We start from the raw sequence: 57671 nt of genomic DNA, 5'->3' as shown, positions 1-57671 counted from the left end.
TGGTGAATGCGGTGCGCGCGCTGGAGGGGGATGAACGCGTCAAGGTCATCGCGCTTTATGCGGCGGGCCGCACCTTTGTCGCGGGCGCCGACATTCGGGAATTCGGCCAACCTCCGAAACAGCCTATGCTGCCTGAAGTTTGCGAAATCCTTGAGGGCAGCGCCAAGCCCATTGTTTGCGTATTGCACGGCACGACTTTGGGCGGCGGTCTTGAAATCGCGCTGAGCTGTCAGGCACGGGTCGGGATCAAGGGTCTTAAGTTGGGTCTGCCAGAGGTCAATCTGGGTCTTCTGCCCGGTGCTGGCGGCACGCAGCGCCTGCCGCGGCTGGTCGAAGGGATGACCGCGCTGACCATGATCACCTCGGGGAAACCGATTTCCGCCGAGACCGCCTTAGAGGCCGGACTGTTGGATGATCTGCAAGATGGCGACCCGGCCAAGGTCGCTCTGGCCGCCGGTCGACAGGTTTTGGACGGCGCGCTTACACCCCGAGTAACGGCGCATCTGGATAACCGCATAACCACTGACGATCTGGACGCCTTCCGCGCAAAGACAAGGGGCGAGGTCGCGGAACGCGCCTTGAAAGCGGCCGAGGCCAGCAATTTGCCGCTGTCTGATGGACTAAAAGAAGAGCGGCGTCTATTCACCGAGGCTATGGCGAGCAATGCCCACAAGGGCCTGAAACATGCCTTTTTTGCCGAACGGGCCGTTTCTCATATCCCCGAATCCAAGGCCGAGGCGCGCGATTTGCAAACCGGTGGGGTGATCGGCGGCGGTACCATGGGGTCGGGCATTGCCACTGCGATGCTTCTGGCCGGGATGCCGGTCACTCTCATCGAGATGGAAGAGGACCGCGTGGCCTTCGCGCGCGATACGATCACCAAGAACCTCGAGGGTGCTGTGAAACGCGGCAAGCTGAACGCGGAACAGCGCGATGCGACGCTGGCGAAACTGACTTGCACCACCGATATGTCCGCGCTTGCCGATGTAGATGTGGTGATCGAAGCGGTATTTGAATCCATGGATGTCAAGCGCGAGGTCTTTGGCAAGCTGGATCATATTTGCAAACAAGGTGCTATTCTGGCGACCAACACCTCGTATCTGGATGTGAATGAAATTGCGGCCTCGACCAACCGACCGCAGGACGTGATCGGGTTGCATTTCTTCTCGCCCGCGCATGTGATGCGATTGCTGGAGGTTGTCGTCGGCAAAGACACGGCCCCCGAGATCGTGGCGACCAGCTTCAGGCTGGCGAAGAAATTGCGCAAGGTCGCGGTCCGATCTGCGGTGTGTGATGGCTTCATAGGAAACCGCATTCTGGCACATTATCGCAAGTCCTCGGCCTATATGCAGCTGGACGGAGCACCGTTCGAACAGATCGACGCTGCACTCGAAGATTTCGGCTTTGCCATGGGGCCGTTCGCCGTGTCCGATCTGGCGGGGCAGGACATCGGATGGGCCACGCGCAAACGTCAGGCCGAGTTCCGTCCGGACGAAGAGCGCTATGTCGAGATTGCCGACCGAGTGTGTGAACAGGGTTGGTTCGGGCGCAAAAGCGGCAAGGGTTTCTATATCTACGACGGCAAAAATCGCAGCGTGAACCCGGCCGTGGCGGAATTCGCACAGGCCGAGCGGGAGGCTAAGGGTATCACTGCCCGCAGTTTTACCGATGCCGAAATTGTGGATCGTTATATGGCCGCGATGGTGTCCGAGGCCGCGCGGGTGGTCGAAGACAAGATCGCCCTGCGCCCGATCGACGTGGATGCGGTCTTTCTGTTTGGTTACGGTTTCCCGCGCCACTGGGGCGGTCCGCTGCAATATGCTGACATCACCGGGTTGGCTGTCATCGTGCAGCGGATCGAACAATATGCGCAGGAAGACCCCTATTATTGGCAGGTGCCCGCCCTGCTGCGCGAACTGGTCGAGGCGGGCAAAACCTTCAACGACCTCAACAAAGAGGGCTGAGCATGGACCTGAGTTTCACCCCCGAAGAAGAGGCTTTTCGCGCTGAAGTCCGCGCCTTTCTGTCGGAAAACCTGAGCCCGAAGCTGGTCCGAAAAGGCCGTAACTCGGAAAGTCTGACCAAAGAGGAAATGGAAGGTTGGCACGCCCGGCTGAACGCGCGGGGCTGGCTTGCTGTGACCTGGCCCACCGAATATGGCGGCCCCGGCTGGGGCGCGGTTGAGCGGCATATTTTTGACGAAGAATGCGCCCTCGCCAACGCCCCGCGCATCGTGCCCTTTGGCCTCAATATGCTGGGGCCGGTGCTGATCAAATTCGGCACCAATAAGCAAAGGGCTGAGATTCTGCCACGTATTCTGGATGGCTCAGACTGGTGGTGTCAGGGCTATTCAGAGCCGGGCGCTGGCTCGGATCTGGCCAGCCTGAAAACTCGCGCGGTGCGGGACGGGGGTGACTACGTCATCAACGGTCAAAAAACCTGGACCACGCTGGGTCAACACGCCAACAAGATCTTCTGCCTTGTGCGCACGTCGACCGAGGGCAAGCCGCAGGAAGGCATCAGCTTTGTTTTGGTCGATATGGACGCCCCCGGCGTTGAGCTGCGCCCGATCAAACTGTTGGAAGGCGGGCATGAGGTGAACGAGGTCTTTTTCACCGAAGTACGGGTGCCGGTGGAAAATCTGGTCGGTGAAGAGAACAAAGGTTGGACCATCGCCAAATATCTGCTGACGCATGAGCGGACCAATATCGCGGGTGTCGGGTTCTCGACCCGCGATCTGGAAAAGCTCAAGGACTTGTCGCAGATGCTGGTGCGCGCGGGCAGGCCCTTGGCGCAGGATCCGTTGTTCGCCGCCGAAATGGCCGAGGTCGAGATTGATTTGGAGGCGTTGCGCGTGACGAACCTGCGGATGTTGTCGGCAGCCAAGGAAGGCGCGGCTTCGGGTACGCAAAGTTCGATGCTGAAGATCAAAGGCACGGTGATCCGGCAGCGGATACTCAGCTTGACGCGCACTGCCCTGGGGGCAGCCGCCGCGCCGTTCCCCGTTGAAGATCTGCCCGAAAACGCGGTGACGGTGCCCGAAGACGCCCGGCGTGCGGCGGCGAGCTATTTCAACAATCGAAAACTCTCGATCTTCGGTGGATCGAACGAAATTCAGCGCAACATCATTGCCAAAGACCTGTTTGGAGGCTGACCTATGGATTTCAACTTAACCGAAGACAGGCAGATGTTGTCGGACACGGTGAGGCGCTATCTGGCGGATCAGTATGATTTCGACACCCGCTACGGCGTGCTGGACGCTGCGCCGTTTCATTCCCCGGTCAAATGGGCTGAACTCTCCGAATTGGGCCTGATCGGTGCCTTTGTCCCCGAACAGCAAGGCGGCTTTGGCGGCACAGGTTTCGACATCACAACCATATTTGAGGAGCTGGGCCGTGGTCTGTGCCCCGAGCCGATGCTGGCCGCGTTGATGTCGACTCGCGCCGCCGCCGATTGTGGTGCTACAGCCTTGGTTGAAGAGTTGGTCACAGGTGGAAAGCGGATTGCTTTGGCTGTGTTTGAACCGGATGCGGACAGTCTGGCGTTGATCCGCACCAGCGCAGACAAATCCGGCGATCACTGGGTGCTGAATGGTCGTAAATCGGTGGTCTATGGATTGCCTGGGGCAGATGGCGTGCTGGCCGCAGCACGCCTTGATGAGGGGCTTGGCCTGTTTCTGGTCGAAAATCCTGAAACCGTCGACTATGCGATGATTGACGGCGGTGGAGCAGGGGAGTTGATCCTCGACAGCGCAACCGCCATTTGCCTGAGTGAGAATGCTGGTGACATCATTGAATCCGCCCTGAACGCGGGTCGGTTGGCGCTGTGTGCCGAGGCTGTGGGCGTGATGGAGGTGTTGGTCAACATGACGGTCGATTACCTCAAGCAGCGCACGCAGTTCGGGCGACCGATCGCCAGTTTTCAGGCGTTGCAGCATCGTACGGTCGATATGGCCATCGAGATGGAGCAATGCCGCTCGATCACTATTCTGGCAGCAAGTAAACTGGGCTCCGATGCCGAGGCGAAGTATATCGCAATGGCCAAGAACCTGATCGGACGCGCAGGTACGATGATTGCAGAAGAGTGCATTCAGCTTCACGGAGGGATCGGAATGACCTGGGAATATCCCGGCTCGCACTACGCCAAACGATTGACGATGATCGACCACCAATTGGGCGATCACTATGCGCAATTGCACCGTGTCATGGAGAGCTGATCCATGAGCGAGGCTGTTTTGTTCGAAACTCGCGATGCGGTGCTGATTATCACCATCAATGAACCGGCCCGGCGCAATGTTTTGTCGCGTCTGGTCTATGAACCGGTTGAGTCAGCACTGCGCGACGCTACCGCAGCTGAATCCGGCGTCCGCGCCGTGGTGATTACGGGTGCCGGCGGGTTTTTTTCTGCCGGTGGCGATTTGCGGATGCTCAAGTCCCGTCGCGAAATGACCCTGCCGGAGCGTGAGGCACAGATTGAATACCTGCACCGCATGATCCGGGCCATCCGAGCGTGCCCTGTCCCGGTGATTGCGGCTGTGGAAGGGGGGGCTGCAGGGGCGGGTGCTTCATTGGCATTTGCCTGCGACATGATCGTTGCCGCGGAAGATGCAAAGTTCACGCTGGCCTATGTCAAAGCGGGGCTAGTGCCTGATGGGGGTGGTTCGGGATTCCTGACCATGAACTTGCCACGTCAACTTGCAACCGAGATGTGCCTGACCGGCAGGCCAGTTCTTGCCCCGCGCATGTATGACGTAGGTGTCGTGAACCGGGTGGTTGTACCCGGTTCGGCGTTGAAACAGGCATTGGAGCTAGCACGGGATCTGGTCTCGGGACCGCCAGAGGCGCAGGCGGCGATCAAGGCGCTGCTCTCTGCCCCCTATACGGCCGAGTTTGAGGCACATCTGCTACGCGAACGCCGGGAGATGGGCCTTGCTCTGGGCCGGGACGAAGCGCTGGAAGGCATCCGTGCGTTTGAGGAAAAGCGTAAGCCGGACTTCACGAACTGAACCAATAGAAAATGGCGGCAGAGACCGACAGAACGGTCAAACGAAAACGGGCGGGAGAATTCCCCGCCCGTTATTTTGTCTACCCGTAGACGATATTGGGTAACCACGTCACAACCCACGGGAACATCATACAGATGACCAATCCGACAATCTGCAGGAACAGGAAGGGCAGCGCCGCCTTGAAGATATCCGTCATCGGAATCGACGGTGGGGCCACGCCGCGCAGATAGAACAGCGCATACCCGAAGGGCGGCGACAGGAAGCTCATCTGCATGTTTACCAGATAGAGCACGCCAAACCACAGCACGAGATCGTTAGGGTCATCAAAGCCAAAGGCCGCAGCCCCCAGCGCCTTGATGATCGGCACAAAGATCGGAACGCACAGCAACAGGATGCCGACCCAGTCCAGGAACATCCCCAGCACCACCAGCAGGATTTGCATGACGATCAGGATACCCCAGGGCCCCAGACCTGCGCCTTGCATGGTTTCCTGCACGAACTGCTGTCCACCCTCCAACACGTAGAGACCCACAAAGATCGTGGCGCCGAACATGATCCAGATTACCATGGCCGAGGCTTTCAGCGTGGTCAGGCAGGCCTCGCGCACGGTGGGCCAGTCCAGCTTGTTGTGGATCGCCGCTACGATGAAGGCACCAAAGGTGCCGATACCCGCCGCCTCAACCGGGGTTGCAACGCCCGAGAAGATCACGCCCAGAACAATCACGATCAGCGCAATCGGAGCGGACATTTTGCCCAGCAGGCGCATTTTTTCTCGGTTCGAGATGCGCTCGTCAACCGGGATTGGCGGGCCAAGGACCGGATTGATATAGGACCGAACCACCACGTAGATGATGTACATGCCCGACAACATCAGGCCGGGAATGACCGCGCCGATGAAAAGCTCCCCAACCGATTGTTCGGCAACAACCGCGTAGATGATGGCCAGAATGGAAGGTGGGATCAGGATGCCCAATGTCCCCCCGGCCATGATCGAACCCATAGCGATCTTGGTGTCATAGCCGCGTTTCAACATGGCGGGCAGGGCAATGATCCCCATTGTCACCACAGCTGCGCCGATCACACCGACCATAGCCGCCAGAACGGTCGACGCAATAATCGTCGCCGCAGCAAGGCCGCCTTTCAGACCGCCAAGCACCTTGTAGATCACATCGAACATATCGTTGATGATCCCGGCCCGTTCCAGCATCGACGCCATGAAGATGAACAAGGGAATGGCGGATAGCTGATAGTTCGTCATCAGCGGGAAAATCCGGCTGGGTACGATATTCAGCGCACGCGCATCCCCCAGAACGAACAGAAACACACAGGCCAGGCCTCCGGTCACAAAGGCCAGCGGGAGGCCTGCCATTAGCAGAACCAGCAGCGAGCCGAACATTACGAGCGTCAACAGCTCGATGGACATATCAAGACCCATCGGTCAGTACCCCCGTGCAATCGTTCGGATGTCTTTGGATAGTTTCGACACCCCTTGCAAAATCAACAGAACCGCGCCCACGACCATCATCCATTTCATTGGCCAAAGCGGGATTTCCCATTCGTTAAAGCTGATTTCGCCCCAGCGGATGTTCGGATCGGTCCAGTCGCCGAAGGTCAGTGCGCCGAACATCTGGAAGAAGCTCATCTCGCCCCGCGCCCAGTCTGAGACGACGGAGTTACCGGTCGGAACGGCAATCGCGTCCATCGCGAAGATGTAGGATGTCACCAGGAGGGTTCCGGCGAAGATGAAGAAGAAAATCGAAGTGAACAGGTCCGCCCACGCGCGCTTCGGCTTGGTCAGCGGTGCATAGAAGATGTCCACACGCACATGGCTTTCGGTCAGCATCGCATAGGACCCGGCGATCAGGTACTGCATCCCGAACATCAGATACATGGATTCATGCGCCCAGTTGGTAGGGGCGTTGAACACGTAGCGGACGATCACTTCGTAGTAATAGACGAATACGGCAATCACGGCCCAATAGCTGACGAACTCACCTGCATAGAGAGACAGGCGGTCAATCCAGTTCTCGGCATAATCCTGATCAGCCTTACGGGCACCGGGGTCCATTTCCGCCGCGCGGGCTGCGGTTTCTTCGTCGATCTCCATCTCGGGCTCATGTGGATCCGCAGCCGCCTTGACGCGCGCACTGGCCACAAGGCGCGGCAGCATCAGCGCATCAATCGCCAAGAAGGCGAGGATCGTGAAGAACGCATAGCGCGCTACCGAGCTCCAGAAGGCACGATCAGCACCGGCAATTTCGGCCAGCGGTTGCGCCTCAGCCAGCGCTGCCTCGGATTCCGCGAGCCGTTCGCGCCCGGTCTCAATAGCCTTTTCTGCACGATCCAAAGCGCGTTCTGCCCGGCGTTTTTGCAGAGCGGTGCCATTTTGGGCGGCCTCAGCGGCGGCGCGCAGATTTTCCAGCCCTTCTTCGGCAGTGGCGACCCGTTCGGTTTCGCGCGAGATCGTGCGTTCGGCCTGACGGACGATATTGACCGCGTTCGAGAATTCGTTGCGGGCCGTACGCTCTTCGCCATTGGCGAACAGGATCAGCAGGAAGACCGGTAGATAGACCAACCCCAGCAGGCTGCGCAGGTAGAAGCGGTGCAGACCCAGCATTCCCCCAGTGACAAGGATCAGATAGCCCAGCGGCAACCCATAGGTGCGCTGTTCAGGTTGGGCTTTGCGCGCCAGCACCATGGCCAGGGCCGGGAAAGCGATTAGCCCGACCCAGTATAGCCAGTGCGGCAGCGTGAAATCGACGCTCGGCATATTACGTTCCGAATTCCAAAGAAAAGGCACGTCCGCGCGAAGTTCGCGCGGACTTTTGATTAGGCTTCAGCGGATTACAGGTCCAGTGTATAGCCTTCGATCATTTCAGGCGTCACATAGCCCAAGGAACCCGACATCATGTAGTCAAGTTGGATCTTGAAGACACGCGCCGCGTCTTTGTCGCGGTTGGCATATTTGAACCAGATTGGCACGGCGACTTCGGTCATCAGCTCGACATCGTCCTGAGACAAGCGTGTGATTTCGGTACCTTCGGCTTCGAACTTTTTCCAGGCTTCCTGGTCGGCGGCCTGAATGGCGGCGTGATGCAGATCGGAATAGACGTGAGTTTCCATTTCCACGAATTCCTGCATCTGCGGGCTCAGTTTGTCCCATGCGGCCTTGCCCACGGTGATGTCCATGATGTCGACCGGCTGATAGACCGACATGAAGCCCGGAGGACCCATCACAATATAGTCCGTCACCTGACTGAAGCCCAAGGCGTGGTTCACGGCCGGACCCACAAAGTCTGCCACGTCGATAGTGCCTTTTTCCAGCGCCGGGAAGATTTCCGAACCCGGCAGAACGGTTGTTTCAGCGCCCAGCTCCGAGAATACCTCGGCCACCATACCGCCCGGCAGGCGCATTTTACGGCCCGCGAAGTCGTCAACCGACCGGATTGGAACTTTCGAGTGGATGATGTTCGGCCCGTGATGCACCGGTCCGACAAAGTGCAGACCCTGACGGCCTAGCAGCTCGCGCGCGATATCGATCCCGCCCAGGCCATAGTAGAACGTGTCGTATTCATGCGGTTGGCGCAGACCCAGCGGGTACGAGCTGAGGAACACTGCGGCGGGAATGATGCCCTGATAGTAGATGGTGAACGGGTTGATGGCATCAAGCACGCCATTTTTCACCGCATCTGCCAATTGGAAATCCCCAACCACGTCATTGGCACCAAAGGCCTGGAAGGCCAGCTCACCGCCGGTTTTTTCTTCGATCGTGGCGCACCAGTCCTTGAAGGTCTGCAACCCGATTCCGCCGGGCCAGGATGTCTGGATCTTCCAGGTAGTGGTCTCACCTGCTGCGGTGGCGATATGCGGTGCAACCAAAGTTGCCGCCCCGGCACCGGCAAGGGTGCGAAACGCGCTGCGGCGTGTAATCAGTTTATTGGTCATTTGATCCTCCCATAGATCATCACCATGCTTTCGCAGAAAACATGCTGATAGCTAGAGAGCATAGAGGAGACTTTAGGAATTGGTAATATTTTTTTTCCAATTTAGAAATCTCTCACCGTTCCGTGATTGCTCCAATGAAAAAATACTGGCTGACTATTGGCTGGGGACGGTTAGTTTGTGCCAGTCGAGGTTGAATTTCTGCAGGTATTTCCGCAGCCTATCCGCATCGTTCTGCGTGCTGCGCTTTTCCCGTGAGACCGAAAACAACGCCCGACCCGCCGCGCTGAGATTGGGCGTGCGTTGACATGTTCGGATGACATTCGCCAATTGCACCAGGTCGAAAGGATCAATGTCACGCGTGGCTGATCCCAAAATACCGCGCACCAGCGTCTCGTCGCTGTCTGAGGTGGAGGATGCCCAATCTTGTTGCAGCGCGGCTGTCTCATCCTCGACCATTGTTCGGGTGATCCGGCCCCGCGGGGCCAGTGTGCAGAGGCGTTTCACCAATCCGCTGAAGTCGCGGAAATTGCCTGGCCAATGGGTCGATGGGTTGGTGGCGAACTGTATGAACTTCTCGCGCGCGTCGATGTTGAAGCCGACTTGAATGCCCAGGCTGCGCTCGGATCGTGCGAGTTCATAGTGAAGGTTGGCCTCGATATCCTCACGCCGGTCGCGTAGCGCGGGCAATCTGAAGTTCCACATGTTCAAGCGGGCAAGCAAGTCGGGGCGAAAACGTCCCTCGGCCGTCAACGCGCGCAGATCGTGGCTGGCACCTGCGATGACCTGAAACCGGCTGGACACCTCGTGATCCGATCCAAGTGGGTAAAACCGTCCGGTCTCTATCGCGCTGAGCAAGATGGATTGCTCGGACCAGCCTAATTCATCAACTTCGTCCAGAAACAGGACGCCGCCATCTGCTTCACGCAGCAGCCCGCCACGTTCGGTCCCGGCCTGCCCCAGATAGCTGCGTCGCTGGCCGAACAGGGTGGCCAGCGCATCGGGGCCGTTGAGCGTGGCACAATTGACATGGACTAGTCGTCCCTTGACCCTGCGCCGATCCAGTTTGAGGTTGTAAATCCGCTGCGCCAATTCCGTCTTGCCGGTCCCGGTCTCGCCCAGCAGCAGGATCGGTTCGTCGGAATTGCTCGCAACCAACTCAATCCGGTCGATCAAGGTGTTATATTGCGCGTTTCGTGTTTCGATCCCGCCTTTTAACTGATCGCTATATTCACGCGAAAGCTGGTCGAACCGTTGTTGAAGGGCATTGTAGCGGCTCAGGTCCAGATCAATGACATCGAATTTCGGGGTTGGATCCTCCGGGCCGGGCGGGCCGGTCTGGATCAGCCGCGCCGGGACATGGCGACTTTCTGTCAGTAGGAACCAGCAGATTTGCGCCACATGCGTCCCGGTGGTCAGGTGCACATGATACTGCTCGCGATCTTCGTCAAAGCCATAGGCGCGGGCAAAGTCAAACAGCTTGCCGTAGACCTCTTGGAAGTCCCAGGGGTCATCCAGATCCATCTGTTGCAGCAAGACCTCGGTCTCGGGCGATATCTCGGCGATCTCATGTTTGACCTGATGGGCGAGCCGGTTGAACTTGCGGTCGTGCAACAATTCGAGCCGATGCACAGGAAAATGATCGTGCGATGTCAGGCTGGGCGTCGGCTTCCAGCGCCGTTTTTTGCCCATATCCAGCTGCGTGCCAAGAAACCCGATGACCACATTCTTCACGATATATCCAATTCTATAATATAAGATACAAAAGTATAATATCGCGAGTTTACGCGTATCGCAAATCGCCGATTACTATATTATAAACAACAGCTTACACTATTTTCACTTTTTTCTCTGCGCTTTGGCTGGACCATGAGAAAACATCCTCAAGACAAAACGAGGATAGGAAAATGGCGAACAAATCCGTGTTTGCATCGTTGAAAGGCCGGTTGCTGCCGAAAGCAACTGCGAAGAACGCCCATGGCGCGCCGGCTTTTGCATATTCAGATGCCCATGCTCTGGCGCAGGTCGCCGTGACGGGAACGTTTGGCGGCATGTTCTATCAGTCGCCGCAGGAAGAGTTGGAATACGTTCTGGATGTGGCTGAGACCGTTGAGCCAAAGTACTTGGCGCAGGCTGCGATCTATGCCCGCCAGTCGGGGTACATGAAGGACATGCCTGCTGTCTTGTTGGCTGTTTTGGCCCGGCGTGATCCGGTCCTGTTTCGGGCGGCTTTCGCCCGTGTGGTCGATAACGGCAAGATGCTGCGCACGTTCGTGCAGGTTATCCGGTCGGGTCAAACGGGGCGTAAGTCTCTGGGGTCGGCACCGAAAGCGATGGTCCAGACCTGGTTGAACACCGCCTCTGACCGTGCGCTGCTGAATGCCAATATCGGGAATGACCCGTCTTTGGCGGACGTGATCAAGATGGTGCACCCGAAACCGGCCTCGGCCGAGCGGGAGGCGCTGTTTGCATGGATCGTCGGGCGGCCGTGCAATCTGGCACGGCTGCCGCAGGCCCTGAGGGATTGGATCGCGTTTCGGGAAACCGGCAAGGGTCCGTTGCCGGACGTGCCGTTCCAGATGCTGACGCAACTGGAACTGACGCAGGTCCAATGGGCGCGGATTGCGCGCAAGGGCTCGTGGCAGATGGTTCGTCAGAACCTGAACACCTTCCAGCGTCACGGCGTTTTCGACGTGACCCCCAACGTGGATCACGTGGCTGCTTCGCTGCGCGACCCAAAAGCCATCGCCAAGGCTCGGGCCTTTCCGTACCAGTTGATGGTGGCTGCGCAAAACGTGGTGCCGGATATGCCGCGCCTGATCGTGGACGCGCTGCACGACGCGATGGAGATCGCCGCGCAGAACGTACCGCAGGTTGCGGGGCAGGTGGTTGTGTGCCCAGACGTGTCGGGGTCGATGACGTGGTCCGTGACCGGGTATCGTCCGGGGGCGACCTCGGCCGTGCGGCATGTGGATGTGGCGGCGCTGGTGGCGGCGTCCTTCCAACGGGTGAACCGTGGGTGTCAGGTGTTGCCGTTCGATTTCGATGTGCGCGATGTGCGTCTGGAACCGCGCGACACGATCCTGACCAATGCCGAGCGTCTGGCCGCACTGGCCGGTGGCGGGACGAACTGTTCCGCGCCGCTGGCCTGGTTGAACAAGCGCGGCCGCGCACCGGATCTGGTGGTGTTCGTGTCTGACAACCAGTCGTGGGTGGATGCCCGGAATGGTGGTCAGGGCACAGCGATGTTGAAGGAGTGGGAGGTGATCAAGCGTCGCAATCCGCAGGCCAAGCTGGTCTGCATTGACATCGCCCCATACGGGACCACTCAGGCGCAGACGCGTGCCGATGTGTTGAATGTCGGCGGGTTCTCGGATGCGGTCTTTGACCAGATCGCGGCATTTGCCAGCGGTCAAACCGGCCCGGATCATTGGGTCGGCGAGATCGAGAAGATCGATGTATAAACAAGGCTCGGGCAGTGCGCTGCCCCGGCCATCAGAACAACATCAAGCAGAATGCCGGTGGGACTACATCGCTGTTACCGATCCGCGCCCTGACCAGGGCGTGGTCTCATCACCCCTTGTCTGCCTGACCCGAACGAAAGGACATGTCTCGGCGAATGCCGGTGGAACTACAGATTGTTAATCTCCAGGTCGCGGGTTCGAATCCCGCTCGTCCGAGCCCCACGGGGGACGGACGGTAGCTCAGTTGGGTAGAGCAGGGCGTTTCACCAAACTCTTGTCGTCGAGACCCAAAACGAAAGGACACCCCCGGCGAATGCCGAAGGAACTACATGGCACCTCAGGGACAGGTCGAGCGGGTTCAACTCCCCTCCGTGCCGGCGCCCGGACGGCAAACGCATCTGCCCATTCAGATGCGGGGCGGGCCTCCCGAACTGTTTCTTCCCCACTTGTCGCCGGGGCCTGAATTTGAGTGAATATGATGATGGAAAACACATTTGATCCCGTAACAGGTGAACATCTGAAAGACTGGGGGCATCGCCCTGGCAAGCAATTCCCCGCCCTGCTGGCGCGCGCGAATGAGATGCGGGCCGAAGGCTTCGGTCTGGTGCGCATCCGGCAGGAGCTGGAGGGTGAGATCCTTCCGACTCCGCCTACGCTGGATCTGCGCGCGCCCGGTGAGGTGCCGTTTCACGAAAATATCGACGCCAGCGATCCGGATGAGGAGGACAACGTCGAGAAAGTCCGCGAAACGATGACCGCGCTGATGCGGACCCCGACGATTGAAGCCGGGGCGATTATGCCCGATGCCTGTCCGGCCGGTCCGGTCGGCACGATCCCGGTTGGTGGCGTCGCGGCGGCGCGTAATGCGATCCATCCTGGGATGCATTCGGCCGACATTTGCTGCTCGGTCATGATCACCGATCTGGGGAATGCCGACCCAAAGGCCGTGCTGGATGCGGCGCAGTCGGTGACGCATTTCGGACCGGGTGGTCGGCCGCAGGGCAAGCGCTTCACAACCTCGCTGAAACTGCTGGACGCGTTCCGTGAAAATCCGTTTCTGGACAAACTGAAATCGCTACGTATGGCGCAAGAGCATATGGGGACGCAAGGCGACGGGAACCATTTCCTGTTTGTCGGCCGGTCGCGCAAAACCGGGCGGACGGCGATTGTGACCCATCACGGTTCGCGCGGGCCGGGGGCTGTTCTGTATAAGAACGGCATGACCGTCGCGCATCGCTTCCGCAAGGAGCTGTCGCCGGGTACGCCGAAGCAAAACGCCTGGATTCCAGCTGACACGCAGGAAGGGCGCGACTATTGGGATGCACTGCAACTGATCCGCAAATGGACCAAGGCCAACCACAACGCGATCCATCAGGCAACGGTTGAGGCCGCGCGAGTGGGCGATGTCGGGGACCGGTATTGGAACGAACATAACTTCGTCTTCAAACGGGGCGATCTGTTCTATCACGGCAAGGGCGCAACCCCGGCGTGGGGTGACTATGCCGCTGATGCGACCGGGCTGACCCTGATCCCGCTGAACATGTCCGAGCCGGTTCTGGTCGTGCGCGGCAAGGATGCGGGTCACGGTCTGGGCTTCAGCCCACATGGGGCGGGGCGGAATTTCTCGCGTTCCGAACATAAGCGCCGGATGGGGTCTGTTACGCCGGATGAGATGTTGAAGGCGGAAACCGAAGGTCTGGATATTCGCTTCCATGCCGGCGGTGTGGACGCCTCGGAACTGCCGTCCAGCTACAAAAGTGCGGACAGTGTTGTAGCGCAGATCAAATCCTATGATCTGGCCGAAATCGAGGATTATATCGACCCCTACGGCTGTATCATGGCAGGTGATGTGCCGCCTTTCTGGATGAACAGGAAGAAAGGCCGCCGCTAAAGCAAGGGCCGAAGTGTTCAACCACTTCGGCCCTTGTTCTTTAAGATCGGTTCCTCAGAACGACCAGCGAATGCCCGCAAGGAAATTCGGTCCCTGCGCATCGCTGCCAACCTCGTGCGAGGCGTTGGCCTCGAACTGCATGTTGGGGATGAACTCATGCTCATATCCAATCAGAACACTCCCGCCCGAGAAGTCGGTGGCCGCAAAGCTGAGGCTTTGGGTTGAGCCAAAGACAGTGACATCCGCATCCGAGTCGCCCAGACCCTGCCGGACAACGCCGGAAAGCTGACCGACCAACACGCCGCCTGTGTTCAGAGCCTTGGAGGCTTCGACACCCAAGCGGACCTCAATCACGTCAGTTGTGGCGTCGTCCACGGTCGCGTTCGCAGATGAGCCGGTTTCGGTGTAGCTGTCATCCTCTTGCCGGGTATAGCGGAGGTCGCCAAAACCGGTCAGGCCGATGGTGCCTGTGGTCTCGAAATCCCGCTCGACACCGGCGTAGACCGTCAGCAAGGTGCTGTCGAAATCGGCATCCGCATCAGCACTGCCCGAAATCTCGCGCGTGCGGTCGGTGGACAGCCAGCCATAGCCCAGCCCGGCCTCAACCGTATAGGCGCCGACCTGACGTCCGATCGAAGCGTCGATATAAAAGCCGTCCGTGTCAAAATCGGTGGTGTCGGTGTCGCCATCCGTGCGGAACACGCCCAGCCCAAAGGCCAGCGCGGTGCCATTGTCCAACTGTCCCGAAAAGCCGACGCTACCGTTGATCGCCGTGACATCCGTATCAATGCCCGGCACATTTTCGAACCGGCGTGAGGCCGCGTCGAGATGCACATAAGGACGGAAGCCACCAATACTCAGACCCGAGACATTGCCGGTTTCAGCATTGCGTGTGACCTGTGCAGCCTCATAGCGCAGCGCTCCGTTCGAGCTGCCGATGAGAGTGCCGTAATAGGCTACGATATCGGCCGATGTCAGAATTTCGGCCGGATCGACAGCGGCATAGACCGGTGCCGGGCCACCTTCATCCTGCACGAACCATCCCGACCGGCCGTCCGAGATAATCGTGTTGAAATCCTCTGTTCCTGGCGCGGCATCTTCGAAAAAGAACACCGAACTGCCGCCTTGGGCGAACAGATTGACCTGATGATCCTGAACACGGATCAAGCCGTCGACATTGTCCTGAGTGTCCAGATTCAGCGTCCCGGTTCCCGAGCCCAAGAAGATGGCATAGGCATCATCTGTGTCCGAACGCGCCGAGATAGAGCCAACCTCGGTAATCTCGCCGTCGAAATTTTGGATGTTCAGACCAAAGGCCTCGGACGTGTCGCCGCCCGAAGCAGCGACATTGATCACGCCAGTATTGGCGAATGTGCCCTGCAAATCGGCAATAAACACACCACTGGCGTCGGCATCACCGGTTCCGTTTGCGATAGCGGCGACTGCCGTCAACTGGCCCGAGTTGGTGACTGCGTCATTGTAGACCCCGCCCAGAGACAACGCCTGCGCCGTTGCACCCAATGCGCCGGTGGCAGACGCAGAGACATTGCCGGTATTACTTGCGGCTGCATCGCTGCTGTTGCCCGTGAAAATACCCTGCGACAGCGCTTCATCGGTTTCTGAAATCGCCGTGGTCGAGATCGTACCCGAATTGGCAAAACTTCCCGTCAGTCCACCATTCGCGACAATGCCAGTTGCACGGGCCGAAGAAAGGGCCGAGGCTTCGGCAATCAGGGTGCCGTTGTTGGTCAGCACGCCATCAATGCCGCCATTCACAAGCAGACCAAAGGCGCGACCGTCGCCGGTTTCGGCTGATCCATTGGCCATGATTGTGCCTGAGTTGGTGAAATCTCCGTCCAACCCATTATTGGTCACGAAAACCCCGGCAGCGACACCCAGAGTTTGTCCGTTGGTTTCAACAGTAAGCGTGCCCGAGTTTTCAATATTTCCGGTCATGCCGTTGGCAATAAACGCCCCGAAAGCAGAGGCCGAGGAGCCACCGGACAGATTGTCCGCTTCGGCGCGGACGGTGCCGGAATTGACAAAGTCGCCATTCAAGCCGCCGCTGATGTCGATGGCGGATGCAAAGGCGTTGGTCGATCCTTCGGCCCGCACGTTCAGTGTGCCATTGTTTTCGATCTGTCCTGTCGAGGTGCTAGTGATGTCCAGGGCATGGGCGCGGGCCGACCCGGTGCTGGCTTCGGCCATTGCCGTAATTGTCTGGGTGTTCAGGAAGTTACCGTCAAACGGCCCGCCGACAATAAAGCCTGTAGCCACCGATGTTTGCGCCGCACTGGTTTGAGCGGCAATCGTGCCAGAGTTCGTGATGTCCCCATCGACCCCGCCAAAGGCGCGCAGGCCGAAGGCGCGGGCCTCGTTCGTGCTGCCAATGGCCGACACCATTAGGGTACCGCTGTTGCTGAAACTGCCAACCATCCCGTTAGTGATCGTATAGCCCCCGGCAGTTGCGGTCGAAAACGCTTCGGCCTGAATACGCAGAGTGCCAGTGTTGGTGATTGATCCGGTCAGGGTGTTGCGGATATCGGCAGCAGCCGCAAAGGCCGAGAAATCGCCCTCGGCTTCGACTGTGATTGTGCCGTCATTGATGATGTCACCGTCCATTCCACCAAAGACGCGCAGGCCAGAGGCCGTAGCCTCGGAGGTATCGCTTGTCACATTGATCTGAAGCGTGCCGGTGTTGGCGAAATTCCCGGTCAGCCCGTTGCGGATGTAAAAGCCGGTGCCAGATCCCTCGGAGGAAGCGTTGACCTGGATCATAAGCGTGCCAGTGTTGCGAATTTCCCCGATCAAGCCGCCATTGATCGTCAGGGCCCGGGCTTCGGCCGAACTACCCGTGGCGCTTATGGTGATCGTGCCACCATTGGTGAAATCACCGTCCATTTGTCCGCTGACAAACAGGCCAAAAGTCTCTGCCTCGGACGCGGTGGAGTCAGAGGCCAGCAGAATGGTGCCCGAGTTTTCGAAATCGCCGTCGAAATCGCCGCCTAGATAATAAGCCGCTCCGCTGGCAGATGCCGTCCCGGTGCCGCGTGCATCAATCGTCCCGCTGTTGGTGATGTTGCCAACCGTGTTGCCCTCAACATAGACAGCCGCGCCATCAGCGCTGCCCGAGGTCGTTTGCGCCGTTGCGACGATGGTGCCCGAGTTGATCAGGGCACCGTTCTGGTCGCCTTCGACATGGATACCCCAGGCAATCGCGTCATCCGCTGAACCATTGGCCAGAACTGAGATAGTGCCGGTGTTGTTGATGTCGCCGTTTACATCGGTGATCACCTCAACCCCGATGGCATAGACATCGTCCACCCCGTCCGTGGCCGTAGCGCTGATCGTGCCCGAGTTGGTCAGATTGCCGTTCAGGCTTCCTTCAAACTGAAAGCCGAAGGCCGAGGCCTGCTCGCCCGTCTGGGCTGTGACTTGGATCGTACCGGCATTGTCGATGTCTGTTTCGGCGGGGTTCACGAACAGAAACCCGGCCGCAGCCACGTTTTCAGTCGGAACCGACGAGGACTGTACCAGTATGTCCCCGTTGTTTTCGATCGTCGCGGTTGATTGAGCAACACCGTCGACCACAGTTCCAATCGCCAATGCGACGGCATTGTCGCTGCTGACATTGACGTCGATTGTCCCGTTGTTCTGATATGTTCCGGCAAGATCGTCGTCAAACAGGACACCAAGGCCAAGTGCGGACCCATTGGCGTCGATATCAATGTCGATCGACCCGTTGTTGATAACCTGTCCGGTTTCACCCAGATCTCCATTTAGCTCCAGGCCGAACCCAAGTTGTTCTCCGGGGGCGGGGCCCGAGATCGTTCCGTCATTGGTAAAGACACTGGTGTAATCGGTGTTGATCTGCACGGCGGGGCCAGAATCCGCGGTCAGATTAACAGCCCCGGTTTCGGTGATCGTTATGTCCTCGTCGATGAGAAAGTCCGCCGGCGTCGTCTGCGGTGCAGAAATGACAACATCCGCAGAAGCAACAGTTGCGCAAGCGCTTACCGCTATCGAGGCCAGGAATACCGAAGGCGCAACACTGGCCACCCGGCCCTTCCACTTCACAACACGACCGCCTCTTGCCACACGTGCCGGCGTGTGCTGCTTTGCGCAACTATTCATTGCATACCCCAAAGATGAACTCGTTAACGATATGTTAACATTAGTAGCCAATGCGAGTTGGGGGCGTAAATGGTGGAAAGTGTTTGGTTGGAAAATTTTTTCAGATTGCAATTTTGCAACAGCGGTCTTCGTATTGCGACTTCAAGATGCCCATCGTATCTTCTGGTCAACAAGCGTTGGAAAACGTTGAAATGAAAATTCAGCGCGTTTGTGCAAAAACCGAACCTTGTTGCACCCCAATGGACACCAATTTTTGAAGTATCTATGTGCCCTGGTGTTTCAACAATCCGCTAAAATGAGTCAGATTGTTTGATGTTTTCTATGTTTGTGGGCGGTTTTCGTCGAGCGCAACTTTTGCGCGAAAAGAGAAGGCGGCGCCAATTTAGCACCGCCTTCAACTGTTAAATGCAAAGTTTGCTACGGCAAACCTGTTTGTCAAAACATCAAACAGTAGCGCCCTTGATGCGAATTGCCGAACCCAAGGCCCCTGCGCACATCCCGACGACCACTGCGATAAGCAGTTCGCCTGTTCCGAAATTGGCGAATGACCAATGCGCAAAGATTAGCGTTTCAGCGACTCCAACAACGCCTCCCATCACCGCGCCAAGCAAGGGGTTGCGGGTCATCATACCCAGTGCCAGGCCCAATATACCGGGTAGGCTGATTATGTTGGCTCCGATTGTTCCCAGAAGTTCCAGCATATCTGCCTCCTTTTTACTCGGACCGATTGGTCAGGAATGACCGGATTTCTTCACTTCCGTCCGCCACCTGTTGACCCAGCGGTGTCGGTGCGTCAGCAGCCAGCTCTTCGGTGATTTCCTGATACCGCTGCAGATGTCCAGGTGGCAGGCTGTGCGCGATCCCCTGGTGGCAGTCGATGCAGGTCATGCCGGTGTCGATGGCACGCTGATGCTCGGACGCCGCACGATTTTCCTGAAGGGTGAAATCCATATAGTCGAAGTTGTGACAGTTGCGGCATTCACGACTGTCTGAAGCTTTCATCTTTTTCCACACAGCGGTGGCCATGCTCAGTCGATGTTCTTCGTATTTCTCGGGCGTGCCGATGGTGCCGGCCAGCTCGTGATAGACATCCTTGACCGCCATGATCTTGGCTTTGATCTTGTGGTTCCACTCATGCGGCACGTGGCAATCCGAACATATAGCCCGCACGCCCGAGTGGTTGTTGTAGTGGATCGTCTCGCGGTATTCGCCGAGGTTCGTTTCCATCGTGTGGCACGAGGTGCAGAACTCTTCGGTATTGGTCAGTTCCAGGGTCCAGTGGAACCCACCCCAGAACAGGATACCGGCCAGAAACCCTGCCAGCACCAGAAAGCCCGAGCTGAACAGAACGGTCGGTGTCCAGATCGCATTCCAGATGCGGCCGATCCAGCCGCGTTTTTCGGGGGAGTCTGCCATTTCGGTGCTCCTTTCAGTCAAGCGTTGGATCAGTTTCCGGAAGAAGGTTCAAAAACGTTATCGACAAGCGCCGGCGTGTCTGCCTGTGGGACATGACACTGGTTGCAGAAGTACCGAGTACCGGCGATTTGATCCAGTTCACGTCCTTCGCGGTCCAGATAGTGCGTCATCGATAAAGTGGGTGCGTTGCGCTCACCCGCCTTTGTCCAGTCGTGGCAGGACAGGCATTGGTTGGTCCGCAGATCGATTTGGTATTGTTCGATTGAATGCGGGATCAGCGGGGGTTGCTGCCGGTAATTCCTCTGCATACGCCCTTCGATAGTGCGGTGGACCTGATCGAGTGGAACGGGTTCATCAACCTCGGCCCCGCGCAGGGCTTCGACTTGCGCGGATTGGGCAAGGGCGAAACCGCTCAGGAGTATGACGGGGATCAGGGCTGTGACGCCGGTCAGGATTAGCTTGTTCATCTTGGCACTCCCTTAGGTGGGTCTGGCTGCGCGCTGAATGGGCGCGGGAACGGGATCGGAAGGTGCGGCGACGTGGTCGTCGAACCGGTGAGTAAACTTGAAAACATCAACCGCGCAAACATCGATACAGCGGCCGCAATTCGTGCAGTCGGGCGACAGGATCAGCGGTGTGGTGCCGGTTTTGCCGCGCAACGCGGGTGAGATGACGTGGTTTTCCGGGCAGACGGCAAAGCAATCCATGCAGTCGTCACAGGCTGCGCGATTGGGCGCGCTGACACGCAACATCGCTTTGGTGCCGATTAGGCCATAGAATGCTCCGACCGGGCACAGGTGCCCGCACCATCCGTGGCGAGACACGAACAGGTCGAAGAAGAAGATTGCAACGATCATCGCCCAGACAAAGCCCGCGCCAAAGATCAGGCCACGATGCAGCATGGTGATCGGGTTGATCAGTTCCCACGCGATGACCCCGGACAGACCCGAGACGATCAGTACCGTGGCCAATATCCACAGCCGCGTACCGCGTTTGGGTTGCCAGCCTTTGGGCAGGCCTAGCTTGCGGTGCAGCCAATGGGCGGCATCGGTTACCGGGTTGATCGGGCAGACCCAGGAGCAATAGACGCGCCCGCCGATCAGCGCGTAGGCGACCAGAACAATCAGGCCTCCGATCAGGGCGGTCAGTTCGGGCCAGTGCCCGGCAATCACGCTTTGCAGCAGAACAAATGGGTCGGTCAGCGGCAACACGCCAAGGGTCAGCGACCCGGCCAGCGTGCCTTGAACGATCCAGATGCCGAACCATGGGCCCAGCAAGAACAGGACTAGAAAGAACAACTGTGAGGCTCGGCGCAGCAACAGGTATTTGTGCGCACCTAACCAGCCTTTGGCTTCGATTGCCTCTTGGCCGACGGGGAGATGTGTGCGTGCACTCATTGTCCAGCCCCCGGCAAATTGTATTCCGGCGCAAAGCCGCCCGGCGTGACCAGATTGTCGGTACCCGGACCGGGCAGGCGGTCGGGCAGGTCGATGATGCCTTCGACCACTGGTGCGCCCTTGGCCTCTTTCTCTTCCCAGCCTTTGCGATAGTGATCGGCGCCGGAACCGCGCGCCAGCCGGGCGGGCAGAACCTTGATCGCTGCCACTGGCAGAACGCAGCTTTTCTCGCACATGCCACAGCCGGTGCAGCGATTGGCATGAACGGTGGGGATGAACAGCGCATGGTGGCCAGAACGGGTGTTGTGCGCGGTTTCAAGCGTGATCGCTTCGTCAATCACCGGGCAGACCCGGTAGCAAACATCGCAGCGCAGGCCCTGAAAGTTCAGGCAGTTTTCCTGATCGACCAGAACGGCCACGCCCATATCGGCGTCGTCGATATTGTCAAGCGCAGGGTCCAGCGCCCCGGTGGGGCAGGCGGCGACACAGGGAATGTCGTCGCACATCTCACAGGGCACGTCGCGCGCGGTGAAATAGGGTGTGCCGGTGGCGACGGCATCGACGCCAAGCTCGGCCAGCTTCAGAGTGTTATAGGGGCAATCCCGCACGCACAGACCGCAACGGATACAGGCGGACAGGAAGTCTTGTTCCGGCAAGGCACCGGGGGGACGCAAGGCCTCGGCTGGCAAAGCCCGCGCGTCGTGCGCCAGCCAGGCCAACAAGGACCCGGCCGCCACGCAGCCGCCAGCGGCGCGCGCCGAGTCCTGCAGGAACCGGCGCCGCTGCGGCGAGAGGGGAGTGCCAACACCAGACATGGGTCTTACCTTTGCCTTGCCAGTTTCTTATGCGCGCTCGACCTTACAGGCGCATTTCTTGTAGTCGGTTTCCTTCGACAGCGGGCAGGTTGCATCCAGCGTCAGTTTGTTAGTCAGCTGGTGCTCGTCAAACCAAGGCATGAAGACCAGCCCACGTGGCACCTTGTTGCGCCCACGGGTTTCGACCCGGCTGGTCACTTCGCCCCTGCGGGTGGACAAAACAATTTCCTGACCGCGCCGCAGACCGCGATCCCGGGCGTCGTCGGGGTGCATGAAAACAACAGCTGACGGGAAGGCGCGGTGCAATTCCGGAACCCGGCGGGTCATCGAACCCGAATGCCAGTGTTCAAGAACCCGACCAGTACAGAGCCACAAATCGTATTCATTGTCCGGCTCTTCAGCAGCAGGTTCGTAAGGCGCGAAGATAATTTTGGCCTTGCCGTCCTTGTGGCCATAGAATTTCACGTCGGCCCCTTCGGGTACATAGGGGTCATAGCCTTCGCGGAAACGATAAAGCGTTTCTTTGCCGTCCACGACCGGCCAACGCATACCGCGTGCCTGATGGTACATTTCGAACGGTGCCAGATCGTGCCCATGACCGCGCCCGAATTCGGCGTATTCTTCGAACAATCCTTTCTGCACGTAAAACCCAAAATGCTGTGCTTCGTCATTGTCGAAACCTTCGGCAGTTTCAGAAAGCGGGTATTTGTCCACATTCCCGTTCTGGAACAGAACCTCGAACATCGTCTTGCCGCGATGCTCTGGCATCTTGGCCAGCAGCTCTTCGCCCCAGACTTCTTCTACGGTGAAGCGTTTCGAGAATTCCATTAGCTGCCAAAGGTCGGATTTAGCCTCGCCCGGCGCTTTAACCTGTTGATGCCAGAACTGAGTGCGGCGCTCGGCGTTGCCATATGCGCCTTCTTTCTCGACCCACATAGCCGTTGGCAGGATCAGGTCAGCTGAAACTGCGGTGACGGTTGGATAGGGATCTGAAACTGTGATGAAGTTTTCAGGATTGCGATAACCGGGATACCCTTCCTCATTGATATTCGGGGCGGCTTGCATGTTGTTGTTGCACTGAACCCAATACGCGTTCAGCACACCGTCTTTCAGCATTCGGTGTTGTAAAACAGCGTGGAAGCCCGGTTTTGGCGGGATTGTACCTTCGGGAATTTTCCATGCGGTTTCACAAATCTCGCGGTGCTCGTCATTTGCGACAACCATGTCCGCGGGCAGGCGGTGGGCGAATGTGCCAACCTCTCGGGCGGTGCCGCAGGCAGATGGTTGGCCGGTCAGCGAGAAGGGCGAGTTGCCGGGTTCGGAAATCTTGCCAACCAAAAGGTGGACGTTGTACATCAGCGAGTTCACCCACGAACCGCGCGTATGCTGGTTGAAACCCATGGTCCAAAGGCTCATGACTTTCCGGTTCGGATCCGCATATTGTTTCGCAAGTTTCTCAAGCTTGTCAGCGGGAACACCTGAGAGTTCAGATACATATTCCAAAGTGTAAGGCTCAACAGCTTTGGCATATTCTTCGAAGCTGATGGGTTCCATTTTGCCCGAGTTCGGGTTTTCCGCGTCTTGCTGAAGTTGGTTTTCGTCGCGCAGGCCGTAACCGATATCGGTTGCCGTCTTGGTGATGTTTACGTGCTTTTTGACGAAGTCTTCGTTCACCGCGCCATTCTGAATGATGTAGTTGGCGATATAGTTCAGGATCGCCAAATCGGTCTGTGGGTTGAACACGATGCCATTGTCCGCCAATTCGAAAGAACGATGTTCAAATGTTGACAGAACATGAACTTCGCTGCCCGGTTTGGTCAGACGCGTGTCTGTCAGGCGCGACCACAGGATGGGGTGCATTTCGGCCATATTGGAACCCCACAGAACGAATGTGTCTGCGTGCTCGAAATCGTCGTAGCAGCCCATCGGCTCATCTATGCCGAAGGTCCGCATGAACCCAACAACAGCCGAAGCCATACAATGGCGCGCGTTGGGGTCGATGTTGTTGGAGCGGAAGCCCGCTTTCATCAGCTTGGCGGCGGCATAGCCTTCCCAGACCGTCCACTGACCCGAGCCGAACATGCCCACGCTGGTCGGGCCTTTCTTGGCCAGCGCCTCTTTCCACTTAGCGGCCATGACATCAAAGGCTTCGTCCCAGCTGACCGGTTCGAACTCGCCATTCTTGTCGTATTCGCCATTGGTCTTGCGCAGCAACGGAGTGGTCAGGCGGTCTTTGCCATACATGATCTTGGACAGGAAATAGCCCTTGATACAGTTCAGGCCGCGGTTCACCGGCGCGTCCGGGTCGCCCTGAGTGGCCACGACGCGACCTTCCTTGGTGCCAACCAGAACGGAACAGCCCGTTCCGCAGAACCGGCACGCGGCCTTGTCCCAGCGGATATCCGGCGTCGCCGCCTGAGCGTCGGCCGTGCCTGTGGCCAGCGGAATACCGGCGGCCGAGGCCGTGGCTGTGGCAGCAGTGGCCTTGAGGAATGTCCGGCGTGATTCAGAATGTGTCATAGCGTGAGCCTCCGGCTGGTGGTTTGGCTTAGGGCATCGGGACGCGGGCGGGTCTCTGCAAGGTCCTCGAAATGGTGATAGGTCAACGTCAGAGACACGACCCCGGGGATCTGGTGCAGATCCATGATGGTCTCGGACGCAAGGCGTTCAGGGGTATCTTCGACCACGACGACGAAACGGCCGTCTTCGGTCTGGGCGTGGATTTCCACACCCGGTGTATCGCTCAGGGATTGCGCCGCAGCCGTAGCGTAGTCGGGCGCGACATGGGCAAGGCAACCGCAGATGTTCATTGCACAGCTTCCATTTTGGGTTGAGGGGTGTGGTCCAGCGAGATGGCATCCGCCGGGCAAACGGTAGGGCAGAGCCCGCAGCCGGTGCAGGCCGCCACATCCAGTGTCGGTTTGGCCCGACCACCGGTTTGCAGCGAGAACCGGATCGCGCTTTCTTCGCAATTGTCCTGACAGAGGCGGCAACTGACGCCATTCATCGACAGGCAGGAGTCCAGCTTTAGCGCGGCACGCCAGGGCCAGTTGGACACAAGGTCGATATCCAAAGCAGGGGTTGGGCAGGCAATGGCGCATTCGCCGCAAAAAGTGCAGGGATTGTCTGAGGGTTGAAAAACAGGAAAGCCGTCCGCAGCGATTGCAATCACGTCCTCAGGACAAGCCGAGGCGCAATCGCCGCATTTCGTGCAGTGCTTCAGAAAGTCAGGCCCGACCGATCCCGGAGGTCTGGCTGTCACACCGTCCTCATCGTGAAATCTCGCGCTCAGGAAGGCGCGCCGGGTAGTCACTTGGCCCATTCTCAAAGACCTGGCTTTGCTAGATTCTGTTCGTCGCTATTCCCGATTAACGGCTTCGTTCAGCGCCGGATTTGATATTGATCAATTTCTTGGCAGTTTTTGCATGGAACTTAAAAAAAATATGCATGCAAAAAATCTGTTTTGTCAAATTGTTGCAGGTGCGCTGACAGCTCGGCAAGCGTCGGGACTGACAAAGACAAGCCAATTTATCTTTTGGGCTTCGCCGTTCTGAGCAGCAGAATGAAAACGAAAATTGACCCCAGTGAGGTCGTCACAATTCCGACCGGCAGTTCTTGCGGGGCAAGCATCAGGCGGCTGAGGATATCGGACCCGGTCAGCAGTACCGCGCCAACCACGGCTGCCGTCGGGACAAGGTGATTGTGCAAAGGACCAGCGATGCCGCGCGCAATATGTGGAACCATCAGGCCAACAAAGCCGATCACACCGGCGACCGACACAAAAACGGCGGTCGCGAGCGCAGCAACAAAGAACATTTTGAATCGTAGCGACTGAACCGGAACGCCCAGTGTTGTTGCCGTGACATCTCCGGTCAGCAGCGCATCCAGCCAGCGGCTACGATAGAGGGCATAGGCCAGAATAAGCGCCAGCCCGGCGCAGACCAGCGGGAAGGTTTCCCATCGCGCCAGACCCAAACCGCCAAGCATCCAGAAGATGACGGAATGGGCAGCACGGTTGTCGCCTGCGAAAATCAGGTAATTGGTTAGGGCTGAGAACAGGAAGGACACCGCAAGCCCGGCTAGGATCAATTTCTCAGGCGCGCTCGTCCGCAATCCGTGTACTAAAGCCAGCACGATGCCAGAGGCCACCAGCCCTCCGCAAAACGCCGCCAGCGGCAAGGTCCAGAACCCCAGAATGTCCCCGGTTACGGTGATGACGAACACAGCACCCGCTGCAGCGCCCGAAGACAGCCCGAACAGAAACGGGTCGGCCAGATCGTTCCGCGTGGTTGTCTGCAAGACAACGCCGACAATCCCCAAACCAGCGCCGATCACGGCCGCAAACAGCGCGCGGGGCAGGCGCAGGTCAAAGACGATACGGTGCAGGGGCGACACGTCTCCATCCACAAGGCCTGTGCCCAGCAATATGGCCTTGAATGTATCGGACAGAGGGATGGATGTGGTTCCGTAGATTGTTGAAACCAGAAGAAGGGCGGCCAGAATGACCGCCCCCACCAAAAGTGTCAGCCCCAGACGGCCCAAATTAGTTCAGGCCCTTATGCATGGCCTGTGCCATTTTCGAGATCGCCTGAATGTTCGCGGGTCCCGGCGTCAGTTCTTCGTACCGCAGACCGATCCAGCGCTCGTTTTTGACCGCATCGGTTTGCGACATCACCGGGTGCTCTTGCAGGAATTTGAACGTATCCGCCGCGCCATTTCCGGTTTGATAGTCCAACAGCACCAGGAACTCGGGGTTCGCGGCGGCGACGGCCTCCCAAGAGCTACGGCCCCAGCTTGTATCCATGTCATGGGTCACGTTCTGACCGCCCGCAGCGGCAATCATCGCATCTGGGATGGCGTATTTTCCGGCGGTGAAGGGCGCATCAGCGGGCCCGTCCAGCAGGAACACGCGCGGTTTCGGCAGATCGGCGGTTTTCGCCTCAATCGCGGCCAGCTCGTCTTTCCAGCCTGAAACCAACGCTTCGGCCTTGTCTTCAACATGCATGACCTTGCCCAGACGCAGGACATCGTCAAACAGCAGGTCCATGCTGGCCTTTGGGCGGTCCTTATGCAGGTGAACGCAGCTTTCCGACAGGATCATAGTCTTGATCCCGAAGGGCGCCAGCGTTTCCGGTGTCACATCACCACCGGGCCGCATTCCGTAGTACCAACCGGCAAAGAACAGGTCGGGTTCAACGGCCACCAGGTTCTCGACCGTCGGATATTTCGGGGCCAGTTCCGGGATATCGCCGCGCAGCGAGTCGAACTCGGGGCTGGTTTTGTACCAGCCGGTAATCCCGGTCAGGCCGACGATCTTGTCTTGTAGACCCAGTGCAAAGGCCATGTCGGTCATGTTCATGTCATGCACGACCAGACGCTCGGGCTGGGTTTCAAACACCAGCGGTTCGCCGCAATTGTCGACGGTAACTTCATGCGCGGCGGCACCGCCCGCCATGGCTGTAACCAGCGCCACGGACAAGATGTGTTTCATTCGGAAATGCTCCTAACAGGATTGGAAACTGAGGTTTTTCGGATGTCCAGCGCCGGGATCAAGCGGCCCTCGTGCTGGAAAAACAGGTAATCTACGCCGAACGTGTCACGCACGCGGTCGGTGGTGAGCACGTCGGCCACAGGTCCGAACCCGGTAAGACGGGTGGATTTCATCAGCGCGACATGCGTCGCAAATTCCGGGATCATGACCAGATCGTGGACGATCATCACCACTGTGATCCCCAGCCCGGCCACCAGTGACAACATCCGCCCCTTGGCGTCCGGGTCCAGATGGTTGGTGGGCTCGTCCAGAAACAGCAGTGCCGGGTTTTGTGCCAATGCCCGCGCGATATGGGCGCGCTGCCGTTCCCCGCCCGACAGAACCGCCATGCGCTTGTCGGCCAGATCGTTCAGGCTGGTCAGGTCCAAAATTCGCGCAAGATCGGCGGCATGGGCCTCGGCCGAGCGGTCGGACCGGATCGGGATCTGTCCCAGCGCTACATACTCGCGCAAGGAGAGCCGCCCGTCGGGATATTCCTGCTGGCTGACAACAGCGATCATCCGCGCACGCTCGGTCGCTGACATGCTGCGCAAATTTCGCCCCTTGAACAGTACATTGCCGTCCGAAGGATGCTCGGACCCGCATAGAAGGTTCATCAGCGTTGTCTTGCCTGCGCCGTTGGGCCCAGCGATGGCCAGAACCGCGCCTTCGTGAAGCGCAAAGGTGATGTCCTGAAGCAGAACTTCGCCGTGATAGGCGTGATAACCGACGCCGTTGACCTGAAGGAACGCATGTTCGGTCATGTGGCCCCCGTAGCCAAGGGCGGCATCCGCGACAAGGTCTTGTGCAACAGCGCCTCGGGGCGATCCGTTGCCTTGGTCCAACCTGTGGAACTGTTTTGGTATTGCCGCGCGAAAGCGGCCAAAGCGTCGATATCGGCCGAGGTTTGAATTTCGCCAAACAGATATTGTGCCTTCGCACCCGCCTGAAATCCAACGGTCAGCGGGTGATCGCAACCGGCCATACACTCGATCATCCGTGTGCCGTAGCCCTCGGGCAGGCGCTCGCGCAGGGCCTCGGCAATCGATAGCGCCGCCTCTGCCCCTTGGCAGGTCGTGCAGATCAGCACCACATGATCCGTCATGCTCCGCCCCACCTGCATGCCAGACGGGCAGGGAGAGGAACGGTTCTGATGACATCGAGTCGATGTGACATTGAGCCTCTTTCCAGGACACCCCGCCCCGGTTTGGTTGCGTTTGAGATGGCAGGTCTCCTGACTCGCGGGTCTGTGCTTGGCCACCCTTCCCGACCTGATCCGGCCAGTGGGATATTGGCGTCGCTCACCGCCTACAGTTGCGGGGGCAGTTACGGATTTGGTCTGCACCTTACCGTATTCCCTTTTCATCCCGCGCGTGCAGCATCGGGAACCATCGTAGCGTCACTGCCTCAGATCAGAGCATGGGTCAATATGGATTCCGCAACGTTCCGGTGAAGACAGCGCAAAGGATATTGCTGCTCAGTGGGCAATCAGTTATGCTGCGACGCAGCAAAATTTGAAAGCCGAGGCTACGTTTTGCGGGCTCAAGGGTGCTGGACGTACTATTGTGACCCCGAACTGACCTGCATCAATTAAACCCGCGACCCAAGTCGGTAAGACGTCCGAAAAACCAAAGTTGGCACGCTATGAAAATCCAGGAAAATAAAACCTTCGAGCAGCTCAAGGTTGGCGACGCGGCACAACTGACCCGCTTGTGCACGGTTGACGACCTTTATGCTTTTGCCTCGGCCTCGGGCGATCACAATCCGCTGCATCTGGCAACCTATGACGGGGATGGCGACGGCCTTGCCGAAGCCGTCGCACCCGCGCTGTGGCCCGCCGGTCTGGTCGCAGCCGTGCTGGGAAACTACATGCCCGGCGCCGGAACGCAGACTCGCCGCGCGGATTTGGCCTTCCACCTCCCGGTGCTTGCGGGTGAAGAACTGACTGCCTTTGTCGCTGTTGAGGAAAAGCGCGACGATGGTGATCTGCTCTGCTCAGCCGAAGTGCGACGGGTCGTTGACAATGCTCTGGTTCTCAGCGGCACCGTTCAGGTCACACCGCCTTCGACGCATATGGAGTTCGACTCGGTCGAGGTCCCTGGCCTGATCGTGCAGCGGCACCGCCATTTCGACGCGCTGTTGGAAAAAGCGCGCCCACTAGAGCCGATGCCAACCGCCGTTGTTGCGCCAGAAGAGCCCAACTCTCTGAGCGGCGCGTTGCTGGGACATGCCAATCATATTATTTCGCCGATCCTCGTCGGGGACCCCGATAAAATCGCCGCTGCTGCCGCTGAGCTGGGGGCCGACTTGTCTGGCATCGAAATTGTCGAGGCCCGCAGCCACGGCATCGCCGCGCACCGTGCCGTGGATCTTGTAGTCGACGGACGCGCGCAGACCCTGATGAAGGGGTATCTGCATACCGATGAGTTGCTGCACGCGGTTTTGCGTCGTGAAAAAGGGCTGCGCACAGGGCGGCGACTGTCACATGTGTTCGTAATGGATGTTCCGGGCATGTCGCGCCCGATCATGGTGACGGATGCGGCGGTGAATATTGCGCCTGATTTGGAAACCAAGGCGGATATCGTGCAAAACGCGATTCACCTGGCACATTCTTTGGGAATCGAACAGCCCAAGGTCGGCGTGTTGTCGGCGGTTGAGACGATCAACCCGCATATGCCGTCATCGGTCGATGCGGCCTTGCTGTCGAAAATGGCCGAGCGCGGTCAGATCACCGGCGGGTTGGTCGATGGGCCGCTGGCGATGGACAATGCGGTTGATCTGAACGCCGCCCGTACCAAAGGGATCACGTCAGAGGTTGCCGGTGCTGCCGATATTCTGGTCGCGCCTAATATTGAGGCCGGGAATATGGTGGCAAAACAGTTGACCTTCATCTCTCATGCCGAGGCGGCAGGGGTCGTGATCGGTGCGGCCGTTCCCATCATTTTGACGTCACGATCCGATGATGATGCCTCGCGATTGGCATCCTGTGCTGTAGCCGCGCTTCATGCGCATGCAAACAAGGGTAAAATCCATGGCTGATCATGTTGTGGCGCTGAACGCCGGGTCTTCTTCCCTGAAATTCGCGCTTTATGAGCTGGTTGAGGGCAATCGCCCCAGTATGCGCTGGCGTGGCCAGATCGAACGTTTGGGCGACGCACCACGTTTGCTGGCCCAATCCGCTGGAGGACGCTCGATCGACCGTCCTTTGACCAACACCAAAAGCCATGACGAGGCGATCCACGCCTTTCTGGAAATGGCGCGGGAATACCTGCCGGACATCCATGTACGTGCCATCGGGCACCGCGTCGTCCACGGGGGCACTGTTTATTCCGAGCCGGTGCGCATTGACGCCTCGGTTGTCGAGACGTTGTCTGGGTTCATACCTTTCGCGCCGCTGCATCAGCCCTATAGTCTTGCAGGGATACGCGCAGCCAGCGCGGCCTTCTCGGACACGGCGCAGATCGCCTGCTTTGACACGGCGTTCCATCGGACACACCCTTGGGTCAACGACACCTTCGCCCTGCCGCAGAGCTACTATAACAAAGGCGTACGACGGTACGGGTTTCACGGGCTCAGCTACGACTACATAACGCAAAAGCTGAAAGAGATCGCGCCGGGCTTGTACGACGGGCGCGTGGTTATTGCGCATCTGGGTAACGGGGCCTCGATGTGTGCGGTTTCGGGTGGTCGGGCGGTGGCCTCGACTATGGGGTTCTCGGCGCTGGACGGGTTGCCAATGGGAACGCGTAGCGGGCAGCTTGACCCTGGTGTTGTGCTTTACATGATGCAGCAGGAAGGCCTGTCGGCGGATGAGATTGCCGAGATTCTGTATCGCAAATCCGGTCTGCTGGGTCTGTCGGGGATATCGTCGGACATGCGCACCCTTCTGTCCGCTGACACGTCCGAGGCGCGTAAGGCCATTGACTATTACGTCTTCCGCATACGCCGCGAATTGGGCGCATTGTCAGCCGCACTGGAAGGGATCGACGCGCTGGTCTTTACGGGTGGTGTTGGCGAGAACTCGGCCGCAATCCGGCAGATGGTGTGTGACGGCATGCGCTGGATCGGGATCGAGATGGATCACGCCCGGAATGCCGATGGTGGCACGGTTCTTTCAACCGATTTCAGCCGCGTGCGGATTCTGTCGATTCCGACGAATGAGGAAATGGTGATCGCCCGCGCGGCTGCGAACCTAATGGAGTGACCTAGTCCTGCGGCTTTTTACGGGTCTTGGCGTATTTCAGCAGGACCCCAAGAAGTGCACTGACAATTTCAGGTGTCAGCGTGCCAAGCGGATCGCGCCTAATGCCGGTTACGGCGTTGCGCGCATCCGCGAAGTTTTCTCGGATTTCGGTTTCAATATCTCGCAAAGCCATGTCGCGCAGTTCGACGGCATCCGACGTGTCTGTCTGTGCCGTCATGGAATTCGCAACTACCGCAAGCAGAACGGCCACCACCAGATCAATCCCGGCCACAATCAGCGCGGCCGAGGTCGTCGACAGAGTCTCTGACAGCCAGAAAAACCCGGCCACGTTCAGCATCACGGCGGCAAGACCCACGGCAAGACCTACTGCGGCATAGATGCCTGTGCGCTTTGCGGCAACTGCGACTTGACGCTGTGCAATCAGCCGTTCAGCGCGCAAAATGATCGAGATATTTCGGGAAATGCGGCTCATGTCAGACTCCTACCGGGATCGACCGATCATGTACCCAAGCGCAAAGACGCCAAGGGCGAATAGGATGGGCTTTTTATGCGGCAAATCCTCGAATTCTGTCAGAACTTCATCAATTTGGGCAGTCCAATGGCCGAGGTTGTCGACGAATGCATCGGCTGGTTCCGGGGCCTTGGGTGGCTCGGGGTTGGCGTGTTCGGCCAACTGGCGGCGCAGTTCGGCGACCTCTGCTTCCAATTCTGCTTTTGTTACCATGGTTGCGTCCCTCTACCGCGATGAACCGCATGTTAGACGGTTTTTCTGTTTCGGTAAAAGGGACTTATCCAGATAGTTGAGCGGGCCAGTGCTTAGCCTGTGCGACACCAGACGCAATCATGATCCGAAAGCGGCGTACCTTCGTCCGAGATTGAAGTCAGAATGCCTTTGTCTAGACACTTCAGACCCCGTCCGGCCAGCCAATCCAGTTTCATGACCCGCTCAGGATGCGGAGTGATCAGGCTGGGTCGGATTGTAGGACCTTCTGCGGTGAAAGACCATGAGTAGCCTTCGCGTTCGGCCAACCCAAACAAGGTTTCACGTCGCCAGTCAAAATCGGGGGGCAGATGGTTGCCGGTGTTCAGGTCCCCACCGATCAGAACGGGCAGTCCGGGCGCAAACGCGTCGATTTCATCTAACAACCGTTGGAACTGTTGATGGCGGTGCGCTGCATCTGCGTTGCTTTCCAGATGAGTGGACACAACGCAAAGCGAACCCTGCGTGGCCGGGATAATGGCGGCGATGGCATTGCGACCGCCGACCCGCGGTTGATCCGGGTCCGTCGCGCCAGTGTCTGAGGCAAACCAATGGCCGTGATCGTCCAGTCGGATCAGTGACGTGCGTTCAAACGGCACCGAGGACAGGATTGCGTTCCCATGCCAGCCAAGACTGTTGAAGTCATCCGTGCAAAAGCCCCGCTCGGTCGCGCCGCCGAGATCAAGTTCGTGAAACTCGACACCGAAGGCGTAGGTCATGCCAAGCGCGGCGGCCATCACTTCAGTGGTATGCCGCTGTGCAGTGCGGGCCATGCCGTGATCGACCTCGGACAACAAGACGATATCGGGGCAGACCTTGCCAAGATGTGCGGCGGTTTCTTCGGGGAAAAGACACCGTTCCACATTCCAGGCAGCCACTGTGAAATCGCTTTGCAAATGAGTGGACGTAGCACGGCCTCCAACTTGCACGGCATTCATGGCAGGCAGGCTGGACAGCAAATCGCGATGCGCTTCAGCCGTGCGCGGCGCAGCCAAGATCGCGTTACGCTGTTCCAGCGTCACGGCGGGCAATGTCTCAAACGTTTGCCCCGTCACAGTTTGCGCCCCGTTTCAGGATCAAACAGTCGCAGGGCCTCGGGCTTCAAATTCAATGTCGCGGTCCCGATGGAGGCTGCATCATCCTTGCCGGTCATCACCGAAAAAGGTTGTTCCCCCACCACGCCATGCAACAGGCGATGGGCGCCGAGCTCTTCCAGAATGTCCACACGGAACGGGATGTTGCCGTGATCGTCCAGTACCACATCCTCGGGGCGAATGCCCAAAGTCACCGGCCCGTTTTGCGAAGCAGGTGCTGGCATCAGACCGTCATAGCCATTGATGCGCACCTCGCCTTGCTCGACCTGAGCCCGGATCAGGTTCATCGGCGGTGCTCCCATGAATGAGGCCACAAAGGTCGAGGCTGGGTTGTGGTAGATTTCCGACGGCGTGCCGATCTGTTCGATCCGGCCAGCGTTCAGGACGATGATCCGGTCGGCCATCGTCATCGCCTCGACCTGATCATGGGTCACGTAGACGGCTGTGGTGCCAAGGCGGCGTTGCAGGGCCTTAATCTCGATCCGCATCTGGTTGCGCAGCTTGGCGTCGAGGTTCGACAACGGTTCATCAAACAAGAACAGCGCCGGATCACGCACTACGGCGCGGCCCATGGCGACGCGCTGACGTTGACCACCCGACAGCTGCGCTGGTTTGCGGTCCAGATATTCGGTCAGGTTCAGCATCTTGGCCGCGTCTTCGACCTTGGCCGCGATCTCGGAGGCCGGGTTGCCGCGATTCTTGAGGCCATAGCCGATATTTTTTCGGACGGTCATATGCGGGTAGAGCGCATAGTTCTGGAACACCATCGCGATGTCCCGGTCCGCCGGATCCACGTCATTGACCACCCGGTCGCCGATCTTCAGTGTACCTTCGGTGATCTCTTCCAACCCCGCGATCATCCGCAGCAGGGTGGATTTGCCACAGCCCGAGGGGCCGACCAGCACGACAAACTCGCCGTCCTGAATGGTGAAGCTGGTGGTCTGAACCGCCTGAAAGCCGTTGGGATAGACCTTGCGGATGCCCTCTAATGAAACCTGAGCCATGCGCGTATTCCTTATTTGTCGGATTCTGTAAGGCCCTTAACGAACCAGTTTTGGAAAAAGACGACGATCGCCACGGGTGGGATCATCGCGACAATGGCCAGCGCCAATGCCTGCCCGTGTTCTGGGATCTGACTATCTGTGTAGGACAGCACGATCTGTTTGATGCCCCGGACCAGGGTGAAAAAGCTCTCATCCGTCGTGATCAGTGTCGGCCACAGATATTGGTTCCAGCCAAAGACAAACATGATGATGAAGATCGCAGCGATCATCGTCCGGCTAAGCGGTACAAGGATATCGACAAAGAACTTCCATGGGCCTGCGCCGTCAATCCGGGCGGCCTCGGCCAGCTCCTCAGGGACGGACATGAAGAACTGACGGAAAAAGAACGTGCCGGTTGCGGATGCGATCAGCGGTACGATCAGACCGGTATAGGTGTTTGTCAGGCCCAGTTTCTGGATCGCCTCGTATGAGGGCAGGATGCGCACCTCCAGCGGCAGCAACAGGGTGGTGAAGATCACCCAGAAGGCCAGCGTGGCAAAGCGCAGGCGAAAATAGACGATGGCATAGGCCGCCATCATCGAGATGATAATCTTGCCCATCGCAAAGCCGATGCCAAGGATGAAGGAATTCATCAGCATCAGCGTGCCATCCACCGTCTGGGTGAACCCACCCTTTTCGAACATGGCGGCATGGAAGTTCTTACCCAGATTGTCGCCCAGCGTCAGCTGCAACCCCTCGCGGTGGATCGTCACCGCGTCATGGCTGGCCGTGGTCAGCGCCAGCAGCGGTGGTATCATCATCAGCAAAGCGCCTAGGATCAGGACGGTGTGATCGCCGATCGCGCCCCATTTGATGCGGCGGGGACGATGGGTTTCAACGGGAGTTTCGAGTGTTGTCTCAGCCATGTCCAAAGCCCTTACGTATAGTGAATCCGGCGTTCCACCAGGCGGAACTGAAACACGGTCAGGATCAGCACCAGCACCATCAGGATCACCGATTGCGCGGATGAGCCGCCAAGGTCATTGCCCCGGAACCCGTCCAGATAGACCTTGTAGACCAGCGTCATCGGGTTGTTGCCCGGCTCACCCTTCATCAGCGCGTCGATCACGCCAAAGGTGTCGAACAGCGCGTAGGTGATGTTGATGATTAGCAGGAAGAACGCGGTGGGGGCCAGCAGCGGGAAAGTCACCTGCCAGAACCGTCCGGTAGCCGAGCGGTTGTCGATCATCGCTGCCTCGCGCACGGATCGCGGAATGGATTGCAGGCCCGAGAGAAAAAAGATGAAATTGACCGGGATCTGCTTCCACACGGCCACGATGACCATAGCGGTGGCCGTGGCGTTATAGTCCACGCCCAGTTTGAAATCCCAACCGAACATCTGGAAAAACTTGGTCAGCGGCCCAGTGCTTTGATCAAAGAATAGGATGCCCAGAAACCCGGCCACAGGTGGTGCGATGGCATAGACCCACATCAGAAGCGTGCGATAGGTCTTTGCCCCTCGGATTACCTTGTCCGCCTTGACCGCTAGCAGCAGCGCGATGGCGAGCGAAAAGAACGTCACAAGCACCGAATAAAGGATCGTGAACCCTGCCACGCGCTTGTACTGATCATTGCCCAGCAGCGAGGTATAGTTTTCCCCCCCTACAAAGGTCGAGCCGAACCCAAACGGGTCCTGCAAGTAGAACGAGGATTGCAAAGCCCAGCCCGCAGGCCAGTAGAAGAAGATGGCAATGATCAGCAGTTGCGGCATCAGCAGCGCCACAGGAAGCCAGATCGTGTCAAAGCCCGCGCGTTTCATGAATGGTTCCGTGCGAATAATGAGCGATGGTCGCACCCGGAGGCGCGACCATCCAGGGGGTGATAACGGGGATTAACCCTGGGTCTTACCAAAGCGTGCCAGCAGTTCGTTGGCTTCTTTTTCGATTGTCTTGAAGGCGGTCTCGACGTCGGTTTCACCAGTCAGGATACGTCCATATTCGCGGTTCATGATGTCGCGGATCTGGACGTAAAAGCCCATGCGGTAGCCCTTGGTGTTGTCGCCCGCCTTAGCCTGCAACTGGTTCACACCAACTTCGGCGGCCGGGAAGCGGTCATAATGGCCGTCTTTCTTGGCAACCTCATATGCGGCTTCGGTGATCGGTACGTATCCGGTTTCCTGGTGCCAGAAGTACTGGGTTTCAGGCGCGGTCAGGAAGCGGAAGAACTCAGCCGTGGCCTTGTTCTCGTCGTCCGATTTGCCGGACATTGCGAACAAAGCGGCGCCACCGATGAAGGTTTGGGTAGGCTCGGCGGTCACGGCTTCCCAATAGGGCAGCTCGGTCGCACTGAATTCGAACGGCAGGTCTTTTTGCAGGAGGCCACCAAAAGAGCCCGACGAACCCAGCCACATGGCGACTTTGCCTTCTTCGAACGGCTTGGCGTTGTCGCCCCAGCCGGTACCATACCATTCGAACAGACCTTCGTCTTTCCAATCGGTCACGGCGGTGAAGTGGGCCTTGATGGCGTCATTGTTCACCAGGATCTGCGTGTCGATGCCGTCATAGCCATTGTTGTTGGTGGCAAACGGCAGGTTGTGGCGCGACATGAAGTTTTCGGTGAAAATCCAGGGCAGGTGCGACTGGCTGAGCGCGATGTAGCCCGCGTCTTTCAGCGCAGGAGCAGTGGTTGTCTGGAACTCTTCCCAGGTTTTCGGCGGAGTGACACCTGCAGCTTCCAGCGCGTCCACGTTGAAATACAGGATTGGCGTGGACGAGTTGAAGGGCATGCCGATCATCTTGCCGTCGCTGTCGGCATAGAAATACCGCACACCGGCGATGTAGTCGTTGATGTCGAAATTCACGCCATTATCGGCCAGCAGATCCTGAACGGGGATAGTTGCTCCCTTGGCTCCGATCACGGTGGCGGCACCGGCGTCGAAGACCTGCATGACGTTGGGCTGCTCGCCCGCACGGAAGGCGGCGATACCTGCGGTCAGTGTTTCCTCATAGCTGCCCTTGTAGACCGGAGTGATCTTGTAATCGTCCTGCGAGGCGTTGAAATCTTCGGCAATCTTGTTGACGGTTTCACCCAGTTGGCCGCCCATTGCGTGCCACCATGTGATCTCGGTTTCGGCAAAAGTTGCGGTCGCAGTAAAGGCGAGTGCGGCGGCGGTAGCGCTGAAGGTCAGCTTGGTCATGTCTCTCTCCGGTTTGGCCGCGGACCAAGGTTTTGGTCAGCGCACCAGGTTGCGGGGCCGAAGCCCCAGGCAGCGTCAAAAATCTGCACAAATAGGGCGAATCCCATTCGTGATGCACATCTTGTGCACACGTGGTCACATACGCTTTGCATGTGACAGTTCGGTGAAAGATTTTTAGCATTATTGACAAATTATTCAGAAACAGAGGACAGCTAGTGCGTGAGCAGTGACAATGAATATAACACCCCGCGACCCCGGCGGGTGACTGCCCAGATTGTGGCCGAAGCGGCAGGTGTATCGCGGTCGTCTGTGTCACGCGCGTTCACACCTGGCGCCTATCTGGATGCAGATAAGCGGAAAAAGATACATGAGGTCGCGGCGCAGATGGGGTATCAGCCCAATGCGCTGGCGGCAGGGCTGAAAGATGGCCGCTCGCATCTTGTCGCTGTTTTTGTCGGAAATATGCGCAGCGCTTATGACACCGAGTTCGTAATGGCTTTGGTTGGGCAATTGAACGCGCTGAACAAATGGCCGATCCTGATCGACGGCGGCGATCAGTCTGCGGAAAAGGCAATTCAGCAAGTCTTGCGCTACCCGTTGGACGCGTTGATCCTGCGTGGTGGAAGTATGCAGGCCGAAGTCGTCACGCAATGCAGCAAGATCGGGGTTCCAATGATTTCCGCTGGGCGCGTCGTCGAGGCCCAGGGTGTTGACAATGTTTGTTGTCGAAACGCCGAGGGCACCCGGATTGCCACTCGGGTTCTGATCGAAAAGGGAAGAAAGAAATTCGGCTATATCGGTGGCCCCGAGGCTTTCTCCTCTTCTAGCGGTCGCCGGGCTGGGGTACTGGACAGTTTGGCTGAGGCTGGGCTTTCGCTGGTTGCCGAAACCGACGGCGACTTCACTGTCGACGCCGGCCACAGGGCGGCCACCCGCCTGCTGACCACGCATTCACTGGATGCATTGATTTGTGCCAATGATGCAACCGCGATTGGGGCTTTGACAGCGGCCCGAGACTTGGGAGTATCAGTTCCAGAAACCCTGTCAGTTGTGGGGTTCGATGATATTGAGATGGCTGGCTGGCCAACATTCGATCTGTCAACGGTTTGCAACCCGATCGACGAAGCTGTCGAGCACGTCATCCAACTTTTGGAGAAACGGCTGAAGAACCCTTTGAAAGCCAGCGAAACAATTCTGATTAAACCTCACTTCGTGCCCCGCGGCACGCATTGAGATTTTCAGTAATCGGCCACCAGCAGGAAATCGGGCGCGGCATCTTCCTCGATCGTGGCAAAGCGCGGAATTGGGTCCTCGAACACATTGTCGGTTCGGTCATCGTTGACGGTTGAGACTTCGCCTATCAGGCAATCGCCTTTCTCCGCCCAAAAGGCATGCCAGATACCCGGCATCAATGTCACGCTTTCACCGGGCTTCAGGCGCAACAGTTCACCGGGTTGGATCGTGACCGGGCAGTTGTCGCTTGGCACAATGACCGGGTTGTCGCGGTCGATGCCGCCATCCGTGTCCGAGGCATAGATCTCCATCACCAGATCACCGCCGCCCCGGTTGATGATGTCTTCGGCCTTCACGATATGGCGGTGCATTGGTGAGAGTTGTTTGTCCCGCGAGACCAGCAGTTTTTCCGCATAAAGCATACCGCGCCCTTTGCTCAGGTCAGTGACATCGCCGTTGCGCAGTGTAAACAAGAACAATCCAAGCTCATCAAATCGGCCCTGACCGTAATCGGTGATATCCCAGCCCAATCCCCGCGCGCGAATGCCATCGGCCCGAGCGCTGCGCATCTGTTCAGGCGACCATGTTGCGAAAGGAGGCAGAACCGCACCAAAGGAATGAATGAACGCCTCGGCTGCGGATTTGATCTCGTTGATTTCGGAACGTTTCATCGGTTTGGCCTTCGTGGTCAGAGTTCGTGTGCCCAGGGCGGATTCGCCCCGGCGCGGGATACGGTGACGGCGGCAACCTCGGCCCCTTTGCTTAGAGCGGATCGTATGGCACTGACGTCCACCGAGCGTAGACCGGATTTGGTCAACAAGCCGTCCGCGTCAAGCTGGGCCAGAACGCCCGCATTGAACGTGTCGCCCGCTCCGACTGTGTCGACCACCTGCACCTGTTTGACCGACACCGAGGTCTCGGACCCGTCGTGTAGATAGGCCGAGGCGCCCTCGCTGCCCTTGGTAATAATGACAACAGACGGTCCGGCTTCCAGCAGGGCAGGGACTTTCTCGGTCAGGGATTCAGGTCCGGGGACGATCCAATTCAAGTCTTCGTCAGATACTTTTACGATGTCGGCCTGTTCGATCATGCGGTTCAGGCGGGTGCGGTACCGGGTCTCATCCGCGATAAAGCCGGGGCGGATATTGGGGTCGAGCATCACAGCGCACGCGTCGGCATGTTGGTCCAACAAGGCCGCATACGCATCCGCACAAGGTTCGCAGGCCAGGCTGATACCACCGAAATAGAGCGCTGTGGTGCCGGGCAACTGCGCGGGCATATCCTCGGGCCGCAGCATCCGCCCGGCCGAGTTTTCATCTAGAAAGCTGTAGCTGGCCTGTCCGTCCTTCAACTGCACAAAGGCCAGTGTCGATGGACGGTCCGAGCGGATGACATGAGTCTGATCCACGTGGCTGTCGGTCAGCGCGTCGGACAGTTGTGCCCCGAACATGTCGCTGGACAAGCCAGTCAGCATCCCAACCGACGCGCCCAGACGACCAAGCGCTATGGCGGTGTTGAAGATCGCTCCGCCTGAATGGGGGACAAAGCCCTGTGCCCCGTCGGTGGTTGGGGTGGGGATCATGTCGATCAGCGCTTCACCGCAGCACAGGATCATGCCGGGACCTTTCCAGTTTGGCCGCGTCAGGCCATCCGACGCGCGAGCGCACTTTTGCAGAAATTGTTAGCGCCAACAATGCCAAATTCATCCTGTTCCGAGACATAGAGGTTCATCGACCGGCGTAGCTCACTGAACCGACCCCCGGCGTTGAAAGCGTCGCGGAAGGTGTCCTTGAACAGCCAACGGTTCTTTTCGGCCACGCCGCCCACCAGAAAAACACCGCCCGCTGGCATCATGGTCACAGCCATATCGCCCATGACAGCCCCCAGATGAGTGGTGAACATATGGGCCGCGCGTACCGCATGAGGGTCGGTTTGGGCCAGCGCGTCTTGCAGGATATCCTTTGCGGGACGGGTTTCCGCGTTGGTTTGACCGGCTGCGAGTTGGATGGCTTGGTAGAGGATGGGCAGGCCGGTGCCGCTCAGGAACATCTCGGCCTCAAGGGTCAGCGAGTCGTCAAAGAAACACTCGGTCGCGACCTCGCGGGCGGCGCGAAATACTTCAACCTCGTCAGCGTGGCGCGGGGACAGACCTACATGGCCGCCTTCGCCAGATGCCGTATGGTAGTGCCCCTCGGAATAGAGCAGCGACCCAACCCCAAGCCCGGTGCCCGGCCCAACGACCAAGCGAGTGCCGACCGGCGGGGTTTCCGCACCTTGCAAAACCTCGACATCACCGGCCCTGATTTCAGCCACAGACCACGCGGCTGCGGTGAAGTCATTGATCACAAAAGTATGTTGCGCGCCGGTCGCGCGTCCGATGTCATCCTCGGACAAATCAAGCTGCGCGTTGGTCAGTCGGATCGTACCATCCCGCACAGGGCCCGCCCCGGCGGCGACAACCGCGCGGGGGTCGGTGCCAACTTCGTCGCGCAGGCTGTGAAACGCCTCGAGCAGTTGCGGCAGCTGTCCCGTTGGGTATTTGCGCAGATCGGTGAGTCTCCCGTTTGAGATAACCCCCAATCGGGTGTTGGTCCCGCCGATATCGGCCACCAGATTCCAGTGTTCATGCATGGCTCCGGCGGGTTGTGCTAAGGGGACAGAGACTTGTGCACCGGCGAGGGCAGTTTTCACCGCCTCAAAGGACGCTTTGGGCGTCCGCCCCATCGTGTCGAAATCCACATCAACCAGACCAAAGCGCTTCTCGTAGCCAAGGGCCCATTCGTAGTTGTCCAGCAGCGACCAGATAAAATAGCCTTTGACGGGCACATCCTGATCCAACGCGTCTTTCACAGCGGCCCAATGCTGGTTGAGGTAGTCGATCCGGTCCTCATCTTGCTGGCGCTCAGAGCTGGCCATGCCATTTTCGGTCACATAGATCGGCAGATCGCTGGTATATTCACGAGCGGCCCGGGTCAGGAAACGTGTCAGGGCGGAAGGCTCAATTTCCCACCCCATTTGCGTTTTGGGCAGGGGGCCAGGGACCTCTTGCAGGCTGGGCCAGGCGGTGTCGGCGGGCGCGATCAGTTTGCGGGTGTAGTAGTTCAGCCCGCACCAGTCCACGGGCGCGCCGATCGTGTCGAAATCATCCTGCCAGCCAGCGGGTAGATAGGGTTCCAACCCGTCCAGAACATTTTGCGGATAGGCTTTGTTGAATACGCCGCCCAGAAAGAAGCGGTTGTAGATACCGTCATACAAGTCAGCGGCTTTGCGCGCTTCGGCGCTGTCATCGGCGGGTTCGGCCCATTCCAGATTGAACACCGCTCCCAAGTTGGACATGCCCAGACCACGCATCGCCTCGATCGCGCGGCCATGCGCCAGCAGAACATGATGCATCGCGCGAGCCGTCGCGCGGATATCGCGCAGGCCCGGGGCGTGGTGACCGTCGAAGTGGCTCAGCCAGCTTACGCACCAGGGTTCGTTGATGGGGGCAACACTGAACATCCGGTCGCCGATGCGGCCCATAATGACCTCAGTGAAGTCGGCGAACCACCCAGCGATATCCCGATTTCGCCAGCCGCCCAGATCCGCTAGCGGCGAGGGCAGTTCCCAATGATAGAGCGTCGCACAGGGGCGAATGCCGCGTTCCAGCAGCGCATCGGCCAGTCGGTCGTAATAGTCCAATCCGGCTTGGTTCACGGCCCCTCGTCCTTCGGGCAGAACCCGGGCCCAGCTGGTTGAAAAGCGATAGCAATCAAACCCGGCATCGCGCACCAGATCAAAGTCCTGATCGAAACGGTTGAGGTGATCGCAAGCGAGATCTCCGTTTTCGCCCCGCACCACATTGCCGGGCGTGCGGGCAAAGGTGTCCCAATGGGTCTGACCTGCGCCACCCTGCGCGTGGCCTTCGATCTGATAGGCAGATGTTGCGACACCAAAGAGGAAATCTTTGGGGAAATCAGCGCGGGTATATTTCATGTTCAGAACCTGTCAGGAGCGGGGCCGGTCGAGCCGCCAACTACCAGTTCGGCCTCCAGCAATCTAGTTTTAACCGGGTCGTCCGGTGATTTGATCCGGTCGATCAACATTTCGGCGGCGATTTCCCCAGCCTGCCGGACCGAGGATCGCGTTGCCGTAAAGATCGGCACATCCTGTCCATTCTTGAGATAGGACAGGTCGTCATCATGTGCGATGACCGATACATCGCGACCCATTTTCAGCCCTGCTTCATTCAAAGCGCGCCGCACCCCGATGGCAGAAATCATTGACGAGACCAATATGGCCGTCGGGGGGTTGTCCAGGTGCAGCATGTCGCGGGCTTCGTGATGGCCGTAAACCTCGGTCATCTCGGCACTGCGCATCAGAGCGGGTTCGGGCGTCAGATTGGCTTCTTGCAGAGCCTGCAGATATCCTTCGCGCCGACGTTGGGCGAAGTCCATATCCTCTAACCCATTGATCAGCGCGATACGTTTGTGCCCCAGATCAATCAGAAACCGGGTTGCCCTCAGGAATGAGCTTTTGTTGTTCACATCGACCCAGTCATACGGCACCTCGATCCCGGTCGAGCGGCCATGTACAATGAACGGAACCGCCATGCGGGTCAAAACCTCGATCCGGTGTTCGTTGACCTTGGGGCCTTGCAGAACGACCCCATCGACTGCGCCGCGTTGGAAGAGGTCCCGATAGGTGCGTTCGATCGAGGTATCGTCGGCATTGGTGAACATCATGTCATAGCCATGCGCGCCATAGGTTCGAGCGGCCCCGGCGACAAAATCCCCGAAGATCGGGTTGACCATTTCATGTTGCGAGGAACTGGGGATCACGTGCCCGATCACCATAGAACGCCCCGTGGCCAGTCCCTTAGCGCGGCTGTTCGGGCGATAGCCGTGTTTGGTCGCCGCAGCCTGAACCCGCTCTCGCGTGGCCTCGTTCACCTCGGGGTATCCGTTCAGCGCGCGACTGACCGTTGTTTGCGAAAGACCGAGGATTTCTGAGAGCTGCTTTAGGTTCATTTCGCTTCAAAGCGCCTTCAAATTGGTGGCAAAACTGTTGTGAGTGGGTTTTCCTATTGGGTCAACCTGTTTCTACTCACCGTGTGTTTTATTAATTTTTAGGCGAATTTCAAACCTAATATTGACAGAACTTGAATGTTAGCGGATAAAACCCGTCATTCAAAGCGCTTTGAAAACTGAGTCTCATGGGCGCAACAGAGTTGGGAGGAGAATTCATGAAACACTCGCTTTACGCAGGCGCGGCAACGTTCGCCCTGATGGCGGGCGCGGCGCATGCCGACAAGGTCACGGTGTTTGGCCCCTGGTTGGGACCGGATCAGGAAAATGTCGAAAAGGTGCTGGACGGCTTTGCTGCCGCGACCGGGCATGAGTACGCCTATGTCGGCTCGGATAGTTTCGAACAGCAGATCCGCATCGATGCGGAAGCAGGATCTGCCCCTAACGTTGCGGTGTTCCCGCAGCCCGGTCTGGCGGCGGATATGGCCAAATCCGGCTTTCTGACGCCTTTGGCAGATGGCACATCCGATTGGATTCGCGACAATTACGCTGCGGGTCAATCCTGGGTCGATCTGGGGACTTACGCAGGTCCGGACGGCGCAGACAATCTTTACGGATTTTTCTACAAGGTCGATGTGAAATCGCTGGTCTGGTATGTTCCCGAGAACTTCGAAGACGCCGGGTACGAAGTGCCGACCACGATGGAAGAACTCAAAGCTCTGACGGACCAGATCGTGGCGGACGGCGAGACGCCTTGGTGTATCGGTCTGGGGTCTGGCGGAGCGACCGGCTGGCCCGCGACCGACTGGGTCGAGGACATGATGCTGCGCACACAATCGCCCGCGGATTATGACGCCTGGGTCGCAAATGAGATGAAGTTCAATGACCCAAAGGTCATCGCGGCCATCGAAGAATTCGGAGCCTTCGCCCGCAATGACGACTATGTCGCTGGTGGGGCAGGGGCCGTAGCCACAACCGATTTCCGCGACAGTCCCAAAGGCATGTTCAGCTCTCCGCCGCAATGCTATCTGCACCGTCAGGCATCGTTCATTCCGGCTTTCTTCCCGGAAGGCACGGTCGTGGGTGAGGATGCGGATTTCTTCTATTTCCCAGCCTATGAAAGCAAAGACTTGGGCAGCCCGGTTCTGGGTGCCGGCACACTTTGGGCGATCACCAATGACAGCCCCGGCGCTCATGCTTTGATCGAGTATCTGCAAACCCCCGAAGCGCACGAGACATGGATGCAGCTAACCGGGTTCCTGACACCGCATAAGGGCGTTGATACCTCGCTGTTCTCGGACCCGACGTTGAAGAAGATGAACGACATCCTTCTGGGTGCGACCACTTTCCGGTTTGACGGGTCTGACCTAATGCCCGGCGGTGTTGGCGCAGGGACGTTCTGGACCGGCATGGTCGACTATGCTGGCGGGGCCTCGGCGGAAGAGGTTGCCAACGAAATCCAATCCTCCTGGGACGCGCTGGACTAAGCGTTCCTGATAGGGCAACCCGCCAGTTCGGGTTGCCTGCCACCGTCGCAAGGGAGACGCGGCATGCATCCGGCATTACAGGGCCTGCTGACCATCGCCATCGGCGTGTCAGGGTGTGTGGGCTATTTCTACCTCTCCAACCAATTTCTGGACAAAGTGCTGTTCCCGGCGCGCGGCCCGAATGTAGGGCGCAATATCAACCGCGCCAACATGATCCGTCCGTGGTTGTTTCTGTTCCCGGCGTTGGCGGCGTTGGGTCTGTATCTGGCTTATCCGGTGGTCGAAACGCTGCGCTTGTCCCTTACGGATCGGGTACCCGGTGGGGGCTATGAATGGGTGGGCCTGGAAAACTACATCCAGATGGCGAATGAGCCCAAATTCTGGGAAGCCATGCGCAACAACATGTTCTGGTTGATCATCGTGCCGGCGATGTCCACCGCTTTGGGTCTTTTGGTTGCGCAACTGACCGACCACATTCGTTGGGGCAATATCGCCAAGTCGCTGATCTTCATGCCGATGGCGATTTCTTTTGTGGGTGCATCGGTGATCTGGAAGCTGGTCTATGACACTCGCCCGGCCGAACAGGATCAGATCGGGATGCTGAACGCCCTTTATATCTTCTTTGGCGGGACCGAGCCGCAAACTTGGCTGACCATCCCGTTCTGGAACAGTTTCTTCCTGATGGTCGTGCTGATTTGGATTCAGACCGGCTTTGCCATGGTGATCCTGTCCGCGGCCTTGCGTGGCATCCCCGAGGAAACCATCGAGGCCGCCATTCTGGACGGCGCCAACCCGTTCCAGATTTTCTTCCGCATCAAGGTGCCGCAGATCAAGACCACAATTCTAGTCGTATGGACCACGATCACGATCACCGTGCTCAAGGTCTTTGACATCGTCTTTGCCATGACCAACGGCCAGTGGGAGACACAGGTTCTGGCCAACTACATGTATGACAAGCTGTTCCGCGCCAATGACTGGGGTGTGGGGTCGGCTTCAGCCATGGTGATTATGCTGCTGGTAACACCGATCTTGATCTGGAACGTGCGCAACGCGCGCAAAGAGATGGAGTGAGGCGATGAGCGATATTGCAGGAACCAAACCGGCGCTGCGCTGGGTCGTCCATGCCTCGGTCATATTTCTGGTCGTGCTTTGGGTGGTGCCAACACTGGGGCTGTTGATCTCGTCTTTTCGCACGGCCGATCAGATTGCCACAAGCGGCTGGTGGAAATCTCTCTTCCCGTCCGAACAGAATCTGACTTTGCGGTCTGCAGCGCCGGACACACAGGTTCTGGAAAACGGGGTTTACGTGATCGAAGGCAACCTGTTTGACGCGGGCACGACGGCTACGATCTCTCAATGGGGTGTCAGCTCTCGGGCCGTGGATGCGTTTGTTCCGGGTGATACTGCTGAGCTGCGTCGGGGGGGTACGATCACTGTGGACGCGCAGGGCAACTACAGGATGGAGAATTCGGAAGAATTTACCGGCAGCCGAGGTGCCCGTGTATTCGCGACCGCAGAATTGCCGCCCGAGTTTACGTTGGCCAATTACCACAAGGTTTTGTTGGCTGAAGATTCCTCTGACAGCATGGGGCGGGCGTTCTTCAATACTTTGACTGTGACCATCCCGGCGACAATCATTCCGATCTTGGTGGCCGCCTTTGCGGCCTATGCGTTGGCGTGGATGGATTTCCCCGGCCGCGCCTTGCTGATCGCCGCCGTTGTTGGGTTGTTGGTGGTTCCCCTACAGTTGGCGCTGATCCCATTGCTGAAATTCCACCTCAATATCGGGATCGGGAAAGGCTATCTTGGCGTTTGGATGGCCCATACCGGGTTCGGGATGCCGCTGGCAATCTACCTGCTGCGCAACTACATGGCTGGCCTTCCCCGAGACCTGATCGAAAACGCGCGGGTCGACGGAGCGACCGAGTTTCAGATCTTCACCAAACTGATCCTGCCGCTAAGTTTCCCGGCGCTGGCCTCTTTCGCGATCTTCCAGTTCCTTTGGACTTGGAATGATCTGCTGGTTGCCAAGGTCTTTTTGATCGACGCGTCTGGTCAGACCACCGTCATGACCAACCAGATTGTCGAACTGCTGGGCACGCGGGGCGGCAACTGGGAAATTCTGGCCACGGCGGCGTTCGTATCGATCGCGGTACCGCTGATCGTTTTCTTCGCAATGCAAAAATATCTGGTCCGGGGCTTGCTGGCCGGATCCGTCAAATAGAGGCTTCTGATGAACGTGCAGAACACTGTGGACACAACCAAGGTAACCCAAGCAGCGTCCGATTGGTGGCGCGGCGGTGTGATCTATCAGATCTATCCCCGCAGCTTTCAGGACAGCAACGGCGACGGAATTGGCGACCTGAAAGGGATTACTCAGCGTCTGGGCTATATCGCCTCGCTTGGGGTCGATGCGATCTGGATATCGCCGTTCTTCAAATCTCCGATGAAGGACTTCGGATATGATGTCAGCGATTACCGCGATGTCGATCCGATGTTCGGAACGATGGCGGATTTCAAAGAGCTTCTGGATCAGGCGCATGGGCTTGGGCTGAAAGTGATGATCGATCTTGTGTTGTCGCATACCTCGGATCAGCACCCGTGGTTTAGCGAGAGCAGGTCCAACCGCGAAAACGAAAAGTCCGATTGGTATGTCTGGGCGGACCCGAAACCGGACGGAACGCCGCCAAACAACTGGTTGTCGATCTTCGGAGGCTCGGCCTGGCAGTGGGATTCGCGCCGGTTGCAGTATTATCTGCACAACTTCCTGACTTCGCAGCCCGACTTGAATTTTCATTGCCCGGCGGTTCAGGACGCCTTGCTGGATGTGGCCCGATTCTGGTTGGATTTGGGTGTCGACGGATTCCGGTTGGATACGATCAACTTCTACTTCCATGACAAGCAGCTGCGCGACAACCCCGGCCTGCCGATGGAGCAGCGCAACGCCTCAATCGCGCCCATGGTGAACCCGTATAACCATCAAGATCACCTTTTCTCCAAGAGCCAGCCTGAGAATATCGCCTTCCTCGAACGGTTGCGTGCGTTGACCGACGAATACGAAGGCCGCGCCTGTCTGGGTGAGGTCGGCGACGCGCAGCGCGGGCTTGAGATCATGGGCGAATACACCACCGGCGATAAGCGGATGCACATGTGCTATGCTTTCGAGTTTCTGGAAAAACGCGCGCTAACGGCGACTTATGCCAAACAGGTTTTCGATCAGTTAGAGGACAAGGCCGGTGATGCGTGGCCTTGCTGGGCCTTCTCGAACCATGACGTATCGCGACACGCGACGCGTTGGGGATTAAGCGACGAGGCCGTTCGACAGCATGCGGTTCTGATGATGTGCCTTCGCGGCTCTGCCTGCCTGTATCAGGGTGAGGAACTGGGTCTGCCCGAGGCCGATGTGGCGTTCGAAGATCTGCAAGATCCCTACGGCATCGAATTCTGGCCCGAATTCAAAGGACGCGACGGGTGCCGCACACCGATGGTCTGGGCCGCGCAGGACGAGCAATCGGGTTTTAGTGCTGGCCGACCGTGGCTGCCCGTCAGCCCGCTGCAAGCCGAACGCGCCGTCGACAGGTTGGAACAGGACCCCAATTCGATGTTGCATCACTATCGCCGCGCGATTGCGCTGCGACATGCGCATCCGGCACTGATGTCCGGGGAGCAGAAGCAGATGGCCCAGACCGGCCCTGTTCTGACTTTCCTGCGGGACGCCCCGACCGAGCAGGTTTTCTGTGCCTTCAATCTGGGCTCGGATCCGACCCAAATCACTCTGCCGGAGGGGAACTGGTATGTAATCGGGGAGGAGTTGGGCAGTGTCGACGGGGAAGGGGCATTGTCCCTCGACGCTGCGCAATTCTGTCTGCTGGCGCGGGACAAGGGGTAGGTTATGTCTGAACTCAAACTCACGGACGTGGCCAAGACATATGGTCATGTAGATGTTCTGAAGAACATCAATCTGGACATTGACCGGGGCGAGCTGATCGTGTTCGTCGGTCCTTCGGGCTGCGGTAAATCCACCTTGCTACGTATGATTGCAGGGTTGGAGAAGATCTCGGGCGGAACGCTTGAGATCGAAGGGCAGGTGATGAACGATGTGCCCCCGGCGCAGCGCGGCATTGCGATGGTGTTCCAAAGCTATGCGCTTTATCCCCACATGACCGTGCGCGAGAATATGGCCTTTGCTCTCAAGATCGCAAAGATGCCTGCGGCGGATGTGGATGCCGCTGTCGAACGTGCCGCGCGTATCCTTCAGCTTGAACCATTTCTGGATCGGCTCCCCAAGGCACTTTCGGGCGGACAACGTCAGCGGGTTGCCATTGGGCGGGCCATTGTCCGCGATCCCAAGGTCTATCTGTTCGACGAACCGCTCTCGAATCTCGACGCCGCCCTGCGAGTTGCCACCCGGATCGAAATCGCGCGCCTGAAAGAGGCGATGCCTGACAGCACCATGATCTACGTGACCCATGATCAGGTCGAGGCGATGACTTTGGCCAGTCGCATCGTGGTGCTTGCCAATAAGGGGATCGCGCAAGTTGGGACACCACTGGAATTGTACGAGACGCCGGATAACGAATTTGTCGCGCAATTCATCGGCTCGCCCTCGATGAACCTGCTGCCCGGTATCATCACACAAACGGGCGAAACGACAGTTGTCACGCTAGAGGCCGGTGGAACGATCACGAGCGCTATCGCGACCCAGGCGGAGGACATGGGCAAACAAGTGAATGTCGGCATCCGGCCAGAAGATTTTGTTCCAGCTGACGCGGACGCGGCCTTTCAAGGGGTGGTGGACTTCACCGAGGCACTAGGCGAAGTCACACTGCTGTACTTTGAAAACCGCACCGGGGCTGAATCTGTGATTGCCAAGTTGCAAGGTATCCAGCGCAATATGCGGGGACAAACTGTTGGTGTCTCAGCCCGTCCTGAAAAGGTGCATTTGTTTCACGACGGAAAATCTATGCGCTGCAGGTCCTGACTTTTCTGCGAATTGGTGAAGTCCAATTTAATCATCAGCGTTGATCATTTCGATTGTACCTGTCGGCCACGCCGCCAGGTATTCCAACGTGCCTTAATCGGATAATGGAACGTGTTTTTTAGCTTGTGAACGCACCGGTTGGTTAAATCTTCCGACACGTCGACCAGCGGTGTTACGCGGTCGCAAAGGCGTCAAGTCAATTCAAACTGGACTTATGGAAACTGCCAACTGTCACTTTTGGACTGACAGCTGGATCGCAAAGGTCTAACCTGTATCCACAAAAACAAAAAAACGGATTTACAACGGGAGATCTAACAATGACTAAACTAACAAACCTGTCCAGGCGGACGGTGCTGAAAAGCGCAGGCGCCGCGGCTCTGGCGGCCCCTCTTTACAGCAAAAGCGCACTGGCCTCTTCAGGTGAGATCAACATTCTGATGTGGTCGGATTATCTGCCACCCAGTTTCCTGCAAGAGTTTGAAACTCTGACCGGAATCAAGGTCAACTATACCGGCATCGGGTCGAACGAAGAGATCATCAACAAGATGAAGGCGACCAAGGGCCAGGGCTTTGACATCGTCTCGCCCACCAACAACCGGTCGTTGCAGTGGGAACCTCTGGAGCTGTTGCAGCCCTTCGACATGAACAAGGTGCCGATTGATCTGGTGAACCCGGCGATGGCCGCAATTGGCACAGATGCGTGGAACTTTGGCGATGCGGGCGTGCACTGGCTGCCGCATATCTGGGGCACCGAGGGCATTGCCTATCGCACCGATCTGTGGCTGCCCGAGGGCGATGCGCCGTCTTATGGCGATGTTTGGTCCGAGGAGAATGCGGGCAAAACCATGGGCCGCGCGCATTCGATGATGCTGGGCGCAGGTCTTTACATGGAACGTTCGGGTGAGATGGAGCCGGGCTCGGTCTGGGCCGCTTATGGTGACGAGGACACCATGCGCAAGGTTTGGGGTCAGATCACCGACTGGTGCATCGAACGCAAGAACCGGATCAAACTGATCTGGAACGACGCGGATACTCAGAAAAACGGCCTGCTGAACGAAGGTGTTGTTGTCGGCCAGACCTGGGATGGTCCGCCGCTAGCGCTGAAATCGGCGGGCGAGCCGGTGCACTACCAAGCTCCTGTCGAAGGTGCGATGGCCTGGGTTGACGGTATGTCGATTCCGACCGGTGCGGCAAATATCGACCAGATCTACGCCTTCATCGACTTCGCTTATCAGGCGAAGCCGGCTGGTGTGGCGATTGATAGCCATGGCTATAACTCGCCGGTTCTGGGTGCCGATCAATACTCGGGCGACACCTATAAGAAGAACTTTGCCGAGGCCTATCCGGGCGACTCGCTGGCCAACCTCAACCCGTGGCCGGCCGAAGCACCGTGGTACGCTGAAACCCGGACCGAATTCGTCAACAAGTTCAAAAGCGCCTGATCGCTTTGAAACGACGCCCTCCGCGATGTCGCGGGGGGCCATCCATCCGTGCGCTTTGGCGTGACGGACCCTATATCGGTGTGGTCCCCATCCGCACCAGACGGAGATACCTAAAATGAGTGCAGGGGTCGGTGTAGATCTGGAAAACCTGTGGATTCGGTTCGGCGATTTCGTCGCCGTGCGGGATGCCAATGTGAACATCAACGGGGGCGATTTCTTTTCGTTCCTTGGCCCTTCGGGCTGTGGCAAGACCACGATCCTGCGTGCGGTTTCGGGCTTTCTGGACCCCAGCGAGGGCAAGGTTCTGATCGGCGGCAACGACATGCGCGGGATTGGACCGAACAAACGCCCTACAGCTCTGATCTTCCAGAACCTCGCGCTGTTTCCACTGATGAAAGTGTGGGAGAACATCACCTTTTCCATGGAGATCAAGGGCGCCAGCGCCAAGGAACGCCGCAAGCGCGCCGATGAGCTTTTGGACATGATCGCGCTGCCGGGGCAGGGCGACAAACTGCCCAGCGAGCTGTCGGGTGGTCAGCGCCAGCGGGTCGCCATTGCCCGTGCGCTCTGCGCCGAACCCGATGTGCTGTTGTTGGATGAGCCCCTGTCGGCACTGGACCTGAAGCTGCGCCAGCATATGCGCACCGAGCTGCGCGAGATTCAGCAGCGTGTTGGCATCACCTTCATCTACATCACCCACGACCAGGGCGAGGCGTTGACCATGTCCGACAACATCGCCGTGATGCGTGCGGGCGTGATCGACCAGATAGCGGATGGCAAGACCATCTACAATGATCCCAACACAGCCTTCGCGGCCTCATTCGTTGGGGAAAACAATGTGTTCCGGGGCAAGATCAAGCAGGTCATGGGCAATGAGGCGATGATCGCGACCAATCGCTCTGGTGATCTAGTGGCGCGAATTTCCACCGCCAACCAAGGCAAGTTGAAAGAGGGGGATGACGCCATGATGTTCATCCGCCCCGAGGCGTTTGCCATCGCCCCCGATGGGGCGACGGGCGACCATTTCGTCACCGCCCGCGTTAACCACGAGGAATTCGAGGGGAACGTCTTCAACATCTTCACTGAGGGTGAGGGCGGGAAGGAGATCAAGGTCTCGATCCCGAACCATGGTCAATCCTTCCAGGATCACACCGGACAGAACATCACGCTGGAATATGAGGCGCAGAATGCGGTTCTGGTTCCGGCCGGTGAACTGGCCGCGGAATAGGGGGAACTGAAATGCCCCGCTTCCTGAAAGAGTTCTTTAACCGCAACGGTACCGGTATGGGGCTAGCGATTCTGGGTCTGGTGATCTTCTGGACCATCGGCCTGATCATCCTGCCGCAGCTGTCGATGCTGGATTTCTCATTCCGGCCTAACCTGCCCCCGCCTGAGATTGGCGGGCCCAAGGATGTCTACACGCTGGAGAATTACAAATATCTGATCTACGGCCCCGAGGGCGGCAGTCAGGATTACAACGCGGTCGACCTGCGCGTGTTCTTCCGCACTCTGGTTGCGGCGGTCTGCGTAACGATCTTCAACCTAATCCTCTGCTACCCAATCGCTTACTATCTGGGCCAGTCCAAGGGCAGTCATATTCGCATCTTTGCGATCATGCTGATCATCCCTTACTGGATCAACGAAATCCTGCGCGCCTTTGCCTTGCGCATCATCTTCGGTGAGACAGGCGTGCTGAATACCCTGTTCGTCGGCCTTGGCGTCTTTGACACGCCGTTCGACTTCATCCGCAACGACATCGCGCTCTATGCAGGGCTTGGCTACGCCTACATCCTGCTGATGATTTTCCCGATGTATAACGTGATTGAAAGCCTCGACGGCAACCAGATCGAGGCCGCACGGGATCTGGGTGCCCCGTGGTGGCGGATTCACTGGCGGGTCGTCATCCCCTATGCCAAGCCGGGGATCAGCTCGGGCTGTACGATGGTGTTCATGCTGTCGGCAGGAGCGCTGGCTGCGCCGCAAATTCTGGGTGGGCCGTCCAGCTTGTGGTTCACGCAGCTGATCTATCAGCAATTCAACGACAACAATGACTGGCCGCAGGGGGCCGCTTACGCGATCGTGCTGCTGGTGACCTGTATCCTGTTTGTGTTGGCCGTAATGCGCCTGTTCAAGGTGAATATGGGGGATATCGGCAAATGAACCTGTCCTTCCTTCGTGTAAGTATCTGGGTCTATCTGGCAATCTTCTTCCTGTATCTGTTGGGCCCGCTGGTGATCATGTCGGTCACGGCCTTCAACTCGTCTGCCTTCCCGCGGATGACCCCGTGGGAATGCCTGACCTTCCAGTGGTTCGGAGAGCTGTTTCAGGATCAGCGCATCCTGAACGGCATCAAGAACTCGCTGATCATCGGGGCCGGTACGGTGGTTCTGTCGGTGGCGATGGGGCTGGCGGGGGCGCTGATGCTGACCCAGATCTGGCCGAAGCTGCGCGCAACCTATTACACAATCATCATCGCGCCTATCCTGATCCCCGGGGTTGTTCTGGGGATTTCAACCCTGGTGTTCTGGGACCGGATCAACCGGATGCTGGGGCTGGGCGCGGATAGTGTCCTGTCGAACGGCATTTTCCTGACGGTGATTGGCCAGTCCACCTTTATCGCCAGCTATTGCATGTTGGTTCTGGTGGCACGGCTGCAGCGGTATGACGTGGCCTTGACCGAGGCCGCACTGGACCTTGGCGCGACCCATGCGCAGGCGTTCCGCAAAATCCTGCTGCCGTTTATGCGGCCCGCGATTGCAAGCGCCGCAGTGCTGGCGTTCCTCGCGTCGTTCGAAAACTACAACACGACCACCTTCACCTTCGGCGAATACCCGACACTGACCATCGAACTGGCACAGAAAGTACGCTATGGCATAACGCCGTCGATCTCGGCCCTGGCCTTTATCATCGTGGCGCTGACGGTGTTTTTTGCCCTGCTGAACGAGGCGAAGTTGAAGCGACAGGAACTGGTCGCCGCCGCGCGCAAGAATGCCACGGTCGAAGAACTGGCGGGCAAGATCAAACTGCCCAGTTTCTTTGCAGGCAATGTCGCCGCCTTGCTCGTGGTTATCTTCGCGGCCGCTACGATCACAGTTGTGGGCACGGCAACCGCCTACAGCCCGGACCAATGCATCGCCAACGTGAAAGAGCAAAAGCAGCTTGAAGCCGACCAGCGTATCCAAGAGCTGCGTAAGCAGCGCGAAGAACGCCGCAAACAGCGCGAAGCTGACGAGGCAGAACAAGGCGAGGCGCAATCCGCTCCGAAACCGTCGAACAATAGCGGGTTTGGCAATGTCTTCGCGCCAAATGCTTTGAGTGGTGACGAAGATGAATCCAACGCCGAGCCGCAACCTTCGACCAATGGCGGGTTCGGCGGAGCGTTTGACCCCAACAGTCTGAAAACGGACGAATAGCGCAATCTGCGCCCGCCGGGATTACCCCTCGGCGGGCGCGCCTTTTTCCAGAACAAGCGCATCACAGGCATCAATCACATGCCCGTTCCACGTGACCGGCGCGGCGTTGTAGTTGATCAGGAATGTATGTTCGCCTGTCTCACGACGCCTGAGGCCGCTCAACATGGGATACACACTCAACCCCGTATGCTGAGCGGCCATCCGAACGACACGATCCCAAAGAGTGTCGTCCGGGAAACTGGCCAGATACCACATGGATTCGGTGCCCGTCAGTGCTGGCGTACCGTTTTCATGGGTCAACAGTGTTGGGGCGGTCCCAGATAAACGCTCGACCCAGTGACAGGCAGCTCCTCCGCCTGAGACATCGCGTTTAGACGTGGGCGGCAGGGTTTCGACCAAGTCAACATGGCTGTCCACACCGACCAGGCCCGGTCGACCAGCCTGAGGAATCTGAAAATCGCGGGTAATCGCCCCGCTACGCGGTCCCAGAATGGCCAGATCACAGCCGTTTGAAATACTCCGCTCCAAGTCCTTATCGATCGTGGCCAGACCAGGTGCCAGTATGATTTTGTAGCCATCCGCCGGAATGCTGTCGGTCGACAGGAAGTCCACCGACAAGCCCGCCCGTCGCAACGCGCGATAGGTCGAGAAGACCAGCCGGAAATAGTCAAACCCGGCCCCCTGCGGTTGCGTCGCCCACGCCCAGTCTGAGGCGTAGTCGAACAGAATGGCGACATCCGCCTTGCGCTGCGTCACAGAACCGATTTGGTCAAGGGTATCCGCTGTTTCTCGCACCTCGGCCAAGGCTGGGGCAGGGCGATTGTCTGGTGTCAGTAGTCCTGCATGCATCTGCTCTTGCGCGAAGGGGGCTTGCCGCCAGCGGAAATAGCTGACCACCTCGGCCCCGTGGGCGACAGCCTCTAGCGACCAGAGCCGGACCATACCCGGCAACGGTGCCGGGTTGTAGGGCGCCCAATTCACCGGGCCAGGCTGCTGCTCCATCACCCACCAGCGGCCCCGCCCCACGGCGCGGTAGAGGTCGTGGTGGAATGCCTGCATGTCAGGATCACCCTGTTGCAAAAAGGCGGCTTTATGCGCCTCTTCCACCTCAAGCCGGTCAGACAAGAAGCCGATCGGATAGCTGTCCCACGTCGCGATATCCAGGTCAGCGCCGACCTTGAAATGGTCGAATTCCAATACTCGGCCCATGTAGTTGTGCAGCAGCGGCGCGTCGGTCAGCTTGCGCAGCACATCCACTTGCGCCTTGTTGAACATCACCACCTGATCCGAGCTGAACCGGCGGAAAGCCAGAACATGGGCGGGGTTGGGTTCAGTCACGGTCAGGTTGGGCAGGTCAATCTGGTCGAACCCATCATATTCCATCGACCAGAACACATTCCCCCAAGCCGTATTCAATGCATCAATCGAGCCGTATTGATCCTCAAGCCAATTCTGAAACGCGGCAAGGGCGACAGGGCTATAGCTGATGGTGGTATCGTGGCAGCCATATTCATTGTCGATCTGCCACGCTGCAATGTGGGGGTTCCTTCCATATCGCTTACCCATGATCTGCGTGATCCGGGCGCATTCCTCAATATAGCCCTGATGGCTAAAGCAGTAATGCCGGCGCGATCCGAATTTGCGTGGGTTCCCGTCCGCGTCAACTGCCAGCATGTCCGGGTATTTCTCAAGCATCCAGCGCGGTGGCGTGGCGGTTGGTGTCCCCAGAACCACTTTCAAACCCGCCGCGCCCAAAGTGTCGATGGCCCGGTCAAACCAGTCGAATTGCAGATCACCCGGAGTTGGTTCCATCCGGCTCCAAGCGAATTCGCCGATGCGCACCCAGGACAGGCCGTTTTCGACCATGCGTGCGGCATCTTCGGCCCATATCACTTCTGGCCAATGTTCAGGATAATAGCAGACGCCAAGTTCCGGTTTCATAGGATAACTCTGTATTCTGGCTGACCTTTTCCCGCGCTGTGTGCCGCAAAGGTCATGCCGTTTGAAGGCTGTTTTGCAAGGATATCCGCATCCAGCCCCTGCCGGGCCGAAGTACAGAACAAGGTTGTCAGATCGGCCCCGCCAAAGCAGGGACATGAGGTATGTGCCGCATCGAATTCCACCGACTGCAGGAACTGACCGTCCGGCGAATAGGCTGCAACACGATTTGCGCCCCATTGGGCAATCCAAATGTTGCCTTGGGCATCCACCACTGCACCATCAGGGTTCAGATCATCTGCGCGCAAATCAAGAAAGACGGTGCTGGCGCCCTCGGGCC

48 protein-coding genes, 1 pseudogene and 1 riboswitch (2 of these 50 running past the window's edge) are annotated in these 57671 nt (G+C 58.3%); of the genes and pseudogenes, 18 read left to right on the top strand and 31 right to left on the bottom strand.

Annotated features, from left to right (window positions below):
- The 4 genes in view from ACR0L1_RS12355 to ACR0L1_RS12340 are tightly spaced (at most 3 nt apart) and all read left to right on the top strand, a layout consistent with a single transcriptional unit that may run on beyond the window.
- Positions 1-1964: the 3' portion of a 3-hydroxyacyl-CoA dehydrogenase NAD-binding domain-containing protein gene (locus tag ACR0L1_RS12355; protein ID WP_480503748.1), read on the top strand. Its footprint begins 97 nt before the window's first position; 1964 of the gene's 2061 nt are visible here — the last part of the coding sequence; the start codon falls outside the window, past its left edge; the stop codon is at positions 1962-1964.
- 2 nt (positions 1965-1966) lie between these two features.
- On the top strand, positions 1967-3154 hold the full coding sequence (locus ACR0L1_RS12350) for an acyl-CoA dehydrogenase family protein (protein WP_480859098.1): 1188 nt from the start codon (positions 1967-1969) through the stop codon (positions 3152-3154).
- A 3-nt stretch (positions 3155-3157) separates the two neighbouring features.
- On the top strand, positions 3158-4216 hold the full coding sequence (locus ACR0L1_RS12345; RefSeq protein ID WP_480859096.1) for an acyl-CoA dehydrogenase family protein: 1059 nt from the start codon (positions 3158-3160) through the stop codon (positions 4214-4216).
- Between the two features lie 3 nt (positions 4217-4219).
- The gene (locus ACR0L1_RS12340) at positions 4220-5005 is read left to right on the top strand and encodes an oxepin-CoA hydrolase, alternative type (protein WP_480859094.1); all 786 of its coding nucleotides are present in this window, start codon (positions 4220-4222) and stop codon (positions 5003-5005) included.
- Positions 5006-5084: 79 nt separating this feature from the next.
- On the opposite strand, the gene ACR0L1_RS12335 is transcribed toward ACR0L1_RS12340, so the two are convergent.
- The 4 genes from ACR0L1_RS12335 to rtcR form a co-directional block, all read right to left on the bottom strand.
- Positions 5085-6428, bottom strand: a complete 1344-nt coding sequence (locus tag ACR0L1_RS12335) for a TRAP transporter large permease (RefSeq protein WP_237215859.1) — start codon at positions 6426-6428, stop codon at positions 5085-5087.
- Positions 6429-6443: 15 nt separating this feature from the next.
- Positions 6444-7775, bottom strand: coding sequence for a TRAP transporter small permease subunit (locus tag ACR0L1_RS12330; RefSeq protein WP_480859092.1), 1332 nt, complete (start codon positions 7773-7775; stop codon positions 6444-6446).
- Positions 7776-7849: 74 nt separating this feature from the next.
- Positions 7850-8950, bottom strand: coding sequence for a TRAP transporter substrate-binding protein DctP (gene dctP / locus ACR0L1_RS12325; protein WP_480859090.1), 1101 nt, complete (start codon positions 8948-8950; stop codon positions 7850-7852).
- 153 nt (positions 8951-9103) lie between these two features.
- Positions 9104-10681: an RNA repair transcriptional activator RtcR gene (gene rtcR, locus ACR0L1_RS12320; protein ID WP_480859088.1), complete on the bottom strand. Its 1578-nt coding sequence runs from the start codon at positions 10679-10681 to the stop codon at positions 9104-9106.
- 173 nt (positions 10682-10854) lie between these two features.
- Between rtcR and ACR0L1_RS12315 the strand changes: the two genes are divergently transcribed.
- Together ACR0L1_RS12315 and ACR0L1_RS12310 are read left to right on the top strand one after the other, a co-directional pair.
- Complete coding sequence (locus ACR0L1_RS12315) at positions 10855-12411, top strand: vWA domain-containing protein (protein ID WP_480859086.1); 1557 nt, start codon at positions 10855-10857, stop codon at positions 12409-12411.
- 481 nt (positions 12412-12892) lie between these two features.
- A complete protein-coding gene (locus tag ACR0L1_RS12310; protein WP_480859084.1) occupies positions 12893-14302 on the top strand; it encodes an RtcB family protein in 1410 nt (469 codons plus the stop codon).
- A gap of 54 nt (positions 14303-14356) precedes the next feature.
- Here ACR0L1_RS12310 and ACR0L1_RS12305 read toward each other — a convergent pair whose 3' ends face one another.
- The 13 genes from ACR0L1_RS12305 to ACR0L1_RS12245 form a co-directional block, all read right to left on the bottom strand.
- Positions 14357-18379: a beta strand repeat-containing protein gene (locus ACR0L1_RS12305; RefSeq protein WP_480859082.1), complete on the bottom strand. Its 4023-nt coding sequence runs from the start codon at positions 18377-18379 to the stop codon at positions 14357-14359.
- A 500-nt stretch (positions 18380-18879) separates the two neighbouring features.
- Entirely contained in the window at positions 18880-19137 is a 258-nt protein-coding gene (locus ACR0L1_RS12300; RefSeq protein WP_170773424.1) for a hypothetical protein, read from the bottom strand.
- A gap of 13 nt (positions 19138-19150) precedes the next feature.
- A complete protein-coding gene (locus ACR0L1_RS12295; RefSeq protein ID WP_170773426.1) occupies positions 19151-19852 on the bottom strand; it encodes a NapC/NirT family cytochrome c in 702 nt (233 codons plus the stop codon).
- A 29-nt stretch (positions 19853-19881) separates the two neighbouring features.
- Positions 19882-20319 carry a nitrate reductase cytochrome c-type subunit gene (locus ACR0L1_RS12290; RefSeq protein WP_170789976.1) on the bottom strand — a complete coding sequence of 146 codons (438 nt, stop codon included), beginning with the start codon at positions 20317-20319 and terminating at the stop codon, positions 19882-19884.
- A 12-nt stretch (positions 20320-20331) separates the two neighbouring features.
- Entirely contained in the window at positions 20332-21249 is a 918-nt protein-coding gene (gene napH, locus ACR0L1_RS12285; RefSeq protein ID WP_480859080.1) for a quinol dehydrogenase ferredoxin subunit NapH, read from the bottom strand.
- Entirely contained in the window at positions 21246-22064 is an 819-nt protein-coding gene (napG, locus tag ACR0L1_RS12280; protein ID WP_480859078.1) for a ferredoxin-type protein NapG, read from the bottom strand. Before napG ends, napH begins: the two co-directional genes overlap by 4 nt.
- A 27-nt stretch (positions 22065-22091) precedes the next feature.
- On the bottom strand, positions 22092-24584 hold the full coding sequence (gene napA, locus ACR0L1_RS12275; protein WP_170785872.1) for a nitrate reductase catalytic subunit NapA: 2493 nt from the start codon (positions 24582-24584) through the stop codon (positions 22092-22094).
- On the bottom strand, positions 24581-24874 hold the full coding sequence (locus ACR0L1_RS12270; protein WP_480859075.1) for a chaperone NapD: 294 nt from the start codon (positions 24872-24874) through the stop codon (positions 24581-24583). Before ACR0L1_RS12270 ends, napA begins: the two co-directional genes overlap by 4 nt.
- Positions 24871-25386 (bottom strand): ferredoxin-type protein NapF, encoded by a 516-nt coding sequence (locus tag ACR0L1_RS12265; RefSeq protein ID WP_480859073.1) that lies wholly within the window; start codon positions 25384-25386, stop codon positions 24871-24873. Before ACR0L1_RS12265 ends, ACR0L1_RS12270 begins: the two co-directional genes overlap by 4 nt.
- Before the next feature lie 206 nt (positions 25387-25592).
- Positions 25593-26606 carry a FecCD family ABC transporter permease gene (locus ACR0L1_RS12260; RefSeq protein WP_170773440.1) on the bottom strand — a complete coding sequence of 338 codons (1014 nt, stop codon included), beginning with the start codon at positions 26604-26606 and terminating at the stop codon, positions 25593-25595.
- Position 26607: 1 nt separating this feature from the next.
- On the bottom strand, positions 26608-27555 hold the full coding sequence (locus tag ACR0L1_RS12255) for an ABC transporter substrate-binding protein (protein WP_480859071.1): 948 nt from the start codon (positions 27553-27555) through the stop codon (positions 26608-26610).
- Positions 27552-28358 (bottom strand): ABC transporter ATP-binding protein, encoded by an 807-nt coding sequence (locus ACR0L1_RS12250; protein ID WP_170789982.1) that lies wholly within the window; start codon positions 28356-28358, stop codon positions 27552-27554. Before ACR0L1_RS12250 ends, ACR0L1_RS12255 begins: the two co-directional genes overlap by 4 nt.
- On the bottom strand, positions 28355-28699 hold the full coding sequence (locus ACR0L1_RS12245; protein WP_170785883.1) for a DUF1636 family protein: 345 nt from the start codon (positions 28697-28699) through the stop codon (positions 28355-28357). Before ACR0L1_RS12245 ends, ACR0L1_RS12250 begins: the two co-directional genes overlap by 4 nt.
- A gap of 102 nt (positions 28700-28801) precedes the next feature.
- Positions 28802-29001: riboswitch (cobalamin riboswitch) on the bottom strand.
- 237 nt (positions 29002-29238) lie between these two features.
- Between ACR0L1_RS12245 and ACR0L1_RS12240 the strand changes: the two genes are divergently transcribed.
- Positions 29239-30633 (top strand): bifunctional enoyl-CoA hydratase/phosphate acetyltransferase, encoded by a 1395-nt coding sequence (locus ACR0L1_RS12240; RefSeq protein WP_480859068.1) that lies wholly within the window; start codon positions 29239-29241, stop codon positions 30631-30633.
- A complete protein-coding gene (locus tag ACR0L1_RS12235; protein WP_480859067.1) occupies positions 30626-31798 on the top strand; it encodes an acetate/propionate family kinase in 1173 nt (390 codons plus the stop codon). Before ACR0L1_RS12240 ends, ACR0L1_RS12235 begins: the two co-directional genes overlap by 8 nt.
- 1 nt (position 31799) lies before the next feature.
- Here the strand turns inward: ACR0L1_RS12235 and ACR0L1_RS12230 are convergent, their stop codons facing one another.
- From ACR0L1_RS12230 to ACR0L1_RS12200, 7 genes are all read right to left on the bottom strand, one after another.
- Positions 31800-32270, bottom strand: coding sequence for a hypothetical protein (locus tag ACR0L1_RS12230; protein ID WP_480859065.1), 471 nt, complete (start codon positions 32268-32270; stop codon positions 31800-31802).
- 9 nt (positions 32271-32279) lie between these two features.
- Positions 32280-32522 carry a hypothetical protein gene (locus tag ACR0L1_RS12225; RefSeq protein ID WP_170773454.1) on the bottom strand — a complete coding sequence of 81 codons (243 nt, stop codon included), beginning with the start codon at positions 32520-32522 and terminating at the stop codon, positions 32280-32282.
- 92 nt (positions 32523-32614) lie between these two features.
- Positions 32615-33613, bottom strand: coding sequence for an endonuclease/exonuclease/phosphatase family protein (locus ACR0L1_RS12220; RefSeq protein ID WP_480859062.1), 999 nt, complete (start codon positions 33611-33613; stop codon positions 32615-32617).
- Positions 33610-34656 carry an ABC transporter ATP-binding protein gene (locus tag ACR0L1_RS12215; protein ID WP_480859061.1) on the bottom strand — a complete coding sequence of 349 codons (1047 nt, stop codon included), beginning with the start codon at positions 34654-34656 and terminating at the stop codon, positions 33610-33612. Before ACR0L1_RS12215 ends, ACR0L1_RS12220 begins: the two co-directional genes overlap by 4 nt.
- 11 nt (positions 34657-34667) lie before the next feature.
- A complete protein-coding gene (locus ACR0L1_RS12210; RefSeq protein WP_170751513.1) occupies positions 34668-35561 on the bottom strand; it encodes an ABC transporter permease subunit in 894 nt (297 codons plus the stop codon).
- Positions 35562-35572: 11 nt separating this feature from the next.
- Entirely contained in the window at positions 35573-36454 is an 882-nt protein-coding gene (locus ACR0L1_RS12205; RefSeq protein ID WP_170773471.1) for an ABC transporter permease subunit, read from the bottom strand.
- A 72-nt stretch (positions 36455-36526) separates the two neighbouring features.
- Positions 36527-37831: an extracellular solute-binding protein gene (locus tag ACR0L1_RS12200; RefSeq protein WP_170773473.1), complete on the bottom strand. Its 1305-nt coding sequence runs from the start codon at positions 37829-37831 to the stop codon at positions 36527-36529.
- Between the two features lie 219 nt (positions 37832-38050).
- On the opposite strand from ACR0L1_RS12200, the gene ACR0L1_RS12195 reads away from it, so the two are divergent.
- Complete coding sequence (locus ACR0L1_RS12195) at positions 38051-39064, top strand: LacI family DNA-binding transcriptional regulator (protein WP_480859059.1); 1014 nt, start codon at positions 38051-38053, stop codon at positions 39062-39064.
- A 5-nt stretch (positions 39065-39069) separates the two neighbouring features.
- Here ACR0L1_RS12195 and ACR0L1_RS12190 read toward each other — a convergent pair whose 3' ends face one another.
- From ACR0L1_RS12190 to ACR0L1_RS12170, 5 genes and pseudogenes are all read right to left on the bottom strand, one after another.
- Complete coding sequence (locus ACR0L1_RS12190; protein ID WP_170785901.1) at positions 39070-39735, bottom strand: D-lyxose/D-mannose family sugar isomerase; 666 nt, start codon at positions 39733-39735, stop codon at positions 39070-39072.
- Positions 39736-39752: 17 nt separating this feature from the next.
- The gene (locus ACR0L1_RS12185; protein WP_480859056.1) at positions 39753-40679 is read right to left on the bottom strand and encodes a carbohydrate kinase family protein; all 927 of its coding nucleotides are present in this window, start codon (positions 40677-40679) and stop codon (positions 39753-39755) included.
- A 26-nt stretch (positions 40680-40705) separates the two neighbouring features.
- Positions 40706-41695 carry a glucokinase gene (locus ACR0L1_RS12180; RefSeq protein ID WP_237215877.1) on the bottom strand — a complete coding sequence of 330 codons (990 nt, stop codon included), beginning with the start codon at positions 41693-41695 and terminating at the stop codon, positions 40706-40708.
- A gap of 42 nt (positions 41696-41737) precedes the next feature.
- Positions 41738-43039 (bottom strand): annotated as a pseudogene (locus ACR0L1_RS12175) (GH1 family beta-glucosidase); the annotation flags it as partial.
- A 2-nt stretch (positions 43040-43041) separates the two neighbouring features.
- Entirely contained in the window at positions 43042-44073 is a 1032-nt protein-coding gene (locus ACR0L1_RS12170) for a LacI family DNA-binding transcriptional regulator (protein ID WP_480503774.1), read from the bottom strand.
- Positions 44074-44288: 215 nt separating this feature from the next.
- On the opposite strand from ACR0L1_RS12170, the gene ACR0L1_RS12165 reads away from it, so the two are divergent.
- The 9 genes from ACR0L1_RS12165 to ACR0L1_RS12125 all read left to right on the top strand — a co-directional run bounded on the left by ACR0L1_RS12165 (position 44289) and on the right by ACR0L1_RS12125 (position 55393).
- Positions 44289-45557: an ABC transporter substrate-binding protein gene (locus ACR0L1_RS12165; RefSeq protein ID WP_170355129.1), complete on the top strand. Its 1269-nt coding sequence runs from the start codon at positions 44289-44291 to the stop codon at positions 45555-45557.
- Positions 45558-45620: 63 nt separating this feature from the next.
- Positions 45621-46628: a carbohydrate ABC transporter permease gene (locus ACR0L1_RS12160; protein ID WP_480503775.1), complete on the top strand. Its 1008-nt coding sequence runs from the start codon at positions 45621-45623 to the stop codon at positions 46626-46628.
- A 4-nt stretch (positions 46629-46632) separates the two neighbouring features.
- On the top strand, positions 46633-47781 hold the full coding sequence (locus ACR0L1_RS12155) for a carbohydrate ABC transporter permease (protein ID WP_480503776.1): 1149 nt from the start codon (positions 46633-46635) through the stop codon (positions 47779-47781).
- Between the two features lie 9 nt (positions 47782-47790).
- Entirely contained in the window at positions 47791-49446 is a 1656-nt protein-coding gene (locus ACR0L1_RS12150; protein ID WP_480503777.1) for an alpha-amylase family glycosyl hydrolase, read from the top strand.
- Between the two features lie 3 nt (positions 49447-49449).
- Positions 49450-50538, top strand: coding sequence for an ABC transporter ATP-binding protein (locus ACR0L1_RS12145; protein WP_480859053.1), 1089 nt, complete (start codon positions 49450-49452; stop codon positions 50536-50538).
- Positions 50539-50855: 317 nt separating this feature from the next.
- Positions 50856-51980 carry an extracellular solute-binding protein gene (locus ACR0L1_RS12140; RefSeq protein WP_170773495.1) on the top strand — a complete coding sequence of 375 codons (1125 nt, stop codon included), beginning with the start codon at positions 50856-50858 and terminating at the stop codon, positions 51978-51980.
- A 115-nt stretch (positions 51981-52095) separates the two neighbouring features.
- A complete protein-coding gene (locus tag ACR0L1_RS12135; protein WP_170785917.1) occupies positions 52096-53208 on the top strand; it encodes an ABC transporter ATP-binding protein in 1113 nt (370 codons plus the stop codon).
- An 11-nt stretch (positions 53209-53219) separates the two neighbouring features.
- A complete protein-coding gene (locus ACR0L1_RS12130) occupies positions 53220-54140 on the top strand; it encodes an ABC transporter permease (protein ID WP_170773497.1) in 921 nt (306 codons plus the stop codon).
- Complete coding sequence (locus ACR0L1_RS12125) at positions 54137-55393, top strand: ABC transporter permease (RefSeq protein WP_480859050.1); 1257 nt, start codon at positions 54137-54139, stop codon at positions 55391-55393. The genes ACR0L1_RS12130 and ACR0L1_RS12125 overlap by 4 nt, the downstream gene beginning before the upstream one ends.
- Positions 55394-55414: 21 nt before the next feature.
- Here the strand turns inward: ACR0L1_RS12125 and ACR0L1_RS12120 are convergent, their stop codons facing one another.
- Positions 55415-57334, bottom strand: coding sequence for a beta-galactosidase (locus tag ACR0L1_RS12120; RefSeq protein WP_480859047.1), 1920 nt, complete (start codon positions 57332-57334; stop codon positions 55415-55417).
- Positions 57331-57671, bottom strand: partial view of an SMP-30/gluconolactonase/LRE family protein gene (locus tag ACR0L1_RS12115; protein WP_480859045.1) — the final stretch only. Its footprint extends 520 nt past the window's final position; the window shows 341 of its 861 coding nt (coding positions 521-861); its start codon lies beyond the right edge, outside the window; the stop codon is at positions 57331-57333. Before ACR0L1_RS12115 ends, ACR0L1_RS12120 begins: the two co-directional genes overlap by 4 nt.

Source organism: Ruegeria sp. J8, assembly GCF_056531925.1.
Note: the sequence above shows the minus strand (reverse complement) of the source record. Positions and strands in the feature narration are given on the sequence as shown.

Excerpts from the sequence above, each read along its gene's own strand:
- ACR0L1_RS12255 (WP_480859071.1), bottom strand. The coding sequence starts at position 27,555 with ATGAAACACATCTTGTCCGTGGCGCTGGTTACAGCCATGGCGGGCGGT.
- ACR0L1_RS12155 (WP_480503776.1), top strand. The coding sequence starts at position 46,633 with ATGAGCGATATTGCAGGAACCAAACCGGCGCTGCGCTGGGTCGTCCAT.
- ACR0L1_RS12200 (WP_170773473.1), bottom strand. The coding sequence starts at position 37,831 with ATGACCAAGCTGACCTTCAGCGCTACCGCCGCCGCACTCGCCTTTACT.
- ACR0L1_RS12315 (WP_480859086.1), top strand. The coding sequence starts at position 10,855 with ATGGCGAACAAATCCGTGTTTGCATCGTTGAAAGGCCGGTTGCTGCCG.
- ACR0L1_RS12265 (WP_480859073.1), bottom strand. The coding sequence starts at position 25,386 with ATGGGCCAAGTGACTACCCGGCGCGCCTTCCTGAGCGCGAGATTTCAC.
- ACR0L1_RS12140 (WP_170773495.1), top strand. The coding sequence starts at position 50,856 with ATGACTAAACTAACAAACCTGTCCAGGCGGACGGTGCTGAAAAGCGCA.
- ACR0L1_RS12270 (WP_480859075.1), bottom strand. The coding sequence starts at position 24,874 with ATGAACATCTGCGGTTGCCTTGCCCATGTCGCGCCCGACTACGCTACG.
- ACR0L1_RS12130 (WP_170773497.1), top strand. The coding sequence starts at position 53,220 with ATGCCCCGCTTCCTGAAAGAGTTCTTTAACCGCAACGGTACCGGTATG.
- ACR0L1_RS12120 (WP_480859047.1), bottom strand. The coding sequence starts at position 57,334 with ATGAAACCGGAACTTGGCGTCTGCTATTATCCTGAACATTGGCCAGAA.
- ACR0L1_RS12215 (WP_480859061.1), bottom strand. The coding sequence starts at position 34,656 with ATGGCTCAGGTTTCATTAGAGGGCATCCGCAAGGTCTATCCCAACGGC.
- ACR0L1_RS12160 (WP_480503775.1), top strand. The coding sequence starts at position 45,621 with ATGCATCCGGCATTACAGGGCCTGCTGACCATCGCCATCGGCGTGTCA.
- ACR0L1_RS12170 (WP_480503774.1), bottom strand. The coding sequence starts at position 44,073 with ATGAACCTAAAGCAGCTCTCAGAAATCCTCGGTCTTTCGCAAACAACG.
- ACR0L1_RS12290 (WP_170789976.1), bottom strand. The coding sequence starts at position 20,319 with ATGAACAAGCTAATCCTGACCGGCGTCACAGCCCTGATCCCCGTCATA.
- ACR0L1_RS12185 (WP_480859056.1), bottom strand. The coding sequence starts at position 40,679 with ATGATCCTGTGCTGCGGTGAAGCGCTGATCGACATGATCCCCACCCCA.
- ACR0L1_RS12240 (WP_480859068.1), top strand. The coding sequence starts at position 29,239 with ATGAAAATCCAGGAAAATAAAACCTTCGAGCAGCTCAAGGTTGGCGAC.
- ACR0L1_RS12210 (WP_170751513.1), bottom strand. The coding sequence starts at position 35,561 with ATGGCTGAGACAACACTCGAAACTCCCGTTGAAACCCATCGTCCCCGC.
- napH (WP_480859080.1), bottom strand. The coding sequence starts at position 21,249 with ATGAGTGCACGCACACATCTCCCCGTCGGCCAAGAGGCAATCGAAGCC.
- ACR0L1_RS12225 (WP_170773454.1), bottom strand. The coding sequence starts at position 32,522 with ATGGTAACAAAAGCAGAATTGGAAGCAGAGGTCGCCGAACTGCGCCGC.
- ACR0L1_RS12190 (WP_170785901.1), bottom strand. The coding sequence starts at position 39,735 with ATGAAACGTTCCGAAATCAACGAGATCAAATCCGCAGCCGAGGCGTTC.
- ACR0L1_RS12205 (WP_170773471.1), bottom strand. The coding sequence starts at position 36,454 with ATGAAACGCGCGGGCTTTGACACGATCTGGCTTCCTGTGGCGCTGCTG.
- ACR0L1_RS12245 (WP_170785883.1), bottom strand. The coding sequence starts at position 28,699 with ATGACGGATCATGTGGTGCTGATCTGCACGACCTGCCAAGGGGCAGAG.
- ACR0L1_RS12180 (WP_237215877.1), bottom strand. The coding sequence starts at position 41,695 with ATGCATGAACACTGGAATCTGGTGGCCGATATCGGCGGGACCAACACC.
- ACR0L1_RS12350 (WP_480859098.1), top strand. The coding sequence starts at position 1,967 with ATGGACCTGAGTTTCACCCCCGAAGAAGAGGCTTTTCGCGCTGAAGTC.
- ACR0L1_RS12125 (WP_480859050.1), top strand. The coding sequence starts at position 54,137 with ATGAACCTGTCCTTCCTTCGTGTAAGTATCTGGGTCTATCTGGCAATC.
- ACR0L1_RS12310 (WP_480859084.1), top strand. The coding sequence starts at position 12,893 with ATGGAAAACACATTTGATCCCGTAACAGGTGAACATCTGAAAGACTGG.
- ACR0L1_RS12145 (WP_480859053.1), top strand. The coding sequence starts at position 49,450 with ATGTCTGAACTCAAACTCACGGACGTGGCCAAGACATATGGTCATGTA.
- ACR0L1_RS12135 (WP_170785917.1), top strand. The coding sequence starts at position 52,096 with ATGAGTGCAGGGGTCGGTGTAGATCTGGAAAACCTGTGGATTCGGTTC.
- ACR0L1_RS12150 (WP_480503777.1), top strand. The coding sequence starts at position 47,791 with ATGAACGTGCAGAACACTGTGGACACAACCAAGGTAACCCAAGCAGCG.
- napA (WP_170785872.1), bottom strand. The coding sequence starts at position 24,584 with ATGACACATTCTGAATCACGCCGGACATTCCTCAAGGCCACTGCTGCC.
- ACR0L1_RS12335 (WP_237215859.1), bottom strand. The coding sequence starts at position 6,428 with ATGTCCATCGAGCTGTTGACGCTCGTAATGTTCGGCTCGCTGCTGGTT.
- ACR0L1_RS12250 (WP_170789982.1), bottom strand. The coding sequence starts at position 28,358 with ATGACCGAACATGCGTTCCTTCAGGTCAACGGCGTCGGTTATCACGCC.
- ACR0L1_RS12295 (WP_170773426.1), bottom strand. The coding sequence starts at position 19,852 with ATGGCAGACTCCCCCGAAAAACGCGGCTGGATCGGCCGCATCTGGAAT.
- dctP (WP_480859090.1), bottom strand. The coding sequence starts at position 8,950 with ATGACCAATAAACTGATTACACGCCGCAGCGCGTTTCGCACCCTTGCC.
- ACR0L1_RS12340 (WP_480859094.1), top strand. The coding sequence starts at position 4,220 with ATGAGCGAGGCTGTTTTGTTCGAAACTCGCGATGCGGTGCTGATTATC.
- ACR0L1_RS12235 (WP_480859067.1), top strand. The coding sequence starts at position 30,626 with ATGGCTGATCATGTTGTGGCGCTGAACGCCGGGTCTTCTTCCCTGAAA.
- ACR0L1_RS12300 (WP_170773424.1), bottom strand. The coding sequence starts at position 19,137 with ATGCTGGAACTTCTGGGAACAATCGGAGCCAACATAATCAGCCTACCC.
- ACR0L1_RS12165 (WP_170355129.1), top strand. The coding sequence starts at position 44,289 with ATGAAACACTCGCTTTACGCAGGCGCGGCAACGTTCGCCCTGATGGCG.
- ACR0L1_RS12230 (WP_480859065.1), bottom strand. The coding sequence starts at position 32,270 with ATGAGCCGCATTTCCCGAAATATCTCGATCATTTTGCGCGCTGAACGG.
- ACR0L1_RS12330 (WP_480859092.1), bottom strand. The coding sequence starts at position 7,775 with ATGCCGAGCGTCGATTTCACGCTGCCGCACTGGCTATACTGGGTCGGG.
- napG (WP_480859078.1), bottom strand. The coding sequence starts at position 22,064 with ATGTCTGGTGTTGGCACTCCCCTCTCGCCGCAGCGGCGCCGGTTCCTG.
- ACR0L1_RS12345 (WP_480859096.1), top strand. The coding sequence starts at position 3,158 with ATGGATTTCAACTTAACCGAAGACAGGCAGATGTTGTCGGACACGGTG.